Annotated in this window: 68 protein-coding genes, 1 tRNA gene and 2 pseudogenes (1 of these 71 cut by a window edge); 59 read left to right on the forward strand and 12 right to left on the reverse strand. The window is 53.2% G+C overall.

The features are described from left to right. Nucleotides 1–48 precede the first annotated feature (48 nt). Complete coding sequence (locus ACOTX1_RS07430) at nucleotides 49–600, reverse strand: hypothetical protein (protein WP_263522818.1); 552 nt, start codon at nucleotides 598–600, stop codon at nucleotides 49–51. A gap of 719 nt (nucleotides 601–1,319) precedes the next feature. Between ACOTX1_RS07430 and ACOTX1_RS07435 the strand changes: the two genes are divergently transcribed. Next, nucleotides 1,320–1,517 carry a hypothetical protein gene (locus ACOTX1_RS07435; RefSeq protein WP_023313997.1) on the forward strand — a complete coding sequence of 66 codons (198 nt, stop codon included), beginning with the start codon at nucleotides 1,320–1,322 and terminating at the stop codon, nucleotides 1,515–1,517. A gap of 144 nt (nucleotides 1,518–1,661) precedes the next feature. Here the strand turns inward: ACOTX1_RS07435 and ACOTX1_RS07440 are convergent, their stop codons facing one another. Both ACOTX1_RS07440 and ACOTX1_RS07445 read right to left on the reverse strand, forming a co-directional pair. Next, entirely contained in the window at nucleotides 1,662–2,435 is a 774-nt protein-coding gene (locus ACOTX1_RS07440; protein WP_032667315.1) for a hypothetical protein, read from the reverse strand. A gap of 141 nt (nucleotides 2,436–2,576) precedes the next feature. After that, nucleotides 2,577–3,218, reverse strand: a complete 642-nt coding sequence (locus tag ACOTX1_RS07445; RefSeq protein WP_129318006.1) for a LexA family protein — start codon at nucleotides 3,216–3,218, stop codon at nucleotides 2,577–2,579. 103 nt (nucleotides 3,219–3,321) lie between these two features. On the opposite strand from ACOTX1_RS07445, the gene ACOTX1_RS07450 reads away from it, so the two are divergent. From ACOTX1_RS07450 to ACOTX1_RS07675, 46 genes and pseudogenes are all read left to right on the forward strand, one after another. Beyond that, entirely contained in the window at nucleotides 3,322–3,537 is a 216-nt protein-coding gene (locus tag ACOTX1_RS07450) for a helix-turn-helix domain-containing protein (protein WP_006809779.1), read from the forward strand. 30 nt (nucleotides 3,538–3,567) lie between these two features. After that, nucleotides 3,568–4,110 carry a toxin YdaT family protein gene (locus ACOTX1_RS07455; protein WP_045332366.1) on the forward strand — a complete coding sequence of 181 codons (543 nt, stop codon included), beginning with the start codon at nucleotides 3,568–3,570 and terminating at the stop codon, nucleotides 4,108–4,110. 184 nt (nucleotides 4,111–4,294) lie between these two features. After that, entirely contained in the window at nucleotides 4,295–5,230 is a 936-nt protein-coding gene (locus tag ACOTX1_RS07460; RefSeq protein WP_136779984.1) for a replication protein, read from the forward strand. After that, on the forward strand, nucleotides 5,227–5,916 hold the full coding sequence (locus tag ACOTX1_RS07465) for a replication protein P (protein ID WP_129318004.1): 690 nt from the start codon (nucleotides 5,227–5,229) through the stop codon (nucleotides 5,914–5,916). Before ACOTX1_RS07460 ends, ACOTX1_RS07465 begins: the two co-directional genes overlap by 4 nt. A 1-nt stretch (nucleotide 5,917) precedes the next feature. Further along, nucleotides 5,918–6,217, forward strand: a complete 300-nt coding sequence (locus ACOTX1_RS07470) for a hypothetical protein (RefSeq protein WP_023303590.1) — start codon at nucleotides 5,918–5,920, stop codon at nucleotides 6,215–6,217. Further along, the gene (locus tag ACOTX1_RS07475) at nucleotides 6,214–6,711 is read left to right on the forward strand and encodes a hypothetical protein (RefSeq protein ID WP_201745547.1); all 498 of its coding nucleotides are present in this window, start codon (nucleotides 6,214–6,216) and stop codon (nucleotides 6,709–6,711) included. The genes ACOTX1_RS07470 and ACOTX1_RS07475 overlap by 4 nt, the downstream gene beginning before the upstream one ends. Beyond that, entirely contained in the window at nucleotides 6,708–7,307 is a 600-nt protein-coding gene (locus ACOTX1_RS07480; protein WP_263522828.1) for a hypothetical protein, read from the forward strand. The genes ACOTX1_RS07475 and ACOTX1_RS07480 overlap by 4 nt, the downstream gene beginning before the upstream one ends. A gap of 23 nt (nucleotides 7,308–7,330) precedes the next feature. Further along, nucleotides 7,331–7,705 (forward strand): annotated as a pseudogene (locus tag ACOTX1_RS07485) (hypothetical protein); the annotation flags it as partial. A gap of 4 nt (nucleotides 7,706–7,709) precedes the next feature. Further along, on the forward strand, nucleotides 7,710–8,258 hold the full coding sequence (locus tag ACOTX1_RS07490; RefSeq protein WP_263522830.1) for a hypothetical protein: 549 nt from the start codon (nucleotides 7,710–7,712) through the stop codon (nucleotides 8,256–8,258). 630 nt (nucleotides 8,259–8,888) lie between these two features. Beyond that, nucleotides 8,889–9,344, forward strand: a complete 456-nt coding sequence (locus tag ACOTX1_RS07495; RefSeq protein WP_263522831.1) for a YbcN family protein — start codon at nucleotides 8,889–8,891, stop codon at nucleotides 9,342–9,344. Next, on the forward strand, nucleotides 9,344–9,514 hold the full coding sequence (locus ACOTX1_RS07500; RefSeq protein WP_059287854.1) for a NinE family protein: 171 nt from the start codon (nucleotides 9,344–9,346) through the stop codon (nucleotides 9,512–9,514). Before ACOTX1_RS07495 ends, ACOTX1_RS07500 begins: the two co-directional genes overlap by 1 nt. Further along, nucleotides 9,507–10,145 carry a recombination protein NinG gene (locus ACOTX1_RS07505; protein WP_047642423.1) on the forward strand — a complete coding sequence of 213 codons (639 nt, stop codon included), beginning with the start codon at nucleotides 9,507–9,509 and terminating at the stop codon, nucleotides 10,143–10,145. The genes ACOTX1_RS07500 and ACOTX1_RS07505 overlap by 8 nt, the downstream gene beginning before the upstream one ends. Continuing rightward, nucleotides 10,142–10,258, forward strand: a complete 117-nt coding sequence (locus tag ACOTX1_RS07510) for a hypothetical protein (RefSeq protein ID WP_101731559.1) — start codon at nucleotides 10,142–10,144, stop codon at nucleotides 10,256–10,258. The genes ACOTX1_RS07505 and ACOTX1_RS07510 overlap by 4 nt, the downstream gene beginning before the upstream one ends. Continuing rightward, on the forward strand, nucleotides 10,255–10,944 hold the full coding sequence (locus tag ACOTX1_RS07515) for a bacteriophage antitermination protein Q (RefSeq protein ID WP_059291150.1): 690 nt from the start codon (nucleotides 10,255–10,257) through the stop codon (nucleotides 10,942–10,944). Before ACOTX1_RS07510 ends, ACOTX1_RS07515 begins: the two co-directional genes overlap by 4 nt. 252 nt (nucleotides 10,945–11,196) lie before the next feature. Then, complete coding sequence (locus ACOTX1_RS07520) at nucleotides 11,197–11,703, forward strand: HNH endonuclease (protein ID WP_050595449.1); 507 nt, start codon at nucleotides 11,197–11,199, stop codon at nucleotides 11,701–11,703. Between the two features lie 4 nt (nucleotides 11,704–11,707). Continuing rightward, nucleotides 11,708–11,782: transfer RNA gene (locus ACOTX1_RS07525), tRNA-Thr, on the forward strand. 164 nt (nucleotides 11,783–11,946) lie between these two features. Beyond that, nucleotides 11,947–12,348 carry a putative holin gene (locus tag ACOTX1_RS07530; RefSeq protein WP_001514183.1) on the forward strand — a complete coding sequence of 134 codons (402 nt, stop codon included), beginning with the start codon at nucleotides 11,947–11,949 and terminating at the stop codon, nucleotides 12,346–12,348. Then, nucleotides 12,345–12,620: a phage holin family protein gene (locus ACOTX1_RS07535; protein WP_001514184.1), complete on the forward strand. Its 276-nt coding sequence runs from the start codon at nucleotides 12,345–12,347 to the stop codon at nucleotides 12,618–12,620. Before ACOTX1_RS07530 ends, ACOTX1_RS07535 begins: the two co-directional genes overlap by 4 nt. Before the next feature lie 3 nt (nucleotides 12,621–12,623). Next, nucleotides 12,624–13,064, forward strand: a complete 441-nt coding sequence (locus tag ACOTX1_RS07540; RefSeq protein ID WP_263522838.1) for a lysozyme — start codon at nucleotides 12,624–12,626, stop codon at nucleotides 13,062–13,064. Continuing rightward, nucleotides 13,061–13,447: a DUF2570 domain-containing protein gene (locus ACOTX1_RS07545; RefSeq protein ID WP_032667335.1), complete on the forward strand. Its 387-nt coding sequence runs from the start codon at nucleotides 13,061–13,063 to the stop codon at nucleotides 13,445–13,447. The genes ACOTX1_RS07540 and ACOTX1_RS07545 overlap by 4 nt, the downstream gene beginning before the upstream one ends. Beyond that, complete coding sequence (gene lysC / locus ACOTX1_RS07550) at nucleotides 13,431–13,604, forward strand: Rz1-like lysis system protein LysC (protein ID WP_125358202.1); 174 nt, start codon at nucleotides 13,431–13,433, stop codon at nucleotides 13,602–13,604. Before ACOTX1_RS07545 ends, lysC begins: the two co-directional genes overlap by 17 nt. A gap of 77 nt (nucleotides 13,605–13,681) precedes the next feature. Next, nucleotides 13,682–13,891, forward strand: coding sequence for a hypothetical protein (locus ACOTX1_RS07555; RefSeq protein WP_032667337.1), 210 nt, complete (start codon nucleotides 13,682–13,684; stop codon nucleotides 13,889–13,891). A 93-nt stretch (nucleotides 13,892–13,984) separates the two neighbouring features. Continuing rightward, complete coding sequence (locus ACOTX1_RS07560; RefSeq protein ID WP_058685222.1) at nucleotides 13,985–14,236, forward strand: hypothetical protein; 252 nt, start codon at nucleotides 13,985–13,987, stop codon at nucleotides 14,234–14,236. Between the two features lie 104 nt (nucleotides 14,237–14,340). Then, complete coding sequence (locus ACOTX1_RS07565; RefSeq protein ID WP_126502161.1) at nucleotides 14,341–14,559, forward strand: hypothetical protein; 219 nt, start codon at nucleotides 14,341–14,343, stop codon at nucleotides 14,557–14,559. 3 nt (nucleotides 14,560–14,562) lie between these two features. Beyond that, complete coding sequence (locus ACOTX1_RS07570; protein ID WP_126502162.1) at nucleotides 14,563–15,201, forward strand: putative metallopeptidase; 639 nt, start codon at nucleotides 14,563–14,565, stop codon at nucleotides 15,199–15,201. A gap of 32 nt (nucleotides 15,202–15,233) precedes the next feature. After that, nucleotides 15,234–15,713, forward strand: a complete 480-nt coding sequence (locus ACOTX1_RS07575; RefSeq protein WP_102751926.1) for a DUF2280 domain-containing protein — start codon at nucleotides 15,234–15,236, stop codon at nucleotides 15,711–15,713. Further along, on the forward strand, nucleotides 15,700–17,178 hold the full coding sequence (locus ACOTX1_RS07580; RefSeq protein ID WP_102751925.1) for a DNA-packaging protein: 1,479 nt from the start codon (nucleotides 15,700–15,702) through the stop codon (nucleotides 17,176–17,178). Before ACOTX1_RS07575 ends, ACOTX1_RS07580 begins: the two co-directional genes overlap by 14 nt. A gap of 15 nt (nucleotides 17,179–17,193) precedes the next feature. Next, nucleotides 17,194–18,543: an anti-CBASS protein Acb1 family protein gene (locus ACOTX1_RS07585; RefSeq protein ID WP_045325450.1), complete on the forward strand. Its 1,350-nt coding sequence runs from the start codon at nucleotides 17,194–17,196 to the stop codon at nucleotides 18,541–18,543. Further along, nucleotides 18,503–19,429 (forward strand): phage minor head protein, encoded by a 927-nt coding sequence (locus ACOTX1_RS07590; protein WP_045325451.1) that lies wholly within the window; start codon nucleotides 18,503–18,505, stop codon nucleotides 19,427–19,429. Before ACOTX1_RS07585 ends, ACOTX1_RS07590 begins: the two co-directional genes overlap by 41 nt. A gap of 2 nt (nucleotides 19,430–19,431) precedes the next feature. Then, nucleotides 19,432–20,697, forward strand: coding sequence for a hypothetical protein (locus ACOTX1_RS07595; RefSeq protein WP_263522009.1), 1,266 nt, complete (start codon nucleotides 19,432–19,434; stop codon nucleotides 20,695–20,697). 12 nt (nucleotides 20,698–20,709) lie between these two features. Then, entirely contained in the window at nucleotides 20,710–21,159 is a 450-nt protein-coding gene (locus tag ACOTX1_RS07600) for a phage cement protein (RefSeq protein ID WP_023330664.1), read from the forward strand. Between the two features lie 17 nt (nucleotides 21,160–21,176). Next, entirely contained in the window at nucleotides 21,177–22,253 is a 1,077-nt protein-coding gene (locus ACOTX1_RS07605; protein WP_263522005.1) for a major capsid protein, read from the forward strand. A gap of 9 nt (nucleotides 22,254–22,262) precedes the next feature. Further along, the gene (locus ACOTX1_RS07610) at nucleotides 22,263–22,556 is read left to right on the forward strand and encodes a hypothetical protein (protein ID WP_199983015.1); all 294 of its coding nucleotides are present in this window, start codon (nucleotides 22,263–22,265) and stop codon (nucleotides 22,554–22,556) included. A gap of 62 nt (nucleotides 22,557–22,618) precedes the next feature. Continuing rightward, entirely contained in the window at nucleotides 22,619–23,020 is a 402-nt protein-coding gene (locus ACOTX1_RS07615) for a DUF7370 family protein (RefSeq protein ID WP_263522003.1), read from the forward strand. After that, nucleotides 23,020–23,193: a hypothetical protein gene (locus ACOTX1_RS07620; RefSeq protein ID WP_006820518.1), complete on the forward strand. Its 174-nt coding sequence runs from the start codon at nucleotides 23,020–23,022 to the stop codon at nucleotides 23,191–23,193. Before ACOTX1_RS07615 ends, ACOTX1_RS07620 begins: the two co-directional genes overlap by 1 nt. Continuing rightward, entirely contained in the window at nucleotides 23,193–23,549 is a 357-nt protein-coding gene (locus tag ACOTX1_RS07625) for a hypothetical protein (RefSeq protein ID WP_023330659.1), read from the forward strand. The genes ACOTX1_RS07620 and ACOTX1_RS07625 overlap by 1 nt, the downstream gene beginning before the upstream one ends. Before the next feature lie 2 nt (nucleotides 23,550–23,551). Further along, nucleotides 23,552–24,016, forward strand: coding sequence for an HK97 gp10 family phage protein (locus tag ACOTX1_RS07630; protein WP_263521998.1), 465 nt, complete (start codon nucleotides 23,552–23,554; stop codon nucleotides 24,014–24,016). Then, a complete protein-coding gene (locus tag ACOTX1_RS07635) occupies nucleotides 24,013–24,396 on the forward strand; it encodes a phage tail termination protein (RefSeq protein WP_263521996.1) in 384 nt (127 codons plus the stop codon). The genes ACOTX1_RS07630 and ACOTX1_RS07635 overlap by 4 nt, the downstream gene beginning before the upstream one ends. A gap of 64 nt (nucleotides 24,397–24,460) precedes the next feature. Then, entirely contained in the window at nucleotides 24,461–25,204 is a 744-nt protein-coding gene (locus tag ACOTX1_RS07640; protein ID WP_060614558.1) for a phage tail tube protein, read from the forward strand. Between the two features lie 57 nt (nucleotides 25,205–25,261). Beyond that, nucleotides 25,262–25,933, forward strand: a complete 672-nt coding sequence (locus tag ACOTX1_RS07645; protein ID WP_060614559.1) for a DUF6246 family protein — start codon at nucleotides 25,262–25,264, stop codon at nucleotides 25,931–25,933. Nucleotides 25,934–25,945: 12 nt separating this feature from the next. Continuing rightward, nucleotides 25,946–28,846 carry a tail protein (tape measure) gene (locus tag ACOTX1_RS07650; RefSeq protein ID WP_263521992.1) on the forward strand — a complete coding sequence of 967 codons (2,901 nt, stop codon included), beginning with the start codon at nucleotides 25,946–25,948 and terminating at the stop codon, nucleotides 28,844–28,846. Further along, complete coding sequence (locus ACOTX1_RS07655) at nucleotides 28,846–29,343, forward strand: hypothetical protein (protein WP_263521991.1); 498 nt, start codon at nucleotides 28,846–28,848, stop codon at nucleotides 29,341–29,343. The genes ACOTX1_RS07650 and ACOTX1_RS07655 overlap by 1 nt, the downstream gene beginning before the upstream one ends. Continuing rightward, nucleotides 29,343–29,813: a hypothetical protein gene (locus tag ACOTX1_RS07660; protein ID WP_015571561.1), complete on the forward strand. Its 471-nt coding sequence runs from the start codon at nucleotides 29,343–29,345 to the stop codon at nucleotides 29,811–29,813. Before ACOTX1_RS07655 ends, ACOTX1_RS07660 begins: the two co-directional genes overlap by 1 nt. A gap of 13 nt (nucleotides 29,814–29,826) precedes the next feature. Beyond that, the gene (locus tag ACOTX1_RS07665; RefSeq protein ID WP_032649984.1) at nucleotides 29,827–30,192 is read left to right on the forward strand and encodes an NlpC/P60 family protein; all 366 of its coding nucleotides are present in this window, start codon (nucleotides 29,827–29,829) and stop codon (nucleotides 30,190–30,192) included. Continuing rightward, a complete protein-coding gene (locus tag ACOTX1_RS07670) occupies nucleotides 30,179–32,656 on the forward strand; it encodes a host specificity factor TipJ family phage tail protein (protein WP_263521988.1) in 2,478 nt (825 codons plus the stop codon). The genes ACOTX1_RS07665 and ACOTX1_RS07670 overlap by 14 nt, the downstream gene beginning before the upstream one ends. 57 nt (nucleotides 32,657–32,713) lie before the next feature. Continuing rightward, the gene (locus ACOTX1_RS07675) at nucleotides 32,714–34,678 is read left to right on the forward strand and encodes a glycosyl hydrolase family 28-related protein (RefSeq protein WP_263521986.1); all 1,965 of its coding nucleotides are present in this window, start codon (nucleotides 32,714–32,716) and stop codon (nucleotides 34,676–34,678) included. Nucleotides 34,679–34,710: 32 nt separating this feature from the next. On the opposite strand, the gene ACOTX1_RS07680 is transcribed toward ACOTX1_RS07675, so the two are convergent. Further along, on the reverse strand, nucleotides 34,711–35,709 hold the full coding sequence (locus ACOTX1_RS07680; protein WP_023314041.1) for an acyltransferase: 999 nt from the start codon (nucleotides 35,707–35,709) through the stop codon (nucleotides 34,711–34,713). 141 nt (nucleotides 35,710–35,850) lie between these two features. Between ACOTX1_RS07680 and ACOTX1_RS07685 the strand changes: the two genes are divergently transcribed. The 4 genes and pseudogenes from ACOTX1_RS07685 (at nucleotide 35,851) to ACOTX1_RS07700 (ending at nucleotide 39,537) form a co-directional block, all read left to right on the forward strand. Further along, the gene (locus ACOTX1_RS07685; protein ID WP_023314042.1) at nucleotides 35,851–36,090 is read left to right on the forward strand and encodes a hypothetical protein; all 240 of its coding nucleotides are present in this window, start codon (nucleotides 35,851–35,853) and stop codon (nucleotides 36,088–36,090) included. Continuing rightward, entirely contained in the window at nucleotides 36,090–36,407 is a 318-nt protein-coding gene (locus ACOTX1_RS07690; protein WP_023306078.1) for a hypothetical protein, read from the forward strand. The genes ACOTX1_RS07685 and ACOTX1_RS07690 overlap by 1 nt, the downstream gene beginning before the upstream one ends. A gap of 141 nt (nucleotides 36,408–36,548) precedes the next feature. Next, nucleotides 36,549–37,850 (forward strand): annotated as a pseudogene (locus tag ACOTX1_RS07695) (MFS transporter); the annotation flags it as partial. A gap of 223 nt (nucleotides 37,851–38,073) precedes the next feature. Next, nucleotides 38,074–39,537 carry a mannitol dehydrogenase family protein gene (locus tag ACOTX1_RS07700; RefSeq protein ID WP_023314074.1) on the forward strand — a complete coding sequence of 488 codons (1,464 nt, stop codon included), beginning with the start codon at nucleotides 38,074–38,076 and terminating at the stop codon, nucleotides 39,535–39,537. A gap of 44 nt (nucleotides 39,538–39,581) precedes the next feature. Here ACOTX1_RS07700 and ydfZ read toward each other — a convergent pair whose 3' ends face one another. Next, nucleotides 39,582–39,785, reverse strand: coding sequence for a putative selenium delivery protein YdfZ (gene ydfZ, locus ACOTX1_RS07705; protein WP_003857405.1), 204 nt, complete (start codon nucleotides 39,783–39,785; stop codon nucleotides 39,582–39,584). Between the two features lie 287 nt (nucleotides 39,786–40,072). Between ydfZ and ACOTX1_RS07710 the strand changes: the two genes are divergently transcribed. Next, nucleotides 40,073–40,504 carry a universal stress protein gene (locus ACOTX1_RS07710; protein WP_003857404.1) on the forward strand — a complete coding sequence of 144 codons (432 nt, stop codon included), beginning with the start codon at nucleotides 40,073–40,075 and terminating at the stop codon, nucleotides 40,502–40,504. 35 nt (nucleotides 40,505–40,539) lie between these two features. On the opposite strand, the gene ACOTX1_RS07715 is transcribed toward ACOTX1_RS07710, so the two are convergent. Continuing rightward, the gene (locus ACOTX1_RS07715) at nucleotides 40,540–41,226 is read right to left on the reverse strand and encodes a GntR family transcriptional regulator (protein WP_003857403.1); all 687 of its coding nucleotides are present in this window, start codon (nucleotides 41,224–41,226) and stop codon (nucleotides 40,540–40,542) included. Between the two features lie 90 nt (nucleotides 41,227–41,316). Then, nucleotides 41,317–42,063: a bifunctional NADP-dependent 3-hydroxy acid dehydrogenase/3-hydroxypropionate dehydrogenase YdfG gene (gene ydfG, locus ACOTX1_RS07720; protein WP_003857402.1), complete on the reverse strand. Its 747-nt coding sequence runs from the start codon at nucleotides 42,061–42,063 to the stop codon at nucleotides 41,317–41,319. Between the two features lie 143 nt (nucleotides 42,064–42,206). Here ydfG and dcp point away from each other — a divergent pair, with 143 nt between their 5' ends. Further along, complete coding sequence (gene dcp, locus ACOTX1_RS07725) at nucleotides 42,207–44,240, forward strand: peptidyl-dipeptidase Dcp (protein WP_023314075.1); 2,034 nt, start codon at nucleotides 42,207–42,209, stop codon at nucleotides 44,238–44,240. A gap of 130 nt (nucleotides 44,241–44,370) precedes the next feature. Here dcp and ACOTX1_RS07730 read toward each other — a convergent pair whose 3' ends face one another. Further along, nucleotides 44,371–45,162, reverse strand: a complete 792-nt coding sequence (locus ACOTX1_RS07730; protein WP_032610216.1) for a sulfite exporter TauE/SafE family protein — start codon at nucleotides 45,160–45,162, stop codon at nucleotides 44,371–44,373. 109 nt (nucleotides 45,163–45,271) lie between these two features. On the opposite strand from ACOTX1_RS07730, the gene ACOTX1_RS07735 reads away from it, so the two are divergent. Together ACOTX1_RS07735 and ACOTX1_RS07740 are read left to right on the forward strand one after the other, a co-directional pair. After that, nucleotides 45,272–46,075, forward strand: coding sequence for an AraC family transcriptional regulator (locus tag ACOTX1_RS07735; protein WP_023314077.1), 804 nt, complete (start codon nucleotides 45,272–45,274; stop codon nucleotides 46,073–46,075). A 108-nt stretch (nucleotides 46,076–46,183) separates the two neighbouring features. After that, nucleotides 46,184–46,675, forward strand: a complete 492-nt coding sequence (locus tag ACOTX1_RS07740; RefSeq protein ID WP_003857394.1) for a DUF523 domain-containing protein — start codon at nucleotides 46,184–46,186, stop codon at nucleotides 46,673–46,675. A 59-nt stretch (nucleotides 46,676–46,734) separates the two neighbouring features. Here the strand turns inward: ACOTX1_RS07740 and ACOTX1_RS07745 are convergent, their stop codons facing one another. The 3 genes from ACOTX1_RS07745 to ACOTX1_RS07755 all read right to left on the reverse strand — a co-directional run bounded on the left by ACOTX1_RS07745 (nucleotide 46,735) and on the right by ACOTX1_RS07755 (nucleotide 49,157). Next, nucleotides 46,735–47,418 (reverse strand): SOS response-associated peptidase, encoded by a 684-nt coding sequence (locus tag ACOTX1_RS07745; RefSeq protein WP_003857392.1) that lies wholly within the window; start codon nucleotides 47,416–47,418, stop codon nucleotides 46,735–46,737. A gap of 149 nt (nucleotides 47,419–47,567) precedes the next feature. Beyond that, nucleotides 47,568–47,807, reverse strand: coding sequence for a DinI family protein (locus ACOTX1_RS07750; protein ID WP_003857390.1), 240 nt, complete (start codon nucleotides 47,805–47,807; stop codon nucleotides 47,568–47,570). Nucleotides 47,808–47,894: 87 nt separating this feature from the next. Then, nucleotides 47,895–49,157, reverse strand: coding sequence for an amino acid permease (locus ACOTX1_RS07755; RefSeq protein ID WP_003857388.1), 1,263 nt, complete (start codon nucleotides 49,155–49,157; stop codon nucleotides 47,895–47,897). Between the two features lie 633 nt (nucleotides 49,158–49,790). On the opposite strand from ACOTX1_RS07755, the gene ACOTX1_RS07760 reads away from it, so the two are divergent. Both ACOTX1_RS07760 and ACOTX1_RS07765 read left to right on the forward strand, forming a co-directional pair. Next, the gene (locus ACOTX1_RS07760; RefSeq protein WP_022651139.1) at nucleotides 49,791–50,156 is read left to right on the forward strand and encodes a hypothetical protein; all 366 of its coding nucleotides are present in this window, start codon (nucleotides 49,791–49,793) and stop codon (nucleotides 50,154–50,156) included. 10 nt (nucleotides 50,157–50,166) lie between these two features. Beyond that, entirely contained in the window at nucleotides 50,167–52,263 is a 2,097-nt protein-coding gene (locus ACOTX1_RS07765; protein ID WP_023314079.1) for a pyrroloquinoline quinone-dependent dehydrogenase, read from the forward strand. Between the two features lie 74 nt (nucleotides 52,264–52,337). Here the strand turns inward: ACOTX1_RS07765 and ACOTX1_RS07770 are convergent, their stop codons facing one another. Then, entirely contained in the window at nucleotides 52,338–52,928 is a 591-nt protein-coding gene (locus tag ACOTX1_RS07770) for a DUF4142 domain-containing protein (RefSeq protein WP_003857383.1), read from the reverse strand. 228 nt (nucleotides 52,929–53,156) lie between these two features. On the opposite strand from ACOTX1_RS07770, the gene ACOTX1_RS07775 reads away from it, so the two are divergent. Both ACOTX1_RS07775 and ACOTX1_RS07780 read left to right on the forward strand, forming a co-directional pair. Next, the gene (locus ACOTX1_RS07775; RefSeq protein WP_003857380.1) at nucleotides 53,157–53,435 is read left to right on the forward strand and encodes a DUF1471 domain-containing protein; all 279 of its coding nucleotides are present in this window, start codon (nucleotides 53,157–53,159) and stop codon (nucleotides 53,433–53,435) included. Nucleotides 53,436–53,744: 309 nt separating this feature from the next. Further along, on the forward strand, nucleotides 53,745–53,872 hold the 5' portion of the coding sequence (locus ACOTX1_RS07780) for a GnsA/GnsB family addiction module toxin (protein WP_023314081.1). It continues 46 nt past the right edge of the window; 128 of the gene's 174 nt are visible here — the first part of the coding sequence; its start codon is at nucleotides 53,745–53,747; its stop codon lies off the right edge, out of view.

Consider the following 53,872-nt stretch of genomic DNA (forward strand, 5'->3'; position numbering starts at 1 on the left):
AGCGCACTAAGACCGCACGAATATAATGGTGGGTTAACGCCAAACGAATCAGAAAACCGATACTGGAAAAACTCTAACGCGGTGGCCAGTTTTTGTTGACCACTTCATTTCCCAGTTTGATGCCTCTTCTTCAGCCTCATAAAGGCGATCGCCATACTCGCACTCGAGTTCCTGGCGCACTTCATCACGAAGCTTCTCCTTGATGATCTCGGAGGCCTCTTCAATCGGCATTGTTTCCAGAATCGTCTCTGGCTGATGAGTGCCGTATTTCAGTGAGATATCAGTAGCAAACATGCAACCTCCAAAAAAATGCCCGCGCGCTGGCGGGCAAAGAAGACTTTTCCAATCCAACCAGAACAGGATCATCGTCTCCTGTGCGGTTGAGATGGCAGTATTACCATCACCAAGCATCGGCACCCGGTGCTTGAGGCTGGTTCTGTCGTTACCCGCTGATGCGGGAGAAATGTTTTGGTGGTGTGGTGGCTGGAGTCGAACCAGCTTCCATCGGTGCGCTGCCGATTGGGTTACGCGCGCCTTGCGGATTTCATCGCGAATTTTTTCCGCAAGCCTATTCCCTACCTCGCCGTTGAGCTTCACCACACCCCAAAACATTCCAGAAATTGCCCCTGAATCGGCAGGGACGACCGGGCTTAAATTAGGTTTATGTCCCTACAACCCATCACCTGAAATGATGTGCCTCAGCGCCACTTGAGCGCGTTAAGCTGGTTGAGATAGCGATCTGCTTGCTTTCTGAAGGTTCTCGCTGCGTTCTTGCGTTACGGCTAAGCCATACCGTTAGCAATAGGGACAGGATGAGCAGGCTTTGCATGTTCTTCCTGTTTGGAGCTGTAAGTCATTCCTCGATGTTGGTTTTCAGTCGTCACTGTTACCTGTTACATAACTCCTCCGATACGGTGCGCCGCGTCGAAAAGGGTGGCAGCGGCTAGCCATTTGAACGTGATGCCCAGTCGGGCGTGAAAGATTCTGTGATTCAGCACAGCCCACTCAGCTTCGAATGGACTGGAATAAATCTTTTTTTCGCTTTGCCATAATTGCCGCTCCTCCTGAGCCCGCCTATGGTCCGACGCATGGTTTACTGTCGCGCCGTTCGACTTACCGAATCTCCACTTCGCCGCTGGCTAACTTCGCTCAGCTGTCGATGTTTCGTTTCGATGGGTGGATAATCACATATTGTGTTTTATTGGTCAACACGAATTGTGATTAATGATGACAACAAAGCGTGTTGTTGCTGATTTGAAAGGGAATTTATTTTTTTAAATACCAGTGCTACGCTTAAAAAAACAGCAGGAGGGATGTGCATGGTTCTGGATGAAGAGCGTATAAGCATGAAAATTCAGGCGATGGGGCGGGCGGTGATGGAATTGTCACTGGCTGATTTACCCATGACCCAGCAAAACATCATCGACAAGCTGAAGCAGTACCGGAAGGAAACAGGAAACGTGATAGGGAAGGGAGCTAACAGGGATGCTGCGGAGTTGGTGAGGAAGGGGCAATAAAAAAGCCCGCACGGGCGGGCAGGTAGTGTTGCGATAGTTATTGTTATCAGCTTCAGGCTGGATAGTTATCGGCAGAATGGGGGTCGGCTTTATGGGTGGGCAATAAAAAACCCGGCGCGGTGGCCGGGTTTAGTTCTGAGGGGGTTAAGCCTGCTCAGCCTCGTCTCTCCGGATGCTATCAATTGCAGCATCGAGACGTGACAGTGATTTTGCAGTCCAGTTAACAGTCTTCCCACCCGTTGGAGCGCAGGGTGTTATGTCACCATTAGCAATCAACTGGCGAATGTGTGAAACTTCGTTTTCTGTGATCGGCACTGGCTGACTTAACAGGTTATTAGTATCCATGATCATCCCCTTATGTAAAAGCGCTTCAGCAACATCTGAAATCAAGAGCTTGCTTGTTTCGATGTTCATACTGCCGCTATTAAAATCAACATATCTAACTTCGCCGCCAGTCCGAATATCATTCGCCTTTGCAGCATCGATGGAAGTTCTTGCGCAACCAGTTTTTTGCCAAGTTCCGCCAGCATAAGGTGCCCCGGTACCGGCAAAAACAGCATTGGTAATAATCTGACCGTTTTCATCGATATATTGAGCTGCTAACATTTCGCCAATATCAAAGATGATAGTGTTAGTTGAGATCTTGACGATGTGAAGAGTTATTGCTTCGCTGCCATCAATCAAGATAGGTGGCCTTGGCTCGCTTAAGTCTGTGGCCCACCACTCTTTCCAGTGCTGAATTAAAAGTCCATTACCAGCCAGGGTAAGAACATGATCGTCGCGGACTGCCATTTTACCGAACCCGGTATCATCCACATATGCGACGTGCCCTGGATAACCTAGATCATCCAAGCCTCTGGACCAACGCGAGTCCGTTGCAACTAAACGATTCACACGGTCATAAATAGTTGTAGTCATTATAGACGCTCTCAGCATCAAGGTTGTGCGATTCTACAGTAATCAGAGAATTCTTCTAATCGATAATACTTATCGGTAAAGTAACTTTTACTTTAACGATTGATTAAAACTGCATTTAAGAGATTGATAGAAGCATAAGGATTAAATCAGCCGCATCTTCGTCTCTACAGCAACACCGATAATTCGACAGTTACCATTCACCGCTACCAATGGCCACTGTGGATTTAAACCCTTCAGGTACTTCTGCGCACCGTCGATCACTAACTTCTTAAATGTTGCCTCGTTCGAATCGGATAGCTTTGCTATTACCAGACTGCCGTTGATTGCCTCGCGCCCAGTATCGAAGAGGACAAAGGTTCCTTCTGGGATGCTAAGACCCGCCGGTGCTGTCATTGAGTCACCATCAACCTGCAGCCAGAACGCCTCCCCCTGAATGTGAGCATCTGATTCAAGCCAAAGGTCGATATCTTTAAGGGTGTACGGCTCAACAGCTTCACACCAGGCGCCCGCCTGAACTTTGCTAATAACTGGGTATTTATCACCTGGCTTGTAAGAGCCTTTGTAGTCATCGCCAAAAAGCAGCTCGGCAGGCGCAACCCCCAGCGCCTTAGCTATTACAGTTGCATCATCAACGCTAACGCTCCTGGTGCCTGATTCGTAATTCCCTATGCGTGACTGCGAGGCCCACCCGCAAAGCTCTGCGAGAGCCTTTTGTGACAGCCCTTTATCTTCGCGAAGTCGCTTAATGCGGCCCGCTATATCTTCGATTCTATTCATTCTCATTTTGTATCACGCGCCGTGTTAAAAAGCTTTACACGAATTGTGTTGATTAATAATCACGAATTGTGTTTAATGATGCTGAGTGACCATTCTTGAAAGGATCAGCATGAACAATATCGCCAACGAACGTAAGAAGCTTGGCATCACTCAATCAGAGTTAGCAGGTTCGTGCGGCTGGAACCAGTCCCGCCTTGCTAACTATGAAGCTGGCATACGAGCACCAGACCTGGATTCGTGCCGCCGCCTGGTTGACGCGATGAATAAGCTGGGGAGCAATACATCTCTCGATGCGTTGTTCCCACCAAAAAATAATGCCGCCTGATTGGCGGCCCTAACCACGAAAGGGAAAGCAATGCATTCACTTGCGTATCAACACAATACCGGAATACACCCGGGAGCGGTGATAAATCGCGCTCAACCTAAGGCGGCGCCAGACCACGAAAAGATCCGCGATGCGGTCCGGGCATGGTCGTCGGCGCTGGACAATCAGGACGTCGTTTCGGCGCTGATCATCAACGAGTACCGGGAGCAGGGCGGGACCGCCATCAGCTTCCCGGAAGACATCAGCCGGGCACGCCAGAAACTCTTTCGCTTCCTGGATAACCGCTTCGACTCTGAGCAGTACCGCGAGAACGTGCGCCAGCTGACGCCCGCAATCATGGCGGTCCTGCCGGTTGAGTATCGAACTCGCCTGATCGGCGCCGATTGCAAAATGTCTCGCCTTGCTGAAGCCGAGAAAGAACTCGCAGAGGCTAAGCAGGCCGTGCTGCTGGACGCTCCAGAGCATCAGAAGCTGAAAGAGGTAAGCGAGGGAATAGCGTCGCTGTTCCGCCTCATGCCGGAGCAGGTAGGCCCGCTGATGACGATGGTCACGTCGATGCTGGGGGTTATGTGAGAACTACAAAAATGGCGAAAGCCGGTCTGCGCGAACAGAACCGACTTTCAGGTGCAAATGCAGATAACAAGTGCGAGGTCATTATGACAAATGCTAATCCAAAACGCCAGGCGCAGGAGGTTTAACTGTGTCGAACGTCGCTTACGCAAATTTCGCGGCGCACTCAGCCGCAAGGAGCAACAGGATGGAGAACCAGAAATCTGGTTACGTCCCGTTGTACCGGAGCATCAAGAAGAAGTCCTGGGCTAAGGATGTTTTCCTGCGCGCGCTGTGGGAGAACCTGCTCATTGACGCAGCCAGACAGCCATACACGGCATTCTTCAAGGGCAAGCAATGGCCTCTGCAACCCGGTCAACTGGTCGTCACTGCTGCGGATCTAGGCCTTCAGTTGTGTGACCGCCAGGGCAACCCGACAAGCCGCGACGCAGTGGAGAGAATGCTGTCTGTTTTCGTCCGCGAAGGGATGATTTCCATCGAAGGAGAGAAGCGAAAAGGCAGGGTGATCACCATCACGAACTACGTCGAATATGCTCAAAAAATGGACGATTTACCCGCACATAAAGCCGCACATACAGGCGCACATGATGAAGCCAGTAACGGCGCGGGTTCAGATGGGTATACCGCACATAAGGCCGCACAATTCCCCGCACATCATGAACAAGAAGGTAATAACAAGAATATAAATAACTTATCGTCCGAGAATTCTGACGAATCCTCTGACGCACGTCTCAAGAAATTTTTATCAGCTCATCCAGAAGCTGCGATTTACACACCATCCGGTGCTAAGTGGGGATCGGCTGAAGACCTCAAAACTGCCCAGTGGATTTCCACCAGGGTGAAGCTGATTAACCCAACCTGCAAAGCCCCGGACATGACCTCCTGGTCTAACACCGTTCGCCTGATGCGCCAGATAGACAACAGGTCGCACCAGGACATCTGCGCGCTGTACGACTGGGCAAGCAAACACCACTTCTGGCAGACCAACATCCTGAGCCCGGAAAGCCTGCGTAAGCAGTGGGACAAGCTGACGATGCAGCGCAATGCTGGTGGCGAGCAGCGCGCCGCTAAGCCGGATCTGGACTTCAACAACACTGACTGGGCTTATGGGGTGATTCGATGAAATCTCTTGCAGAGCAGATGCGTAACCACGACCGCGAGCAGATGAGCCGCATGGCTCATAACCTGCCAGAGCAGTACCAGGAACGCGCACCGGTCGAGCAGGTGGCTCAAGTGTTCAACGGGCTGTTCAACCAACTGCGTGCCGCGTTCCCGGCCAGCATGGCGAACTTCCGCACCCAGGACGACCTGAACGAATTCCGCCGTCAGTGGCTGCTGGCGTTTCAAGAGAACGGGATCCACTCAATGGCGCAAGTCGATGCCGGTATGCGCATTGCCCGCCGCCAGGAGCGCCCATTCCTGCCGTCGCCGGGCCAGTTCGTCGCCTGGTGCAAGCAGAGCGGCGGCGCGCTGGGCGTCAACGTTGACCAGGTGATCGCCGAATACTGGGACTGGCGTAACCGTTCGTTTGAATTCACCTCCAGTGAGCATTTCCCCTGGTCGCAGCCGGTCATGTACCACATCTGCGTTGAACTGCGCCACCGCAGCACAGAGCGCCAGTTAACGCATGGTGAGTTGGCGCGCGAAGCGGGCGATCTGCTGGACATGTGGGAGAAGCGCGTCACCGAGGGTAAACCAGTGCCGCCGGTACGCCGGGCAATTGCAGCGCCTGCCGCAGAGCATGGGCCAACGCCGATCCAGCTGCTTCAGGCCAAGTACAACCGCAACAAGTCGAACGGGATGGTGTGAGATGAAAGGAAAACAGGCAATTCTGCGTTATCTCGAAACGCACCGGACCTTCACCGCGAAGGATGTGGCCACAGAGTGCGGCATGACCATCAACTGCATCACGAAGAACGCCATCGATCTGGAGCGGGCCCGCAAGATTGTCCGGGTGAGCAAGGTCTGGAGAACGGTGACTTATCGCCTGGCGACACCAGAAGAGCAGGCCGGTACGGCACGAAGCTGTACCAATGGGATATTTCAGGAGTGCCGCAACAGTCCGGCGATGAGAAGGGTATTGATGGTTTGGGGGAGGGTAGGGGTATGAAATTATTTGAGATGGAAGGTTTTCTGCGTGGCAAATGCTTGCCTGGCGACATGAAGGTAAACGAAACGAACGCCGAATACCTGGTGCGTAAGTTCACTGAGTTAGAGCAGAAGCTTGCAGAGTCTCAGCGCGAGTTCCGCGCAGCTGATGCGACTATCGAGAATCTGCAGATGAAGCTTGAGAAGATGGCTGCGGAGAATGCGGGACTGAAGTCAGCGATTGACGCAACTATCGGATGGCAGCAATCAACCGATCCGGAGAATGTCGAAAGCGTTCGAATGCTGGTCGACATTAAAACCCCAGCAACGGACGCTTTCTTGGCTGAAGTGCGGGCCAGCGAAATTGATAGCTTAGCTGGCGTGGCTGAAACAATGTTGGTCAAGTTCTCCAATCAGCAGTGCTCATCTGATATGCATGAGGTTGTTGGCTGGAAGATGGTTCTCCAGCAGGCCAATAATCGCGCCGCCCAGCATCGCAAAGGAGTGCAGTCATGAGCGACAAAATGCAAGTTATGAAAGCGTATTACGTGCAGGGCGACGAATACGGGATTATCCGTTTCGCTACAAGTAATGTCGTAGCTCGCCGTGAAGGCGCGAACGAACTGGAAGAGGAATTCAACTGCGTATCATGTAAGCGCATCCCAGGGGCTGACAAATACGCCGAAATTGGTCGTGTTCCAGCTCGCGTTCTGGTTGAAGAGTTTGGTTTTTGGCAAGAGTGCTCTTATTGCAGTCGTCACGTTGATGAAGAGACGGAAGGCCGCGTATGGGATGGAGATGCCGCGTATTGCGATATGGAGTGCGAGGCGCGCTGGATTAATCATCGCCTTGATTGCGAAGCAGAACGCAAGCGTACTCGTGAGGCAGAGCAGGCAGCAATTGCGGAAGCGGAAGCAAAGTTCCCTGGAATTACAGACGCCACGGCCTACATCGGCCATAAGAAAGACATCACGGTTTATTTTAGATTCCCCAGTGGATTAGCAAAGGCCTCATGGACTGTTGGCGAGAATCATGCGGGTACCAGTCGCGATGATGGAGAGGCGTTCAAAGCGTACATCAACTCAATTCGTCAAGGGGAGGCCGCCCAATGAGCAACATAGACAAGCGCGCGACAGAACTGCTGATTGAAAACGGAGTGCTTGTTGCCGACACGCTGAGGCATTTAGCTGATAACGAAATCGACTCCGACTACTTTGCTATTTGCCACACCAACGAAAACGGCACTGAAATTGAATGCGAGCTGGCAATTACCGATTACGCGCGCCAAGCAGCTGGAACCGTTGATGAACTGGTAAAGGCGCTGGAAGCCGCAGAGAAGCGGATTGCTGAGCTGGAGGCGCGGGAGGTTGTACTGCCGAGTACGCAAGATGTTCACCCATTAGGGCCACAGTCGGCGAAAATTTTTTGTGAGTTTCACCGGAGTATCGTGAACAGATGCGCCGATGAGATTCGCAAGGTTGGTGTCAAAGTCAGCATCAAGGGGAATTAGGGTTATGGCTGAATTAACCAAAGAATGGCTCCAGCAGACCATCGCGGAGCTTGAAGAAGAGCGCGATGCTGTGCCCGGCGTTGTAAACGTAGATGCGGCTAAGGCGCTTACTGCGATGAAGCTGGCGCTGGCATCGCTCGAAGCGGATGGAACCCTCGCCAATGAGGGCACCATAACAGCCACGCAGTTTAAGCCGGTAGCAGACCTGTACGGCTTAACCTCGCCAACCGGCAGCGAAACATCATTCACTTTCGACGCTGTTGAAGCTCGTGATTTTGTTGATGGCGGTTGGTCATGCCAGGAGTACGTGGTGCTTGAACGCTTTCAGGAGGCTGTGAGTGGCAACTCTCCTGTGATTCCGGATGGTTGGGTGGCTGTCCCGGTCGAGCCTACAGAACACATGATCGTCGAAGGCTTTGAGTCTGAGCCAGATGAGTTCTTTAGCGATGCGGAGTTGTGGGAAGCATACAACGCCATGACCGGATGTCAGCAGGCGGCGCACAGAGCGAAGCTGTGCTGGGCAGCCATGATTGCAGCATCACAAAAATCTTGAAAATTACCATATCTTGTATAGTTGAAACTTATCCTAAACAGATGTTTAATAGAACCTTCCCCAGTAGGTGAAAAAGAAAATGGAGGTTATTTTGACCCAGTTTTTGGATTCCCCCGCATGCTCCTGACGAGCGTAACATCTCAGTGTCCGGCTAGGGGATAAAGAAGTTAGATTGGAGTAGTGGGAAGAGGGTGGCGCAAAAGGCTGGGCCGATTGCTACCAGCACACCTTGTGGGTGTGCAGCTCTCGCCTTGATCGTTACGGTGATGGGTTAATCCATGAAAAGCCTTGTGGCCGGACATAAACTCGGCTTGCGGAGTCCGACGGCTGGATACGTCCAATAACCTGGATGACCAACTGCAACTCGAGGGAATTAGCATTAACTAGGCCTGCCAGTCGCCCAACGAGAAGCCACCGAAAGGTGGTTTTTTCGTTTCTAATTCGTGTTGATTATTGATAATCAACCAGCCATAATTAAGTCGCCGTCGGAGTTGAACGCCCGACGGTAAGACTTCTGCGCATTTGATGGGGACATTAAATGCGACCACAACTTGAACGTATCACCTTGTCACAGATGCTTAACGGCACCTGCGATTTTCTGCATTCTGCGTTACCTCTCGGAGGTGGCGTATGATTCTCCCAAAAGACGGCATCAAGCTACATCGTGGCAATATTAACGCTATCACCCAGCACCTTCACCCACTTCTGAATGACGGGCAATGCTTCCGCCTTCAAATTAAGCCGTGGAGAGAGAAGCGCAGCCTGTCGCAGAACGCGCTCTTTCATCTTTGGATGGGAGAAATCAGCGAATATCTCATCAAATCCGGGCGTACCGACGCAACGCCGGAATGGGTTAAGCGCAACCTCAAAAAGACGTACCTCGGCTGCGAAGAAGTCACCTATACCGACTTCATTACCGGTGCGAAAGAAACCTCATGGGAGCCTCGACACACCTCCCTCCTCGACACTGGAGAGATGCATATCTTCATGTGCAAGGTCGAAGCCTGGTGCGCCCAGTTCGGCCTGGCGCTGACTATCCCCAGCGGCTGCGAATTCCAGCAGCTGCGCGATAAGCAGGAGGCATGATGTCTACTCCACTTTCCCGCGTCATCACCAACGAAATCTTCCGCGTTCCGGCGCGCCGTCAGCGTAAGCCCGTGGTTAAGCCGTCCGACATCCCGACCCTGAAGGGCTACACCGCCCGCCTGGTGGATCATAAATGGCTGTGTCTCGCGGCACGGAGGAATCATGCGTAAACCAACCCGTCGAACCTGCAAGGTCTGCAAAGAGAAATTCACCGCTACCTTCGACAACGTCTGGTGGTGCTGTCCTGAGCATGGCGCCATCTACGCGCTGGATTTGAGGGCAAAGCAGAAGGTGAAAGAGGCCGCTAAGCGTATCAGTGAACAGAAAGAGGCAGAGAAGGCAGGGCGAAAACGCCGACAAGAAAAGCGCGAGTCACTAAAGTCTAAATCCCAGTGGGATAAGGAGGCCCAATCGGCCTTCAACCGCTACATACGGATCCGGGACGAGGGAAAAGAATGCGTCAGCTGCGGCAATCCACTCATCGGCAAGAGCAATTACCTGACAGGCAGCGCCATTGACGCCAGCCATTACCGTTCGCGCGGCGCTGCATCGCATCTCAAATTCAACGTGTTTAACGTCCACTCCGCTTGCACCCGCTGCAACCGGCAGTTGAGCGGCAATGCTGTCGAGTACCGGATCCGTCTGATTGAGCGTATCGGACAGGAACGTGTCGAGCGCCTTGAATCTGATAACGATCCGCGCCGCTTCGATATCCCATACCTTCAGCGCATCAAATCCATTTTCACACGCAAAGCCCGCGCGCTGGAAAAACGCCGCGCCCGCCGACAGGAGGCAGCATGAACCACGCCGACTTCCTGCGGTACCAGGCAGAAAGCGTTAAGCGCGCCTGCATGCCACCAGTAGCAAAGCACAGCCAGACTAAAACCAACCAGCCACATAAGGAAGCCGCATGAACAGTCAGCAACTGGAATACGTACGTCAGCAGCTCATTGTGGCGACCGCAGATCTGAGCGGGGCGACGAAAGGGCAACTGGTAGCTTTCGCCGAGAATGCACAGTTCACCGCGACGGCGCGCAGTCGGGGACGGAAGAAAATAACCGACCCGGTCACCGGCCGGAAGGTTAACCCCGACGGCCCGGCGATGAGCGGCAGCCAGTCCCGAGCTAAGGGATCATCCATCGCGCTGGTGGGCCCGGTTGAGTTCGTGACCGCATCATGGCGCCGCGCTGTCCTGTCCCTGGAAGACCACCAGAAAGCATGGCTGCTGTGGAACTACAGCGAAAATATCCGCTTTGAGTACCAGGTGGCGATTACCCAATGGGCATGGGCAGAGTTCCGGGAGCAACTCGGCGCGAAGAAGGTGGCCGGCAAGACGATGGAACGCCTGAAGAAGCTTATCTGGCTGGCGGCGCAGGACGTCAAAGCGGAGCTGGCGGGTAAGGATGTGTATCAGCATCAGGACCTGGCCGCCCTGTGTGGCGTTAAGCCTGATAACTGGTGCCATAACTACGCCGACTACTGGCGGGCCATGTGTACCATCTTTAAGCGGCTTGATGGCGATTCTCTTCTCTGCACTGTGAGAACACGATCACAACAAAAGGCGACTTTTTCGCAGCAGGGTATTGCAAAAGTCAATTAAATAGCATACATTTCATGTAAATCTGATATCGTCGCCATAGCTTTGATTGTCGACACAAAGAATTAAGAGCCCGAGGTTAAAGCCTTGGGCTTTTTTATTTCCAAATTTCACAAGCGCACCGCAATGCGCTCTCAACTACGTCGAATCCAAAACCCTTTGAAATGAGCCTTTGAGGAAGTCAGTTAGTGCTGGCGAGCCTCGACGGGCTGATTTCCATTGCGGCAAAGGTTCATTTCAAAGCAAGGAAAACGCATGAGCTCAAAAACAATCCCTTTACCAATCGCAAAGGCTAGACAGTTTTTGGAAGTTGATGGCAGTAGTGAAAGTGGGTTGAGGTGGAAGGTTGATGCTAGCACCAGAGCAAAAAAAGGCGCCAGGGCTGGAAGTCTTGATAACCACGGTTACTACTACGTCAAAATAGACGGCGTGAAATATAAAGCGCATCGACTTGTCTGGGCCATAGCAAATGGTGAAATCCCAGATGGCATGACAATTGATCACATTGATAGAAATACTAAAAACAATTCCTTAGAAAATTTGAGGATTGCAGATTATAAGCTCCAGGCTGAAAATCGTAGCCGTGACTACCTTAAATTACGCACGAATTGCGGCTCCCTAACTGTCAGGAAATCTGGGCGAATTGACGCCTCGATCTGTATAAACTCCAAGAGATTTTATAAAAGCGGGCGAGATAAAGCTGAGCTTATTAAATGGATGGAGGAAGTGCAGAGTAACAAGATGGCTCATCTACTTGACTAATTTCGCCGGTCTAGTTCAGTGGCAGAACGGCAGCCTTGTAAGCTGCGCGTCAGAGGTTCGATTCCTTTGCCCGGCACCAGAACCCACTACCTGGGACCCTTCGGCCAGAGAGCCGACATTGCCTTACCCTCACATTGCCAGCCTGTCGCTGGCTTTTTTATTTTCAGGCCCCGGGAAACATCCTCGACATGCCTTGTTGTTAAATCGTCCCGAGGGCCTGAACCAACTACACACGGAATAAATATGTCTGAGACCTTCACTATCGTAGGCGTTGGTCTTACATCGTCATCAGTCGGTGTAACCTTTGCCACGCTGTTTCCGGAGGCGACTCCAGCAGTGATGCTCGGATCACTCGCCGGAACTGCGCTATACGTTCTGACCTCAGATCCCCATCAACTCTGGAAGCAGGCTATCTTTGCGCTGATATCGTTTATCAGTGGCGTGTTCTTCTCCGTGCCCATGGCGAAAATCATGGCCGGAATCATCAACACGCCGTTAAGCCTGATGAAGCCACCGGCCAGCATTGAGGTATCGCCAGCTGTCGGTGCAATTGTCACTGCTTCCATTTCCGTGGCAGTCCTGCTGCGCATTCTCCGCAAATCCAAAAGCGGGAAGATGCCGGGGCTGGGGGAGGAAGATAAATGACATGGCAGCTTCTTCTGATGGATGCAAACGCCATAGTTTGCCTGTTAATCATGGTCAGGCTGATGTTTTTCCGGAAAGAGGGAAAGCGTCATCGCCTTAGTGTCGCGGTGCTGGCCTACCTGGTCATCCTTGCCGCCGGATTCAACGCCTTCAACATTCTGCTCGGCCACTACGTTCAGGTTAACCTCGGCGATCTGCTGCTGAACTCCGTCATCTGCATGGCGGTGTGGCTGGCGCGCGGTAACCTGGCGAAGGTCGTTATAACGGAGTAGTCCATGCAAACAAGCGAAAAGGGGATAGCCCTGATAAAGCAATTCGAAGGCTGCAAACTCACCGCCTACCAGGACAGTGTCGGCGTCTGGACGATCGGCTATGGCTGGACTCAGCCTGTCGACGGCAAGCCTATCCGCGCCAGGATGACAATTAAGCAGGAAACAGCAGAACGTCTGCTGAAGACCGGACTGGTCAGCTACGAAAGCGACGTGTCCCGCCTGGTTAAAGTCGGCTTGACTCAGGGGCAATTCGACGCCCTGGTATCGTTCACGTACAACCTCGGCGCCCGGTCACTGTCGACATCGACTCTTCTACGAAAACTCAACGCCGGTGATTATGCTGGCGCTGCCGATGAGTTCATGCACTGGAATAAAGCCGGTGGCAAAGTCCTGAATGGGCTGACCCGTCGGCGTGAGGCGGAGCGCGCTCTGTTCCTGTCGTGATTGGTGCACTGGTTAAGCGTTACTGGCTGCAACTGATTGTGGTGGCTGTAATAGGCGTGCTGGCGTTCTTCGTGAACCACTACCGCGACAACGCCATCACCTACAAAGACCAGCGCGATAAGGCGACGGTCCGGGCAGACACATCAGAGGCGATCACCAGCAACGTGATCACCACGATGAACATCATCCGTGACATCTCACAGGCTACCCAGAATGCAAAGAACGAACTGGCTCATAAAGGCGAAACGCGCATTGTCTACATCAGGCAGGCGCTTGAAGGCGATCCGTGCGCTAACCAGCTTGTTCCTTCTTCCGCTGCTGACAGCCTGCGGGAATACGCAGACAGTTTACGTTCCAGCCCCAGTGGTGCCGATAAGCGCTGACCTGACAGCTGACACGCCGATCCCCGGAATTACGGTTCCGTTTACGTGGCAGGCAAGTCTGGAGTTAAACGCTCAGCTCTATACGGCGCTTGGGCAGTGCAATCTGGATAAGGCAGCAATCCGCAAAATCGAAGAGGAAAGGCAGCATGAAAAATAATCAATGTACTCAGGGCTTTGATAACCCTTCAAAGTTCCGCAAGGAATGGGATAAGCAGACAGAAGGGAAATAGCCCAATGGGTACTTTTATCAAGGGCTGGAAAGTGATGCTCCTGACCAAGGAGAGGCATGCTTCTGGAAAAGCACCAGAGCAAGTCGGCTGGCAGAGCAGCAATGAGCCAGACATTCGCGATGGAGTGCTGATTATCAAAAATGGCCTGGATACCCATGGCGTACCGCTAAACATCATTCATGGCTTCAGCATCGAAGCTGTAAAGGCTGAATGACATTACAGAAGCTCTTCACTGAGGGGCTTCGATAATGCTTTTAAAATAATGGCTTAAGTAATAATCTGATCCTTCACAAAAAAAGGAGGCATCATGAAGTACGCTAAGCTTATTTCTACGCTTATTTTCGAGAGTTCAGATGGGGAAAAATTTAAGTACGATATTTTTCAAGATTTCCCTGCGGCAGATTTCTACGCTGTAATTCATGCCCAACAGGAGGTCTCTACTGAAAAGTACGGCAACTGCCCGACATGGATAGTAATCAACGGCTATTTACGGTTGGGTCCGCTTAACCCAGCTGCATGTGATGAAGAATGCAAAGCTCATTTCATGAATCATTATTGACGGCGTAGCCCTCATCCCCTTAGTTGGCAGGGCTTTGATTGCCATCACAAAGGCCACTCCATCCTAGTGGCTTTTTTAATGGCTTCAACCTGAAGGGCTAAATCATGTCCAGCATCTACCAAATCACCCTGACCACCCAAACAGGCGAAACCTTCACGGGCAAGATGTCACGACGTCAGCCTGAGCTGGTTAACGGCTTTGTGCCGCTGGCGACAGAGACGGGCGAGTGGCTTTATTTCGCTCCGGCCGATGTGAAGCGCGTGGAGTTCACGCCAGTACCGGCAGAGCAGTCAGAGCCGCCAGCAGAACAAACGACGGAGTAATCCATGGCTAACGATGACGAGCGCAGGCCATATCCGCCAGTTAACTTCATCGCCTCCGACAACTGGCAGCCATACACCCGGCTCATTCCCGCCAATGAAGTGCATGAGTGGGTAAGCCGCCAAATCCTCAGCGATTCCGGCAGCATCCATAACCCTGACCACGAACACCTGCTTGAGGCCGATCTCTGCTTTATGTGGGCGTCTGACTCGTTGGCGAAGAAGGGGCGCTTGGTTCTCGGTCAGGCCGAACAGGTAATGCTCCGCGCCGGTGGGTGGCAGAAAGCCAGAATGGAACAGCAGATGCATGAATGGTTCGGGCGCGTCCCGAAGTTCATCATCACGCTGGCGGCCGATTACTGCTCACAATGCAGTGACCTCGAGTTCTGCGCACTGGTAGAGCATGAGCTTTACCACATTGCCCAAGCCACCGATGATTTCGGCGCGCCTAAGTTCAACAAAGAGACCGGGCAGCCAGTGCTCACACTGCGCGGCCACGACGTAGAAGAATTCACTGGTGTCGTACGTCGATACGGTGCCAGCAAAGAAGTGCAGGAGCTCGTTGATGCGGCCAATGCGCCAGCAGAAGTGGCTCACATCGATATAGCCAGGTCATGCGGGACATGCATGCTAAAGCTGGCCTAACAATATGACTGATTATGACAGGCAGGTAATCCATGGCGACACTGAAAGGTGAGGTCAAAGCCTTCATCGTTCAGTCCCTTGCCTGCTTCGATACACCATCCCAGGTGGTTGAGCTGGTCAAAAAAGAATTTGGCCTTAGCATCACTCGTCAGCAGGTCGAATCACACGACCCGACGAAAGCAAACGGCAGGGGGCTGGCGCAGAAATGGGTAGAGCTATTCCACGAAACCCGAAAACGCTTCCAGACCGAATTAAGCGACATTCCGATCGCCAACAAAGCTTATCGTCTCCGCGCGCTTGACCGGATGATGAATAACGCCGAGAAGATGCGAAACATTGCTCTGGCGACCGAAATCATTGAGCAGGCGGCGAAGGAGTGCGGCGATGCCTACACCAATAAGCACAAGTTTGAACATTCCGGCCCGAATGGTGGCGCCATCCAGACGATCACCATGAGCAAAGAGGAATACAAATCCGCACGGCAGGAGATGATGGAGGATGACGACTGCTGAGCAAAGGGCATTTGCCCGTAAGGTTGAATGCGAAGAGGATGGGCTCTATTACGCTCGTTACTTCTTTAAGCAGCGCACCGGCGGAAAGATGATTGTCGCGCCTCACCATAAGGTGATTCAGCAAACGCTGGACCGCGTCATTGATGGTGAGATTCAACGCCTGATCATTAATGTTCCGCCTGGCTACACGAAAACGGAACTGGCGACCATCAATATGATGGGCCGAGGGCTGGCGCTGAACTGCCGGGCCCGTTTCATGCACCTGTCCTATTCGCATAATCTGGCGCTGCTGAACTCATCCACAGCGCGCGGCATGATTAAGTCGCAGGCATACCAATCCATGTGGCCGATGGCGCTGCGCGATGATGCTGACAGCAAGGCCATGTGGTGGACTGAGCACGGCGGCGGCGTTTATGCGTCGTCAGCTGCTGGACAGGTTACCGGCTTTCGTGCCGGACACATGGAACCGGGCTGGCAGGGCGCGCTGATTATCGATGACCCGGTTAAGCCAGATGACGCTTACTCAGAGATCGTCCGCGACGGGGTAAACAACCGCTTTAACGAGACAATTAAATCACGACTGGCGATCGAGACGACGCCGATGATTGTCATCATGCAGCGGATCCATTACCACGACCTGAGCGGCTATCTGCTGCGTGGCGGGAGTGGAGAGAAATGGCATCACCTGAATCTGCCGGTGATTATCGACAATAGTCAGCCATACGCAGCGCAGTACCCTGAAAACTCACACGCTATACCGATTGACCATGGCTTACCTGACGGCTGGCTGTGGCCTTTTAAGCATAATGAATCGCACCGCGTATCGCTGTTTTCTCACCGGCGCACTGCCGAAGCCCAGTATATGCAGAAGCCTCGACGGTTTAATGCTGAGGGCGCGCTGTGGACAGAGGTGATGATCAGCGCAGCACGTGATCTGCAAATTCATCACGACAAGGTACGCACGGTCGTGGCCATAGACCCGCAGGCAACAAATAGCGACGAAAGCGATGAAACAGGGATCGTTGCTGCCAGCTCATATGGTGCCGGTGACAAAAAGCAGTTTTCTGTGGATGGCGATTACAGCGGCAAATATTCACCTGCTGGATGGGCCAAGAAGGCCATATCGGCTTATGAGCAACACGAAGCTGACGCGATAGTCATCGAGACGAACCAGGGCGGAGATATGGCGGAGGAGACACTCCGCAACGCCGGGTTCAAAGGTCGCATCATTCGTGTCCATGCCAGCAAGGGGAAGTATGCCCGCGCGGAGCCCATATCAGCGCTCTACGAGCAGGGGCGAGTGGCAAATCACGGCAATCTCTACGTGTTGGAGAACCAGCTGATGGAATACATACCCGCCACTGCAAAGAAATCACCTGACCGCCTCGACGCGATGGTTTACGCCCTGACAGAACTGAATGGATCGCAACCTGTGGGGATGATGATTCCAAAACGCCTTCGCTAACCAAACGGACAAACCATGACTGACAAATTAACTCTCGCCGTCAACCATGCGTTGAACGATGCGCGGATGGCGCGGGCCCGTATGGGGCTTATGGCGCCAACAATGGGGCTGGATAATAAGCGCCATTCCGCATGGTGCGAATATGGCTTCCCTGAGCAGGTAACCTACGAAAACCTCTACGCACTGTACCGTCGCGGTGGTATCGCTCACGGCGCAGTAGAGAAACTGGTGGGCAAGTGCTGGCAGACTAACCCGGAAATCATCGAGGGTGACGATGCCGACGAGAGCGAAAACGAAACCGCCTGGGAAAACAAGTCAAAGCAGGTATTCAACAACCGGTTCTGGCGCTCATTTGCCGAGGCGGATCGTCGTCGCCTTGTCGGTCGTTATGCAGGAATACTTCTGCACGTCCGCGATGGAAAAGACTGGAACCTTCCGGTAACCAAAGGGCGAGGTCTTCAGAAAATATCAGTGGCGTGGGCCGGATCGCTTACGGTGAGCGAGTGGGACACTGGGCTGAACTCGAAGACTTACGGTCAGCCGAAAATGTGGCAGTACGCCGAACGCTTGCCGAATGGTTCAAGCCGCCGCGTTAATATCCATCCCGACCGCGTTTTCATCCTTGGTGATTACTCAGACGATGCCATTGGCTTCCTTGAGCCAGCTTATAACGCCTTTGTGAGCCTGGAGAAGGTAGAGGGCGGGTCTGGTGAGTCATTCCTGAAGAACGCCGCTCGCCAGTTAGCACTTAGTTTCGACAAGGAAATCGACTTTGGCAGCATTGCATCTATGTACGGCGTTAAAGTAGATGAGTTGCAGGATAAATTTAATGACGCTGCTCGCGAGATGAATCGCGGAAATGATGTGCTGCTTTCTTTCCAGGGGGCCAGCGTAACCTCCCTCGTTTCTCCGGTTTCTGATCCGTCTCCAACCTATAACGTAAACCTGCAAACAGCCGCCGCAGGAGTTGATATTCCTACGCGTATTCTGGTTGGTAACCAGCAGGCTGAGCGGTCCAGCACCGAAGACCAGAAATACTTTAATGCTCGTTGTCAGTCGCGCCGCGTAGACCTCTCTTTCGAAATAGAGGACTTCTGCGACAAGCTTATCGATCTGCAAATCGTAGACTCAGTCAGCCAGAAAGCAGTTATCTGGGATGACCTGAACGAACAGACCGGTACTGAGAAGCTCACCAACGCCAAGACCATGGGCGAGATTAACCAGACCATGCAGGGAAGCGGCGATGAACCCGCGTTCAGTCGTAAAGAGATTCGCACGGCTGCGGGCTATGACAATGAAGACGAAGAGCCTTTAGGAGAAGAGGATGGCGACGAAGAAGACGAAGCCACCGATTCTGCCGCGTAACTATCAGGATCCGACCGGGGCCGATGCGCTGGAACGCCGGGCAATGAAAGACTTCGCCAGGCGGATGAATAAGATTGGCAAAGCGTACAAATCAGCACTCGACAAAATACCTTCCTCCCTCGCAGTAAACGCCAGATACGAATACCAGCTAAACCCAACGCTACTCTCCATCATCCTGAACGATGCCAGTTACCTGGTTGATCAGGTGCTGCTTGAAGGTGGCGATTACGACCTGTGGTTTTACGAGTACATCGATCTGGCATCAGAGAAAGGTACCGGGCAGTCGTTTTACAACCTCAGCCAGCAATCACCGGCTTATGCCGCTGGGCGTGAATCTCTCGCCTCTATCCTCGCAAGTGACCCATATCAGCAACGAATGGCGCTGGTTCACGCGCGTGTTTTTGAAGAGATGAAAGGTCTAAGCGCAGATGTTAAGCGCGACATGGCGCGCGTGCTGACTGATGGCGTGGGACGTGGGCTCAATCCGCTGGACATTGCCCGCAACCTGACAGACCAGACCGGCATCGAGAAGCGCCGGGCAAACCGTATAGCACGCACTGAAGTGACTACCGCGCTGCGCCGGGCTAAGTGGGATGAAGACCAGGAGGCGAATGACCTCTTCGGCCTGAAAACGCTGCTGGTTCACATCTCGGCACTGTCACCGACAACCCGACATACCCACGCAGTGCGCCATGCCCACCTCTACACCAACGAAGAGGTGCGTGACTGGTACAGCAAAGATGGCAACTCCATCAACTGCAAATGCAGCCAGCAGTCGGTGCTGGTGGATGCGGACGGTAAGCCGGAATACCCAGACACCATCACGAAACTCAAACAGGAATATAAATCGATGCAGGCGCGCGGTTACGCCTGGGCGGAGAAATAACTATGCCTATGCAGGTCAATATCACCACGAAGGTGAACAGCCAGTCTATCAGGCGCGAAACATACAACGATCGCGAGCATCTGGTACTGCCGAGTTACACGCTGCCGGCAAACGTCGTCATGAATGGCGGGTTGTACACGCAAGAACAAATCGACGCCCACTATAAGGGGCTGGAAGGTACCCTGGCGCCGCTGGGCCACCCTCAGGTTAATGGTCAGTTCGTGTCTGCTTTCTCCCCGGAGGGGATTAACGCAGGCCATATCGGCGCGTGGAACCGCAACGTTAAGAAGTCCGGTAATCGCATCTACCTAGAAAAGTGGGTAGATGTTGCCCGCGCTAGCGAGTCGGAAGGTGGCAGGGAACTGCTTGAACGTGTCGCTGCCATTGAGCGCGGTGAAGACGTGCCGCCGATTCATACCAGTGTTGCCGCATTCCTCGACCAGCTTGAACCTAACGAACAACAGAGAGCTACGGGCGCCGAGTGGGTGGCGAAGATTCACAGCATGGACCATGACGCGATCCTGCTGCATGAAGTCGGGGCGGCAACCCCTGAGCAAGGCGTTGGCCTGATGGTCAATGCCGATCTGGCCCAACCGCTCAAGGCTAACTCGGGCGCGCTGGTGGGTGAATCCTACCGTGAGCGCGAGCAGCGTCTCGATCGCGCAGCCAAAGCGAAGTTTGCGGCGGGCGCGGATGAATACGCATGGGTTGCTGATTTCACTGACTCGCAAGCTGTAATCATCCGCAACGGCGGCACCGCTGAGGTGTTTGGCTACAAGTCTGAGGGCGGCGTTATCAGCTTCGATGATACCGGCACCGCAGTAGCGCGACAGGAGTCGTGGGTGGCAGTCGTCGCTAACAAATTCAAAGCTCTATTCACACCGCAGGAACAGCCTGCACCAAACCACAAAACGGAGGGCGACATGCCTTTAACCAAAGAAGAACTGGAACAAATCGGCAGCATGATCGGCCAGGCTGTTGCGACCAATACTGAAGCGGCTATCAAGCCTCTCGCGGAAAAGGTTGATGCGCTGCAGGCCAATCAGAATCAACTCGCGGAAACCCTGACCGCCAATTCGCGCGCTGAAGAGAAAGCCAAGCGTGAGGCGGTAGCAAAGGTGCATGGCGATATCGTCGCGAATGCGCTTTCAGGAGAGCCTTTGGACGCGATGTTCAAGTCACTGGGCGAAGCTGCTCCGCTGGGCACCAACAATGCACAGCAGCACAAAGAAACCGGCGCGCCTTCTGCTGCCGAATACTTCAAATAAGGAGCCGGAATAATGCCTCGTTATCGTCGCGTTAATATCGACGGTCAGTCTCTGTACAAGACCGAAACCCGCACTACGGCCGCCGCACTGCTTCCGGGCACCGCCGCAACCATCAACTCATCGGATAAGTTCGCCCAGGCCACCGCGCTAACCGGCCGCCTGTACATCATCGATGTTGGTTACCACCAGGGTCTGACCATCACTGAATCAATCCCTGCCGGTGATTCAGCTGTCGGCAACTACGTCGAAGAAGGCCGCGAGCTGGCGTTACGCTGCCTGCCTGGCGCGTATAAGAAAGACAGTCCGATCAAGCTGGGTACGGCTGGTCAATTCACCCTAGCCACCTCCGACACTGACTCAGTGATCGGCTACAGCCAGGATGAATATACCATCGCGGCCAGCACCACCGACTTCATTCGCGTGCGCATGCGCGTTGGCACTGTCGCCGCAGCTGGCGCGTAACAAAAGGACAAACACATATGTACTTCTCTAAAGAGACGCTGGCGACTAACTCCCGCCTCGGCGGGCACTGGAGCGAACTGTGGGCAAACCGCAACATGTGGAACCTACAGAACGACTCCATCATTGCAGCTAACCGCGCAATCATGACGCCTGACATGCTGGCCTGTAACGCCGTTGGCGGTTTCTCCCGTGATTTCTGGGCTGAGATCGACAACCAGGTGCTGCAGCTGCGCGATCAGGAAGTCGGTATGGAAATCGTGAACGACCTGATCGGCGTTCAGACGGTGCTGCCGGTCGGTAAGACTGCCAAGCTGTATAACGTGGTAGGAGACATCGCTGACGACGTGTCAGTAAGCATCGATGGCCAGGCGCCGTTCTCCTTCGATCACACTGACTACGCTAGCGACGGCGACCCGATTCCAGTGTTCACTGCTGGCTACGGTGTTAACTGGCGCCATGCTGCTGGCCTTAACTCTGTAGGCATTGATCTGGTACTGGATTCTCAGATGGCGAAGATGCGCAAGTTCAACCAGAAGCGCGTTAACTACTACCTCAACGGCGATTCAAAAATTCAGGTTCAGTCCTACCCCGCGCAGGGCATCAAGAACCATCGCAACACCAAGAAGATTAACCTCAGGTCTGGTGCTGGTGGCGCGAATATCGACCTGACAACTGCAACCACCGAGCAGATCATTGAGTTCTTCGGTAAGGGTGCGTTCGGTACTACTGCGCGTGCCAACAAAGTCTCTTCCTACGATGTCATGTGGGTATCTGACGAGATTTGGGCGAACCTGGCTAAGCCGTATGTAGTGAACGGTGTAATCAGTGGTAACGTTCTGCAAGCCGTCCTGCCATTTGCCCCTGTTAAGGAAATTCGACCAACCTTCGCGTTCTCCGGTAACGAGTTTATCGCGTACGTTCGTCGCCGTGATGTGATCTCTCCACTGGTGGGTATGGCTGTAGGTGTTGTTCCGCTCCCGCGTCCACTGCCTAACGTTAACTACAACTTCCAGATTATGTCTGCTGAAGGTCTGCAAATCACCGCAGACGATCAGGGCCTTTCTGGCGTTGTCTACGGCGCAGACCTGGCGTAAGGAAACAGCATGGCTAAATACGAAGTTGTGCGCCCATGGTTCGGCGTGAAGGTAGGTGACGTGGTGGAGTTGAAAGAGCTTCACCCGGCGCTGAAGTCTAACGTCCGGATGATGAAAGGTGAGGCAGCAGGTGAGTTGAAACCTGCAACACCTGATGCCGGTACCGGTGAGAAATCTCGCAAAGAGATTATTCAGGACCGCCTGACCCAGTTGGGTATTGAGTTCAAAGGCACCCTGGGCGCTGAAAAGCTCAGTGAGCTGTTGCCGGATGGTGAACTCGAAAAGCTTTTCCCTGCTGAATAACAGCCGCCGCTAAGGCGGTTTTTTTATGCCCCGCTCCGGCGGGGTATTTCACGGAGTCGATAATGGTAACTCTCGAACAGGCGAAGGAGTATCTGGAGAGCCAGGGAATTACCATTCCCGATTTTGTTCTTCAGGCTCTCGTCGACCAGGCTAACAGCATTCAGGAGTGTCTCGATGCACATTATCCTGCATCGACATCGCTGCTGATTCAGCTCTATCTGCTGGCGCTTATGGGGCTCGGGCAGGGGGACAAATACATCTCCAGTCAGACGGCTCCAAGCGGGGCGTCGCGCTCATTCCGATACCAGTCGTTCACCGACCGCTGGAAAGCCTCAGTGAACCTGTTGCGGGGGCTGGATAAATACGGTTGTGCCACTGCTCTTATTCCTGCCGACCCTACCGCCACCCCGGCATTCGCTGGTATCTGGATCGGGAAGGGCGGCTGCATGTGCGGGGATAAGTGATGACGTACAAATCAGTTAAGCACGGGCTGCCCCGTTCCTTCACTCGCGTATGGGTGATGACCGACACCGGGCGGGAGACTACCGGCTACGTGAAATCGGACGGCGAGTGGTTCATCAACTGCCCGCGCATCCGGGCTACCGGCGCGAAGGTGCTGCGCTGGAAGGAGGGCTGATGTCGTCTACTGCTTCATGGTCATACAACAAGCCGTGCACGATATGGCGCAAAGGTGCAGGTGGTAATGACGAGTGGGGCGATCCTGTCGACCCATACGAACCACCTGAAACCATCATGTGCGACTACATCGGCGGCCTGTCAGCAAAGCTCGGATCAATCGGTAAAGAGGTTGTCGTAAAAAACACCTTCTTTACAGCTTATGCGCTGGCCGATGAGGGCGATTACATCCTGATTGGTGTAAGCACTGAACCAGACCCGGTCGTGGCCGGTGCCGATGAGGTGCGTCACGTGACGCGCTGGAACGATACTCTCGACGGCCTGGAAGATGACTGGGCGATAATTACGGGAGTGTAGCCATGGGCATCAAAGTGAAGGGCATTAGCCAGGCAAAGAAGCACCTGAACGATGTCATCAACGACGTTAAGGGGCGCAAGGTCATTCGCGCGTTGCAGTCGGCGATGATTCTTATCGGCACCCGGGCGGCCTATTACACCCCGATCGACACCTCAACTCTGATTAACAGCCAGTTTCGTGAAATCGACGCTGGCGGCGTGCTTATCACCGGACGCATCGGTTACTCAGCCAACTATGCTGCATACGTGCATGAGGCGTCAGGCAAGCTGAAAGGTCAGCCGCGCGCACACTTTGGCGTGACCGGTAACCGGTCTGAATTTGGTCCGCAGAAGCCGAAAGAGTTCGGCGGCGGTACCGGAACTGGCAACTATTGGGATCCGCATGGTGAGCCGCAATTCCTGACCAAAGGCGCGAATGACGAGCGCGATAACGTTGACGCGGTGATGCGCAAGGAGCTTTCACTATGACACCCATGATGCACGAGCGGGTGCGCAACATGTTCGGCGACGCCGGGCTAACTACCGGTTTCACGGTGCAGCAGCTGATGTACGACGACCCTGGAGACCTGTCGAAGGCGATCATGGTGTTCAGGCCTAACGGCGGGTCGAATATTCGGACTGATATCGGCTCTGAGTATCACGTCCTGGTTGATGTCGTAGGCGCGAAAGATAAGCGCAAAGACGCGCTCAACGCTGTGCAGCGCATCGTCGACTACGTCCAGGCCTACCCCATGGCTGACGAGTGCGTCGGCTACATCCAGAACATGGGCGCAATTCCCGCGCCGGTGCTCACAGAAGAAGGGCGAATAGTCTTCCGACTCCAGTTCGCCTGCACTTACGGCGAATAGCCATCCCAACCAAATAACCCGCTCCGGCGGGTTTTCTTTTTTATACGTCAAAGAGGAGTTTCACATGGGTAACTGCCCGAACTCGAACGAGCGCCTTTTCGGCGGTGCGGTCGTGCTGGAAGTCGCCGATGGCTGCCCGGACGTCAAGCCACTCGAAGGGGAGTGGATGGCGCTGGCCGCTGGTACATCGAAAGGCTTCGACTTCAACCCGAACTCGGTTACCTCTGATGCGGATGACGGCGGCGGCTATGTCGAGACCATCATCACCAACAGTGATTTCACCCTGAGCTTTGAGGGTGAAGTGCGCAAGAAGGATAAGCTGGATCAGTACGGTGTCGGCAAATTCATCAAGTATTTCGCTGACGAACTGAAGGCCAAGCGCCAGCCTGGGATCTGGGTGCGCATGGACTACGGCCCGGTCGAATTCGTCGGATATATGAACATCACGGCGCTGAGCTCTGACGGCGGTACCAACGACATCGTCACGTTCTCCACCGAGTTCAAAGTCGGCGATGCAACCACCATCGAAGTGAACGAGCTGACTGCGGTTGCGGTGACTGGCGTAACTGTAACCCCGGCAACCAGCACCGGCGCGGCTGGCGGTACCAGCACATTCACGGTGAATATCGCACCAACCGGCGCAACCAATAAAGACTTCACCGTTGCATCAACCGATCCAACCAAAGCCACTGCTACAGCATCCGGCACCACCGTCACGGTGAATCGCGTCGCTACAGGCAGCGCGCAGATCATCATCAACACCGAAGATGGCAACTTTGTGGCCGTGCATACGGTTACCGTTACCTAACGGACATTCCAAAGGGCGGCGTGCTGCCCTTGATAATGACTGTTTACTGGAAGGCCTATGACCGCTTTAACCGATATTGGCGAACTCTCTATCAGCGACAGCCGCGAAGGCGGGAAAGACTACCTGCTCAGGCCTTCATTCGAGGCTATGACCAGGATCGGCACGCCGGAAGAGATTGTGCAGACGTACGCCACCATACACGGCAATGACGTTGCTCAGTTGATTGAGGTGTGCGCTGGCAAGTTGGGGCGCTTTCCTGAATGGCTGTCTCCTTCTTTCAACCGCGCCGCTGAGAAACTTTTATCAACGTGCATGCTGGTGCTGCAATCGTGCTGCGATGACGACCTGACGCCAATGATAGGCGAGTGGAAAGGGTGGCGGCACTGCGTCGTATACCGGCCGGGCAGATTGCCAAAGAACGACATTATCGTGCTGGCGCAGCACCTCATGCAGCACGGCGTTGTCGGAAAAGCCAGGGTTCGCCAGTTGCAGCGCCATGAAACAGGCGAGCGCACTACAGAGTTTAAAGCATTCGACTACATCAGCGCAGCTCGCAGCCACTTCGGAATGAACCGCGCTGAAGCCTCTCAGTTAACGATGACCGAGTTCCAGATGCTGCTGGCGGCGAAATACCCGGACCAGAAAGGCTTCACTCGAGAAGAGTACGACAGCATCGCCGACGAATACCTGGCTAAACAGGCCGCACGCAGGGCAAAAGCAAAGCAATAACCGGAGAATGACATGGCAGGTGAGAAGAACGCCGGTAGCATCGTTTATGAAATCAGTGCCGACGTTGAGCCGCTGCTGCAAGGCGGCAAACAGGCCATTGATGCCCTGGATAAACTGGATGCTGCGGCCCAGCAGTCCGGAAAGGGGATGGATAACCTTGACCAGAGCACCTCACAAACCGGGGCCGCGTTTACAGAACTGGCCGGATATGCCAACTCCATGGATAACCAGCTGCGCAAGCTAAATACCAACGTCAGCGGCATTGCCCGCGCTATGGAAGAGGCCCGCAGCGGTACCGGCGGCGCTAACAGCGAGTTTAATCGCGCTGAATCAATCATCGAGGCGCTGGGTAATCAGTTAGCTGTGCTGGATGAAGCGCAGGAGAATGGCGCGCGCAGTGCTGCTATTCTTGCCGCCCAACTCCGCGCCGGGTCAAAAGCGACAGACGAAGAAAAACAGAAGATCGGCGAGCTGACCGGTCGCCTGTATGACATGAAGACTGGCGTTGAAAATGGTGCAAAAGGCACTGGTAGCTGGAAAACCAGCATGCAGCAGGCCGGTTACCAGGTGCAGGACTTTATCGTACAAGTCCAGGGTGGGCAGTCTGCATTAGTAGCATTCGCCCAGCAGGGATCGCAACTCGCTGGCGCGTTTGGTCCAGGCGGCGCGGTAGTTGGCGCAGTGATCGCGCTGAGCTCTGTAATCGCTGGCGTGCTGATTACATCGCTTAATGGTGGAAAGAACGCCATGGACGCGCTGAAAGATGCAGCCGAAGCGATGGATAAGGTGATCACCATTTCCCAAAATGGCGTGGCCGCTCTGTCTGATAAGTACGCGAACCTGGCAAGAACAAACGCCGAGGCAGCAACCATCCTGAGAAATCAGGCAATGATTGAGTACAACGCTGCCATAGCGAAGATCCCTAAATCCATCAATGATGCTTCCAGTTCTATCGTTGGATTCACCGACAAGTTGAAGACTTCGTTCGTTGGTGGTATTGCCTCCATCGATGAATTCAACAAAAACCTTTCTACAGTCGGGGCAACAGCTGACAACTACTCGGCAGCCATGGAGCAAGCAAGGGACGCCGGGGCAAGGTTCACCGTTAACGCCAACGCGATCCAGAACACAGTAACCACGCTTGCGGATAAATTTGGCGTGTCTGAGCAGCGCGCATTCGAGCTAAGCAAGCAACTCTCTGATGTGGCGAACAATCCAACGCCTGAAGCACTACAAAGGCTCGTTCTTGAACTTCAGAGCACAGAGAGTTCGACAAAGTCAGGAGCTGATGCAATAAGGACGTTCCTTGGCCCGCTGACGGAACTCGTTCGAGTAGCTGGCGAGGCCCAGATCAATCTCTCCGGAATGAAAAAAGAGGTCGACAATCTTACCTCAGGGCAGAAGAACCTTATAAAGCAGTCAGAACGCAATCTGGCACTGTCTAAGCTACAGGGTGAGGCCCGCGCGCGGTTGCAGGCGCAATACGCTGCCGAAGATGCCGGGTTTGCGAAGGATGATCCGCATGCTAAGCAGATGCAGGATGACGCTGCCGCTACGTACAAAAATACGCAGGCGCAAAAGACACTTCAGTCCGAGCAGAAGAAAGGCGCCTCTCAGGCTGATTCTATTGCTCAGAAACTGGCGAACCTGAAGCAGCAGTCAGAGCTTGCTGCCGAATCAACCAATAATCTGAGTCGCGAGCAGGCGATCCTGAATGCGCAGCAGTCTCTCGGAAAAGGAGCCACTAAAGAACAGATCGCGCTGGCGGGGCAGTACGCCGCAACAAAATGGGACACTGCCAACGCACTCAAAGCACAAGCCGCAGCCGAGAAACTCCTGCCAGAAGCGCGCGAAAACGCAAGCTATAAGCAGGATGTTCAGGATCTGAATACTGCTCTGGCTGCTAAGAAAATCAGTCAGGAGCAGTTCAATCAGACATCTGAAAGACTCGAGGCCACACACCAGGCAAACCTCGCAAAAATCCGCGCGCAGCAGGCGGTGACGCCACAGCAAGAGGCAGTTGCACAGGTTGATCCAGTGCAGCAATTAGCTAATCAGCATGCACAGCAACTGGCCCTTATCCAACAGTTCGAGCAGCAGGGGTTATTAGCTCACCAGAATGCATTAGCCCTTAAAAATGCTGCCGATACGCAGTATGAGCAGCAAAGAACCGCTGCACAATGGGAGCTTCTTAGCCAGCAGAGTCTGGGGTACAGCATGCTGACAAGTGCAGTAGATGCGTTTTCAGGCAATGCATCCAATGCGTTAACCGGGCTGATCACCGGAACGATGTCAGCGCAGGATGCTATGCGTTCACTCGGGAATACGATGCTGAACAGCGTGGTCAATGCGCTAGTCCAGGTTGGTGTTGAGGCCCTCAAAAACTTCATTATAGGGCAGACATTGGGCGCAGCGGCTACTGCTGCTGGAGCATCTCAGGCTGCAATCTTGGCTACAGCTTGGGCTCCTGCCGCCGCCATGGCGAGCCTCGCTTCATTTGGGGCCAACTCAGTTCCTGCCATGACAGGAATTGCTTCAACGGTAGGCCTGGCACAGGGCCTTGCTTTAACCGGTATGCGTTACAATGGCGGCCCGGTGAATGCAGGAGGTCTTTATCAGGTCGGTGAGCGAGGGAAACCTGAGATTTACCAGGCCAGTACCGGTAAGCAGTACATGATACCGGGCGACAACGGCAGGGTGATCAGCAATAAGGAGATGACTACTGGCGGCGGAGGGGTAGTTATCAACATCCAGAACTACACGTCATCGTCCGTTGATGCACAGGCTGGCACTGATGCAAATGGTGGGCTTACCGTTGATGTCATTGTTGCAGACCTGAACAACGGCGGGCCAATCAGCAGCGGTATAACCAGTAACTTCAATGTTAAACGCACGCCAAGGGGGCAGGGCTGATGCCAATTATCGACTATCCCGACTGGCTGCCGCTGGCGCAGAAGGCCAGCAAAAACATGACGCTCGATACCGGGTTCCAGACCGATCAGCCAGCGGTCGGCCCGGCTATCTTCCAGAACCTTACTGACGACCTGAAAGTGACCTGGTCCCTGACGTGGATTTTCACCTTGGCTGAGGAACGAGCATTCCAGCAGTGGCTACGCAGCCCAAACTATCTCAACCGGGGCCTGAACTGGTTCAGGATGAATATCAATCTGGGCGGCAGTGGTCTCCAGTTGCAGGAGCTTCACTTCACGCAGATGCCGGTGCAAACCAGTATCGACGGCGGGGTGGTGACATGGACAGGAACCGTTATTGCCAACCATCTGTACAACGCTGACGACGAGTTTGACGACATCATTGTTGAGCTGCCGCCGCCGTGGCCTTCAGTGCTTGATATCGTGGTGACTGGCTATCCGGACGGACGCGATCCAGAAAGTCTTCCGAGGGTTCCCTGATGCCTTCATATCGTGAATATAATCAGAAGCGCCCGATTAGCGGCTGTTACAACACCATCACGTTCTATCACCCCTCCTTTGGTTACGTCCGCCTCGTCGACAAACAGTTCTTCCCGAAGACGCTTGGCGGCCAGACGTACACGCCTGCGCGGTTTGAAATCGAAGAGAGCCAGCAGAGCGGAACTCCGGTAATCGACGCAACGGTGAAGCTTGGGCGACTGTCTTCAGATATCAAAACGCTGATGAAGAAGTGGAGTGGTGTTTCCAGGCTGTCGCCTATCACGGCAACTCGTCAGGTTTTCGATAGAGTTGATACCTCTACGCCAATGAAGAATTGGACATTATTTGTAAAAACTGTCGATGTTGTTTCAGATAACGCATCAGTTACTTTATCAATGACAAACCCGCTAAATAACAACATTGGCCAACCATATGATCCAGTCGAATACACGGGGCTTCAGTACCTCTGATTTTATCAGCAGGATGATCGGCGTGCCGTGGTCTAACCGCGCCTGCTCATTCGAAAAGACTGATTGCTGGGGGCTGGTTGTGCTGTATTACCGACATGTGCTCGACATTGAGCTGCACCAGACGCCGGGTTACGAAGCCGGGGAGGATTTCTTCACCTGCTATCAGGGAGACGTCGTTTTCTGGCGCAAGGTCGATAAACCGGTCGACGGGGGGATATTTGTCGGGTACCGCGGCGCGCAACCGGCGCACGTTGGCCTGGTACTGAACCGGCAGGCGCTGCATTCACGCGGCGAGAACGGAAGCGTGCGCATGGACTCGTTGCTGGTCATTCAGCGGGCATTCACCAAAGTGGAGTTTTTCGAATATGGCGCTGGTTGAGATATCGAATTTTCCAGGAACGCCTAAGCTGCGTTGCAGGGTGCCAAACGGCACCCTTTTTTATGACTGGCTGGCGGCCAATGACGCCACTTTCCACCGCGATCTGCTGATCGTCCGCAACGGCGTAAAGCTGGGCGACGATGATGAGCTGGCGTTTGAGCTGAGCGAGCTGGACCACATCCAGATATTCGACCAGCCAAAGGGTATTGTCGATGACATCCTGAGCCCGATCTTTAAAGTGGTTGGTCAGGTATTTTCTTTCCTGGCGCCGAAGCCAGCTATTGCAAACAACGGCGGTAATACCGTCGACTCGCCCAACAATAGCCTGACCGGTCAGACAAACACCGCGCGCGTCTACAAAGCCAAGCCGGACATCTACGGGCAGATTCGTTCGTTCCCGGATCTGATCCAGGAATCAGTATTCGAATACGTACACCAGACGTCCACCGACGGCGGCCTGAAGTACGTCACTGAATGGATGTGTATTGGGATCGGCAAATACGATTACGAGTCCGTGCGCTACTCAGAATCGAGCCTGGGCTCTCTGGCTGGTGCCGAATTCCAGTTCTTCGAGCCAGGTGAAGTAATCCCGCAGATCGTCGAAGGTTACGGGTTCGATGACGTCGACGGGCAGGAGGTCCCTGGGCAGAACGAAGCCAGCGACTTCCCTATCGAAACAGCAACGGCAAACACGGTGGTCAGCGGAACGTATTCTGGCGGCCAGATAGCGATGAAAATCGTTAAGCAGGCTGAGTTCGACTATTTCATGGGGCTGGTGCTGCCGCACGCGGTGACTTTCACCATCAACGTGACGTACAGCACGGCCTCCGGCAACGTGACTACCGATGCTACATTCTCCGGCACGCTGATTTCCGCCGTTGAAACAAACGACGGTGCAGTGGTTAACCCGGTGCGCTGGTACACGTTTACGATGAACCAGCTCGAAGGACCGCAGGACATCCCGGCGAATGCCACGATCAACACCACGAAATTCATCCTTAACGATAACGAGGCGCTGGTGGTTGGGCCGTTCTTTTCCCCGGTCGAGTCAACTCAGCTGTGGCTGCATACACAGTCCAGCCTCGGCGGGAAGAAAGAGACCAACTGGAAGGTTGTCATCTGGAAAATCGACGACGACTACAACCAGGTGCCGGGAACGCAGCAGACGTTTACGTACCGGCAGACGACGCCGCACCAGTCGACGAGCGAGGTGTTTTATCGCACTGACAAGATCACACCGACCGGCGGGTTCGGGAAATACGCGGTCAGCTTCCAGCGCACGGATAACTCCGGTGACGCGTCACTGCTCAAGGTCGAAGAGATCCACAGCATCAACATCAGGACAAACGTCGTTCACCCGACCGACACGCTTGTGCGAGTAAAAGTCCGGGCGACAGAGAACGCTCTTGGCAGCCGCGAGCGCAAATATAACGCACTGGTGACGCGCCACACCATTACGTACGACCTGGACACGCAGACGGTGGATTACACCCTGAGGCCGTCGCGCTCGTTCGCTGATGCAGTGGCTCACACCTGGCTCATCATGGGTGAGCAGCCGGTAAGCAGCATTGACCTGTACGGGCTGTACTCGATCGCCGAAAGCCTGCCGGATGAGCGCCTTGGTTACTTCGACTATACGTTTGACGACGAGAACGACTCACTGGGCGACCGCGTGCAGGCGATCTGCAATGCGGCGTCGGTGGTGGCGTACTGGGATGACGGCGTACTGACGTTCACTCGTGACCAAAAGGTTGATTATCCGGCTGCCGTATTTAACAGGGCCAATATGAAGACGGACGAGTACAAAATGACGTACGAAGCTACTCTTCCTGGCGGTTATGACGGCGTACAGGTGTCCTACGTCCACCCGACCACGAATAATAAGACGTACATCAACTACCGCGTGCTGAACGGCACTATCTTAGAACAGGAAGCAGAGAACCCGAACAAGCTCGAGATAGTCGGTTTCCGAAACGAGTACCAGGCGCGCGAGCGCGCGTTGCGCGAAACCAAACGCCTGATCTACTCCCGGGTGAAGATGAACGCCAAAGTGTTTGAGGACGGCATTATCCAGGTCGGTAGCGTCATTCAGATGCCAGACATTTACGACAGCAACCAGCAGCAGGGGTACATCACCGGACGCGCCGGGAATAACTTCGATACCAGCGAGCCGATCGCGTTTACCGGTTCAATGTACGTTCTGGTGACCGACAGTCTGGGTAACCCGACGCTGCGCTATCCGGCGACGGCCCGCAGCGACACGAAGTACGGCTTCACCGCGGCAATACCCGACATTCAGCTCAATATCTGGAACGGAGACACTGTACAGCTCCCGTCGCGCTATCTCATTGCGACAGTGGAGGAACTTGACAGTCAGCTATGGACGGTCAACAGCATTAAACCAAACACAGATAACACGGTATCTCTGACCGTCGCTGAATACAGCGACGCCATCTACCAATAAGAACCCTCCCCGACCAACCAGACCCGGCCACCGTGCCGGGTTTTTTATGGAATAAATATGGCTACGACACCAACAAACCTGCCTGTTCCAAGCGAATCACCGCGCGACCTGAAGTTTAACGCCGGGAAAATTGACGAGTTCGTTACGTCTTTGGCGCAGCAATTCATTGACCGCTTTGGCAACGCCCATTACACCATCGAAGGTTTGCGCTGGCTGGCGCAGCAGGCTATAGCAGCATTTGGCTGGATTCCGGTAGGGACATTCCAGGATGGCGCTACGTTAACGCTGCCAAACCAGATCCTGAAAGATGAAACTGATGGAGAATATTACCGCTGGGATGGGGCGTTGCCTAAAATGGTCCCTTCAGGCTCCACCCCATCATCATCTGGCGGCACGGGCGTTGGTGCCTGGGTCAGCGTCGGAGACGCAGCGCTACGGTCGATGTTGGCTAGTGGGGCCGATGGTAACGGTGATGCCCTGATCACGGTAAAGCAGCCACTGCCTGGCAGCGTTGCGAGAACACAGCACAATCTGAATGCTGACTACGTTAACGTTAAAGACTGGGGCGCAAAGGGAGATGGCGTGACAGATGATACAGCGGCAATCAATGCTGCCTGCTCATCTCTAACCGGAACAAGTTTTATCACTAATTTCCGTCGCCTGTACTTCCCTCACGGAACCTATGTTTACAAAGGTACAGGCATTGTCCTGCCTAACGGAACATCTCTGATTGGTGAGGACCTTTTCACAACCATCGATGCTTCTGCCAACACAAACACAGGCTACCTGATCACCCTTACCGGATTCCGTTCCAGAGTTGATACAATTGCGCTTAAGGGCAACAAAGATAATCCAGGAATGGTAGGGATATCTAGTTACTACAATTCTGATAATGGCGGTGTTCTGAATTGCATTCTTGAGGACTTCCACTACGGCATTGATATCGATAAGTGCTGGTACTCGGTTTATCGTAATATCAGGTTCAGAAGAAGCTCGTCTTCTGTTTCACTGACAGGATCACACATTCGTCTTGGCTTCAACTATCCATCAGAGGAAGTCAATAACCTTGAGTTCAGCAACGTATGGATGGCAGAACCTCAGAAACATTCATTAGCAATCTATTGTAGGCTTCAGGCTATAAAATTCACTGGTGGTTCTTTTGAAACGATTGGTGAAGCTCGCATAAAATTCTATACGACTACACTTCCATATGATTTATTGATTGATAACTGCTATATAGAAAATGATATCGCCACTGGCGGAGTTTACCTCGTAGAGGGCCAAAACACATCGCAGAGCGTGACAATCAAAGATTGTATGTTACGCCTGGGAAGTACGCCCGGCAGCCTTGGCAAGAACATAACTATATATATCGACGGAGGGTGGTCAAATTCTCCAGCTGTGACTTTGAATTCGAATAATACGAAAGTCTGGTTTCATCGTTACAGGGAAACGTCTGGAGGATTTGCTGATGGGGCAGATTACGGCAGGACAGGCTTATGGGACGGAACGGCAATGCACAGTTCCGCCATTCATTTAGATCCAAGGCCTCAATCAATCATTGACTGGAACCATTTAATTCCGTCTTATGTGAACTATAAATCGCACCCTTCTACCGCGCCGGTTGATGTATTTAAAGTGTACATTCCAGTAGGTTCTAATCCACGACAGATGATGCTAGAAATATCCGCTTTAACTAAGAGTATCAGCGAAGCATATATTCAGGGTATAGAGAAATATATGATAGCCATAACCTTGCCTGAATCATCAACGGCTGGCACAGGAGTTTATGTTGCAAAGCTCCACTCATCAGCGAAAGACAATTCAACCTTGCTAGCTGATCCGTCATTTGCAGTTACATCGAATGGCTATGACAGTGCTACAGATGCATACGAGTACACAATTTCACACAGTGTTTCCAACTCAACCAGACTTGGTACAACAACATTTGTTATGAGCGGGGTCTTCACAATGAACGCGCTATCTACAACTACCCCAAGATGGCGGATTAGACGGCTGTAAAGGAATGGCGCCCGTAAATAGGGCGCCATATCTCAACATACATAACGAACGATTGGGATTTTTTTAAGAATAAATGATATCGATAGAGATGCAATAAACATAAAAATACATACCAATGGAAGGAAGTAAATCATATTGTTGCTCCAACTCAGCCTCCAAACATCTTGTTTTAAAGGGATTAATAATGCTGGGTGAAGGCAGTAAATAGCGAATGTAAATCCGCTTATTTTATAAGATATGGTATTTAAATAGCTGCAATCTATCTTTGCACATAACAAAAGCAAAGAGCAAGCCGCAACGAACGTATTTATCGAGAAGTTATCTAAAAACGCTTGACTAGGGCCGCCGATAAAATGAGAATACCAATTGTTCATAATTGCTGTGAATGCAATGGAAGCGAAAAATATACCTGTTAATGCTAATTTACTCCTTATTTTGTCCTTGTAATCATATACATACTTGCCTATAAACATATACCAACTGAGCGTGACGAAAGAGTCCAGGTTAAACTTTGATTGGAGGTTGAATCCGGTTAATGACTTGATCAGATTAAACTGAAAAAGAACCATTATAGTAATAAAAAAGAACAGTCGCTGCTTATCGCTCATACCAAAATATGCTAAAGATATTATTGGAGTTATCAAGTACATTCCTAGAAGGAAGTATAGATACCAAAGATGATACATGGCCTGACCGGTTATTATTTTGATAAAGAAACCGGAAATAGTAGGGTTGTCATTATAGAATGTGTAATAAAAAGCAGACCAAGCTAGTAGTGCGGCAATAGCTTTTGGAAACTTTTTCTTGTAAAAAGTTGCTGCGTCGATATCCTTTTTAACCAAAAGTATTCCTGAAATCATGATAAAAATTGGAACTGCGCACCTGGATAGAGAATTGTACACGTTCACCACATCCCAGACTGGCTGAAACTTATAATTCCAGTATGCGGTTACATGTGTCATGACAACAAGGAAGCACGAAATTGTTCTTGCGATATCGATATCGTAATTACGTCCTGCTACAGTGCTCATTGTGCTATTGTCCTTAACTATCAAAAAAATATATAAATCAGTAGATTCTGAGAGGTCTGAAGTGTAACACCAGATGATCACTTGATCGACCCTCACATTTAGCGATACTGTATATGTATACAGTTATTTTGTGAGGTGATTATGCCACGCACAGCAGACATACACGCAGCCTTTATTGCGGCCATAGAGCTTAACCCAAAGGGCTACCGCTACCTGAGAACAGACAGCTTTATAGAAAAGTTGCGTGGTTTTAACTGGCACTTCACCCGAGCCGACGCCAATGCATGGATAGAGCGCAATCAGCCAGGCTTCGCTGACAAGACGACAGACGGTAGCGACAACAGGTACTGGATCCTGCGTAACATGGGGAGGGTGCACTGATGGGATTTCCTTCACCGGCGGCTGATTTCGTAGCACCGCGTTTATCTCCGGAAATTATCTGCGGGATCGGCATGGACAGCCGCATCCTCGAAACCTCGTCTGGCTTTGCGGTTATCGAGCCGTGCACCAGACTGGTACAGAATCAGGTTCTGCTAATCCTCAGCGGCGGACGGACTCAGTTTGCCAGGGTCATGGGCAGGGCGCTGATTTGTGATGATGGTGAAGCGATAGAGGGGGAGGCTGCGGAAGAGGTTGAGGTGATGGGGCGGGTGACGTTCTTCATCAACAGCGTGATGCAGGATGACAGGGTGGTGTGATGGGGCAATGGGGCATGGTTGGGGCAAAAAATTAGCGCAAAACAACTCAAAACCGTGGAGGGTAGTGATTCATCTTGCGCTAATGTTTTGGTTTAAGCCTGCTTTCAACTTACATCAGCATACATCCTGTTTGTAGTGCCGCAAATTATGGATTTCCAGCTCTACTCCCTTGGCGCCGCGCTGGTGTTTCATGAAATTTTCTTCCCTGAGCAATCGGCGGCCATGGCGCTGATCCTGGCGATGGGCACCTACGGCGCAGGCTACATCGCGCGTATCGTCGGGGCATTTATTTTCGGCAGAATGGGCGACAGAATTGGCCGTAAAAAAGTGCTGTTTATCACCATCACCATGATGGGGATCTGCACCACCTTAATCGGCGTGCTGCCGACCTACGCGCAGATCGGGATTTTCGCACCGGTGCTGCTGGTGACGCTGCGTATTATTCAGGGGCTGGGCGCGGGGGCAGAAATCTCCGGTGCGGGCACCATGCTGGCGGAGTACGCGCCGAAGGGTAAACGCGGCATCATCTCCTCGCTGGTGGCCATGGGCACCAACTGCGGAACGCTGAGCGCCACGGCGATCTGGGCCGTGATGTTCTTTGCCCTCGATCGTGAAGAACTTATTGCCTGGGGCTGGCGCGTGCCATTCCTCGCCAGCGTGGTGGTGATGATCTTCGCCATCTGGCTGCGTATGAACCTTAAAGAGAGCCCGGTGTTTGAGAAGGTTAACGACGCCGAAACCGTTGCGCCAGCGGCGGCGCAGGATACCTCATTAGGCGCGATGTTTAAGAGCAAATCGTTCTGGCTGGCGACGGGGCTGCGCTTTGGCCAGGCCGGTAACTCTGGGCTTATCCAGACCTTCCTTGCCGGGTATCTGGTGCAGACGCTGTTATTTGATAAGGCGATCCCAACCGATGCGCTGATGATCAGTTCGATTCTCGGCTTCCTCACCATTCCGCTGCTGGGCTGGCTGTCCGATAAAGTGGGGCGCCGTCTGCCGTATATCATCCTTAACATTTCAGCCATTATTCTGGCTTACCCGATGCTGTCGATTATTGTTGATAAGAGTTACGCGCCGGGCGTGATTATGCTCTCTATCATCGTTATTCATAACTTTGCGGTCCTCGGGCTGTTTGCGCTGGAAAACATCACCATGGCAGAGATGTTTGGTTCGCGGAACCGCTTTACCCGCATGGCAATCTCGAAAGAGGCGGGAGGGCTGGTGGCCGTAGGCTTTGGTCCGGTGCTGGCGGGGATCTTCTGCAATATGACCGGGTCCTGGTGGCCAATTGTGGCGATGCTGGTGGCGTACTCGCTGATTGGGCTGGTCTCCGCTTTGCTGATGCCGGAAGTGCGCGACCGCGATCTGAGTGAAGCCGAAGATGCAGCCGAAGCGCCGCATAAAGAAGCGGTAGCCTACGGCGCGCTCTCTTCACGCCGCTAGTGGTTTACATCTTGTGTTACCTGTCACACAACTTTTTACTGATGTCACACCACATGGCGAAAAGTTAATGTAAATCAAGATCTGAAAACGACGTATCAGTATGGTTAATGGCAGCGTTTTTTGACTCCGACTGCCATTCTAGTTGGTGTAGTCAGCAGGCGCTGCCGCTCTGAAAAGGAAGCGGCAGCGGATCACAGCGTTCATTAATTAACGAGTCTCAATCATGGAAAACCAGTTATTACAGGCGAAGGCAACGCGTCCTCAGTACGATCGCGACAGCCTCAAGGCACGCATTGTTCATTTAGGGTTTGGCGCGTTCCACCGCGCGCACCAGGCGGTGTACACCGATATACTCGCCGCAGAACAGGGCAGCGACTGGGGTTACTGCGAAGTTAACCTGATTGGCGGCGAACAGCAGATCGCCGATCTGAAGGCACAGGATAACCTTTATACCGTAGCAGAGATGTCTGCCGATGCGTGGACAGCGCGCGTGGTCGGCGTCGTCAAAAACGCGCTGCATGCGCAGGTCGACGGGCTGGAAACCGTGTTGGCGGCGCTGTGCGAGCCACAGGTCGCCATTGTTTCCCTGACCATCACCGAGAAAGGGTATTGCCATTCCCCGGCAACAGGACAACTGATGTTCGATCATCCGTTAATCGTTGCCGACCTGCAAAACCCCCATCAGCCGAAATCTGCGCCGGGCGTCGTGGTTGAAGCGTTGGCGCGGCGTAAGGCGGCGGGGCTGCCAGCATTCAGCGTGATGTCATGCGATAACATGCCGGAGAACGGCCACGTGATGCGCAATGTCACCTGCGCCTACGCGCGCGCTGTTGACGGCGAACTGGCCGACTGGATTGAAGCGAACGTCACCTTCCCGTCAACCATGGTGGACCGTATTGTGCCCGCCGTCACGGCTGACACGCTGGATAAAATCGAACAGCTGACCGGCGTACGCGATCCGGCAGGTGTCGCCTGCGAGCCGTTCCGCCAGTGGGTGGTGGAAGATAATTTCGTCGCCGGACGTCCAAAGTGGGAAAAGGCCGGTGCGGAACTGGTTTCTGATGTCATTCCGTTTGAAGAGATGAAGCTGCGAATGCTTAACGGCAGCCACTCGTTCCTGGCCTATCTCGGCTACCTTGCCGGTTATCAGCACATTAACGACTGCATGGAAGATGAACATTATCGCGCAGCCGCGCATGCGCTGATGCTGAAAGAGCAGGCGCCGACTCTGAAAGTGAAGGGGGTGGATTTAGCTCACTATGCTGACCTGTTGATCGCGCGCTACAGCAATCCGGCCCTGCGTCACCGCACCTGGCAAATCGCCATGGACGGTAGCCAGAAATTGCCGCAGCGGATGCTCGATTCCGTGCGCTGGCACCTGGTCCACCAGAAACCCTTCCCGCTGCTGGCCCTCGGTGTGGCGGGCTGGATGCGTTATGTCGGCGGTTTTGATGAGCAGGGTAACCTGATTGAGGTGAGCGACCCGCAGCTGGCGGTGATTCAGGCGGCGGTAAACGGTAGCGCTGAAGGCGAAAGCCGCGTTAATGCGCTGTTGGGCATTGAGGCTATTTTCGGTAACGAGCTGCCGAAGGACGCGGTGTTTGTGGCGTCGGTCATGCAGGCTTATCAGACGTTGCTGCAAAAAGGCGCGAAGGCCACGGTTGCTGAGTACGCCACCCGGCTTTAACGCTATGACATGCCGCCGTCCGCGGCGGCATGTCGGGGCGCAGCTTAGTGCATCCCCAGGCGAATCAGCTCAATCGGTTCGAACTTACCTTCGCATCCTTCCACTTCAACCGTTTTACCACGACGCACCTGCTCGGCATTAAGGCCGTCGCTGTGGATCGCTTTAATCACGCCGAACTGACCTGTGCCGCTAATCATGACGCGGCTGCCAGTGGTGATTGCATTTCGGTTACGGTCGTATGTCATCATGGTATTTTCTCCTCTCGTACTTATCCGCTACGGCGCTAATTCGACGGCTGCCGTTCACGGGGCACTATTAATACGCCTCTCTTTAACGAAATTATTTGCTTTTGATCAAGCTCACACTTTTTTCTTATTTCATGCAGGCGTTGACGGTTAAGGACACCACTTTACAAAGCGGACAGTTATTTTCCTTAATTGATAGTTTACGGATGCAAGTGTTTAGGCTTTGTTTATATCCACAATGTCATTCTGGAGACAGAAAATAACCCTTCATCGGAAAAGGAGTCAGGCTTATGTATAAGAAAATTTTGATGCCTGTTGACGTGTTTGAAATGGATTTGAGCGATAAAGCGGTACGCCATGCGGTCAACCTCGCGAAGGCGGAAGGCGCGACGATCACCCTGGTCAACATTCTCCCTAACAGCAGCCGTTCGTTACTGCGGGGGTTCAATGCCGATATTAAGAAGTTCGAAGAGTATATGACCGCCGAGTCTGATAAGAAGATGAAGGCGCTGAAACGGCTCTTTGATATGTCCCCGGAAAATATTGATTGTGAAGTTCGCTTCGGCAACGTACGCGATGAAATCATCAAGCTCAGCAAAGAGGGGAAATATGACGTTATTGTTATTGGATCAAGAAACCCGAGCATGACAACCCATCTGCTGGGTTCAAATGCTGAAACTATCCTGCGCTACGCCACTATTCCAGTATTAGTGGTCCGCTAATTACTTCGCCGCAACCGAAAGGGGGCGGCGAGGTTTTATTCTTCGCTGAACCACTCGCGGTTTTCCTGACGAATTAACTGAACTGACTCACTAATTTCCTGAAGGTGAAGCGTCATCGCTTTATCTACGGCTTCCACGTCGCGTTTTTCCAGCGCGCTGAAAATATCATGATGCTGGCGCAGCAACATCTCTGGCGGAGAAACATGGTCGAGGCTCATGTAGCGCACGCGGTCGATGGTCGCTTTGATGTTTTCAACGGTATCCCACGCGAGCTGGCACTCGGCGATCTGCGCCAGTTTTTGGTGAAACTCGTCGTCCAGCTGGAAAAAGTCGTTTAACTGTTTGCGGTCGATGGCGATTCGTTGCTGATGCAGGTTTTGCTCCAGCAGGTAGCACTGGTTATCGTTGATGAGCGACGCGGCGCGACGCACCACGGCGCACTCGATGGCCTGGCGAACAAAACAGCCATTCCGTACCTGCGAAAGCGAAATTTTATTTACATAGCTGCCGCGCTGTGGGCGGATCTGAATAAGTCCGTTTTCTGCGAGTTTAATAAACGCCTCGCGCACGGGCTGACGGGAAACGTCAAAACGTACCGAAACCTCTTTTTCTGAGAGTGGCGTTCCCGGTGGGATCAGGCAGCGAACAATATCACGGCGTAAGATGCGATATATTTGCTGATTAACGGGCTGGGTAGGATTAAGTTGCGATTCAGCGGCCATGGGTTGTGATTTCTCAGAGAGTTAACCTGAACATACTACCATTCTTTTCCCTGCCATCACATACCCGGCCCGCAGGCCGGGAAGGGTGAATTACCCGCGATGCACGCTGAGTCCGGCATAGGTCTGGCTGACGGGCATCATCTCAACCGTGTTGATGTTGACATGCTTCGGCAAATTCGCGACCCACCAGACGGTTTCGGTGATATCTTCCGGCGTCAGCGCATTCGCGTTTTCATAGGTTTTATCCGCTTTCGCGTCATCGCCTTTGAAACGCACGTTGGAGAATTCGGTTCCGCCTACCAGACCCGGTTCAACATCGGTCACGCGGATCGCGGTTCCGTGCAGGTCGGTGCGCAGGTTCAGACTGAACTGGCGGACAAAGGCTTTGGTCGCGCCATAGACGTTGCCGCCCGCGTAAGGCCAGCTTCCGGCGGTGGAACCGATGTTAATGATATGACCACGGTTACGTTCAACCATGCCCGGCAGCACGGCGCGGGTCATGTACACCAGGCCTTTGTTGTTGGTGTCGATCATGTTCTCCCAGTCTTCCACGCTGGCTTTGTGAGCAGGCTCCATACCCAGCGCCAGGCCAGCGTTATTGACCAGCACGTCAATTTCACGCCATTCGGCAGGCAGGTTGGCAATCATCTCTTCAATGACGGCGCGGTTGCGGACGTCCAGCTGTGCGGTCAGAATGCTGTCACCCAGCTCGTCTTTTAGCTCCTGCAAACGCTCCTGACGACGCCCCGTTGCAATCACTTTGTGTCCGTTGGCGACGAAGCGACGCGTGATGCTTTCACCAAAACCCGCTGTCGCCCCGGTAACTAAAATAATCATCTCACTGTTCCTCAACGCTTTTTGTGTTGTACTAACATAGCACGCTCTCCGGCACGTCGTTAAGGCAACATTTGTATGACGCCATTGCAGGCTGGCGCAGGCTGGCCTACTCTGGGGAGAAATACCGTGCACAGGAGTAAACGATGTCGGTCAACAATCCTTTTTTTGAAATTAGCCTGTTGCCTTATCAGGCGCCACGTTTTGATGCGATCAACGACAGCCATTATCGCCCGGCGTTTGATGAAGCAATGCGCCTGAAGCGTGCAGACATTGACGCGATTATCGCGCAGCGCGCCGCGCCGGACTTCGATAACACCGTGCTGGCGCTTGAAAAAAGCGGGGCCATGCTGTCGCGCGTGAGCAGCGTATTCTTCGCCATGACGTCCGCACACACTAACGATGATCTTCAGGCGCTGGACGAGCAGTTCTCCACCGAACTGGCCGGGCTGGCGAACGATATCTGGCTAAACGATACGCTTTTCGCCCGCGTGGAAGCCGTCTGGCAGGATCGCGAGGCGCTGGATGCCGAATCCCGCCGACTGACGGAGGAGACGTATCAGCACTTTGTTCTTGCGGGCGCGCGTCTGAACGCCGATGAAAAAGCCGAGCTGAAATCTCTGAATACCGAAGCCGCCACCCTGACCAGCCAGTTCAACCAGCGCCTGCTCGCGGCGAATAAGGCGGGAGGGCTGGTGGTGGACGATGTTCGCCAGCTTGACGGGCTCAGTGCGGAGGAGATGGCTGCCGCGGCTCACGCTGCCGCAGAAAAAGGGCTGAAGGAACGCTGGCTGATCCCGCTTTTGAATACCACGCAACAGCCCGCGCTGGCGGCGCTGGCGTTGCGCGAGACCCGTAAAAAGTTGTTCAGCGCGGGCTGGGAACGCACTCAGAAAGGCGACGAAAACGATACGCGCGAGTTGATCCGTCGGCTTACCGCGTTACGGGCAAGACAGGCGCAGCTGCTCGGCTTTGACAACTATGCGAGCTGGAGCATTGCCGATCAAATGGCGAAAACGCCGGAAGCCGCGCTCGAATTCATGCGCGGAATAGTGCCTGCGGCGCGCGGCAGGGCTGCGCTGGAGCAGGCGGATATTCAGAAAGTCATCGACGACGAGCAGGGCGGTTTTACGGTGCAGGCCTGGGACTGGGCGTTTTATGCCGAACGCGTGCGCTCAGCGAAATACGCGCTGGATGAGTCGCAGATCAAACCCTATTTCGCGCTCAATACCGTGCTTGAAGATGGCGTATTCTGGACCGCCACGCAGCTGTTCGGTATTCGTTTTGTCGAGCGTTTCGATATTCCGGTTTATCACCCGGATGTTCGCGTGTGGGAGATTTTCGACCACACGGGTGAAGGCATGGCGCTGTTCTATGGCGACTTTTTCGCGCGTGATTCCAAAGCGGGCGGTGCGTGGATGGGGAATTTTGTTGAGCAGTCTTACGAGTTTGCTGCGCGTCCGGTGATTTATAACGTCTGCAACTATCAAAAACCGGCGAACGGGCAAACCGCGCTGATCTCCTGGGATGATGTGATTACCCTGTTCCACGAGTTTGGCCATACCCTGCATGGTCTGTTTGCCAGCCAGCGCTATGCCACGCTTTCAGGCACCAACACGCCGCGTGATTTCGTTGAATTTCCGTCGCAGATCAATGAACACTGGGCCAGCCATCCGCAGGTGTTTGCGCACTTTGCTCGTCATTATCAAACCGGCGAACCGATGCCGGATGCGCTGCGGGAAAAAATGCTCAATGCGACCCAGTTTAACAAGGGTTATGACATGACGGAGCTATTGAGCGCCGCGCTGCTGGATATGAACTGGCACGGCATTCAGGAGCCCGTTGAAGACGTGGAAGCCTTTGAAGCCGCCGCGTTGAAAAAAGAGGGGTTGGATCTTCCAGCCGTACCGCCGCGCTATCGCAGCAGCTATTTCGCCCATATCTTCGGCGGCGGGTACGCGGCGGGGTATTACGCTTACCTGTGGACGCAAATGCTGGCGGACGATGGCTATCAGTGGTTTGTCGAGCAGGGTGGTTTGACCCGCGAAAACGGACAGACATTCCGCGAGGCGATTTTGTCCCGCGGCAACAGCACTGATCTAGCTGAACTTTACCGGAACTGGCGCGGGCACGATCCGAAGATCGAACCGATGCTGGAGAATCGCGGATTGAGTGCGTAAGGCTTTTTTAGTGTGTAAACAGAACCGGGCGCGAGGCCCGGTTTTTTGTACGCTTTGGTCCGCTTTGTGTCTGAAAGGTACATTGAGACAGGTATAATTACGGGCCATTAGTCGCTGCGATAAAAGAGGGTTACTGAAATAGCATCGCCAGTAACACCAGGAACAGCAGCATGACATAGATTCGTGCGTGCCAAATATCAGGTACAGCAGGTATAACCCGACGGCTAAAAACTATTCCTGCCCAGCCTGTTAGTACCAACATACCTAAAATTTTCAGGTTGATAAAACCGAGAAATCCATTCACAGGAATAGTTTGCCAGCCAATAACTGCATACGTCACGGCACCACATAGCGCGACGGGCAGGGAAAGCGGATTAGAAGCACTAATGCATTCACGCATCGCATAACCATGGCGCCGTAACAGGGGTACCGTCATTACGCTTCCGCCCACGCCAAGCAATGCGGCTATCATACCAATGGTCACTCCGCCGCCCGTTACTACAGGAAATGACAAGCGACGCAGAGAACTTCCTCCGAGAAAACCCTTACGCAACAAACAATCGCTGATTGTTGCCAGCATGTAGAAAATGAACAGCGCGCGAACAACACTCTCACTAAATATTCCTGCCAGACAGGAACCCACGATAGCCCCAATGGCTATAAACCATAGTAACGGGAATAACATTTGCGATGAAAGCTCGCAAGCTCGCCAGTTTCGATAGGTGACCCAGCCCGCGTTAAATATCATCACCGATGTAGAGGTAGCAACCGCGATATGCATGGCGTTTAGTGCCAGTTCGGTCTGCCGTAGCATTAGTTGATAAACGAATGGTACTACGACAAAGCCGCCGCCAAAGCCAAAAAGCACGGTGGTAATACCGGTAGTAAAGCCTGCCAACGCAATGATTGCGATATCATTCAAAATCATACCCTCGACCTGAAAATGATTTCGCAGCTTATACCGGTAGCGTCCTGCTTCCCATTAGCGCCGCGCTCAATTACCTTTGTAAATCGGTCATAAGGAGACGGGTGTGCGCAACGTAAAGATTGAAGAGGTCGAGCAGCTAGATCGTGAAGTGGTAGCGATAGGCAATGACTATGTGCAGGGATTTATGCTGCCACAGCACAAACATCGCCGCGCGCAGCTGCTATATGGCGCGACCGGATTAATGCATGTCATAACCCAGGATGGAGAGTGGATTGTTCCTCCACAACATGCTGTTTGGATCCCACCCGAAACTATGCACGCCGTCAAATTTGTTGGCGTGACCACTCGCAGTCTGTATATAGAACCAGATTTCGTGAATGCCTTCTTAAAATATCCTCGTTGTGAAGTTATTAGCGTATCGCCATTATTACGTCAGCTATTGCTTGAGTCAGTGGATTTACCGCCACTGTATGAAAGCACGCGTGACCGTGCACTGATAAATCTGATGATATTGGAGCTGGCGGCTATGCCGGTTCGCGAATTCGATATTCCGCTGCCGCGACATCCGGCCCTACTGGCTCTTTGTCAGGCGTTTTTACTCAATCCCTCAATCCATGATCCAGCAGAGCGCTGGGCAAATGCGCTGTTCATGAGCGACAGCACCTTTCGTCGCCATTTCCTTACGCAAATGGGCATGTCATTTTCTGTCTGGCGCCAACGAGCATGCGTGGTTAGCGCGCTGGCATTGTTGATAACGGGAAAACCCGTAAATGAAGTAGCCTTGACTCTTGGATACGATAATGCATCATCCTTCGCAACGATGTTCCGCCGTGTCACAGGACAGCCACCTTCGTATTATCACCCGGCATTATTCAAAAAGTTCCACGGGACAGGGCACCGATCATAGCGTCAGCTATGTACCAGCTAAAGACGCTGCCACGTCAAATTCTTTAATTCATGAGAAGGGTTAAGGTGTTAAAGTCGTAGGCGTTTTGGATCTTAATACTATTAAACAATGATAAATAAAATACTGGTCAGTGCCTGCCTGATGGGCCTTAAAGTCCGTTATAACGGGAAAGAGAAAGCGCAGATGACTCATCAACTTGCTCGCTGGCAACAGGAGCAGCGCCTGGTGATCCACTGCCCTGAGTTGGCTGCGGGGCTACCTGTTCCGAGACCACCCGCTGAGATTATGTCTGCTGAGGGTAAAGACGTAATGCGTGGACAAGCCAGAATAATTGAAAACACCGGAACAGATGTTACCGGGCATTATCAACTTGCAGCCTGGCTGGCACTGCGAGCAGCACAAGAAGCAGGATGTACTGCTGCTTTGTTAACTGATGGTAGTCCAACGTGCGGTACTCAGTTTATCTACAACGGTTCTTTCAGTAATCAGCGTAAATCGGGTATGGGAGTGGCAGCGTCATTACTCTCCGAGCATGGTATTGCGGTATTTTCAGAAACTCAGTTTGCGGAGCTTGTGAACTGGATTGAAGAAAGGGAATGAACGATACTCCAGGATTAACGCCGAGCGGCATCGCTTCCTGGTCAGAATGGGTATGCAGCTCATTTTTCCATTTTATGAGCCACCTCGATTAACTCCGCCCCCTGATTCTTCACGTTCCCCACGGCGCGAGTTACAGCATGCCAAATAAACTCGTCGGCGGGTACTGTACCGTCGGCAATGATCTCTTCCGCTTCTTTCCCGCCAACATCCTGTCGCATCCATTCTCTTGCTGCTTCTGGCGACAGAACCAGCGGCCGTCGATCGTGTATATCAATGAGGCCTTTATCCGCAGCAGAGGTCACTATGAGAAATCCCTCGGCTTCATCGCCGCGCTCAAACGGCGTACTGCCGATCGCCGCCATGAATATCGGCTGCCCGTCGGCCCGATGAATAAAATACGGCTGTTTCTTGTCGCCTTCCTTTTTCCATTCGAACCACCCATCGGCAAAGCAGATCGCCCGGCCATGCTGCCAAAGAGGTTTAAACATTCTGCTGGTGGCTGCGGTTTCTACACGCGCGTTAATCAGTGGTGCTTTGTCCCACCATCCAGGCGCGTAGCCCCAGAATACCGGATCGAGGTGCAGTTGTTCGTCACGTTCGCTTAACAGCAGCACTTTGGTACCGGGCGCAACGTTGTAGCGGCCAATGGGTTCAGGGTCATATGCGATATCGCGTTCGCCTTCGTCGGCCAGGTAAGCCAGATATTCTTCACGGGTTTGGGCTTGTGCAAAACGTCCACACATAGAAACCTCCAGTCAGTCAGACTGAAAGTATAGGGCAGGGAGAAAAAGTCGCGTGGGCATGCTTCTGAGATTGAACCGATGCTGGAAAATCGCGGCCTGAATACACAGGGGTATTGTTAGTTGAAAACAGAGCCGGGCTTTGCGCCCGGTTACTCTTGTATCAACCACATATCCGACTCTTCGAACATCTCCTCGAGCATGCGGTTGAGCTTTTCACGGTCGCTTTTGCTGGCGTCGCTGTTCAGGCCGTTCGCTTGCATTGGCTTAACCGTCACGCTGGCATCAGGAAAAATCCGGTGCACGCGTTTAGTCAGCTCGGCCAGGATGATTTCCCTGGCTCCCTCCAGCCCCTGTACGTTTCGCTTGTCATAAACCAGTTCCACAAACATGATTGTTTACCTTATGGATATTACGCATGTGATTCAGCCTGAACGTAAAATACTACTGTATATGGGTACAGTCAAACGGCGTTCAGCCTAAAGCATTGTCCAGAGCAATGCAGACAGCGTTGCCAGTCCGCCCAGAACAACCAGAAACACCGTCACGCCGCGAAGCTCCGCCAGCGAGGGGCGGGTGTATATGAGGTACGCAGGGATAAGGAACAGGATCACCGCGATCAGTGGTCCGCAGAACATTTCAATCAGGCTGAGCACATCCGGATTGGCATAAACAATGCCATAGGTCAGCAGGAACAGCGCCAGAGAGGCCAGCCGCTTGCTGGCGCTGGCCTTTTTGCCGGATACGCTGGCAGCCAGCTGGCCAAACGTTTGTGCGACCGACAGGCCTACGCCGAGAAAGGATTTCGTCATACCGATGATAGCGATGAGTGGGGCAATGTGGTAAATCAGGCTGAAATCACCGTTTCCTTTCATCACGGACAGCACATTCAGGTTTTCCGCCTTCGCCCGTACAAAGTTGTCATGCGGGATCCCCAGCACGCAGCTCAGCACGAAAAAGAGGATACTGGCGAAGATGGCTAAATAGGCGATGCGGATCACGAACAGTGCCTTTTTCTCGCCCTCCGCTTTCCTCTCCCGGTAGTAAGAGCTCAGCGGGGAGACCATAGGCGCACAGCAAAACGAGAAGGTAATAAGCGGCAGCGTCAGCCAGATATTTTTCAGCGTTACCGGCAGCGGCGTGGCGTTCATTTCAGCGGCCGTATCGGTCAGGTTAGACAGATGCCATCCCGGGATAAGTGATACGGCGATCAGCAGTACAGATGCCGCGAACGGCAGCGCCAGCGCGCTCATAATGGCCACGACTCTGTCCCGGCCCTTGCTAAGCACCACATACAGCGCAGCAACCACGATAAACGACAATGGCCCACGGCTGAGGGCGGTAATATGCAGATGCTCCACCAGTAAATTACTCAGCGCATTAATCAGCGCCACCCCGTAAACCAGGGTTACCGGGAAGAAGGTCACACAATAGAACAGGGTGATCAGCTTTTCACCCCGTCCGCTGAAGAAGGAGCCGAAGATCGGCAACGTGCCGTTTTCAGTCTTCTCTTCACGCATATACACACGACAAAGGAGTAAATGGGGGATCAGGGATAACGGCAGCCCCAGCAGGAGCATGACCAGGAAAATAACCGGACCACGGGTGCCGATTTCCACGGGCAGGAACAACGTTCCCGCCCCGACGGCTGTACCGTAGAGGCCCAGCGTCCAGATGTTATCCTGCCAGTGCCAGTTAGAGCGTGTTGTAATATTAGCTGAAAGAGTGGTGGCTTTATTCATCATATTTTACCGCGTTGTTAGAGGAGCGACGACTTATTTAGTTTTTATCTGCCTGTAGTCGTTGCTGCGCCATTACACCACGGGTGGGAGGGGTTTGATTTCGCATACCGTAAACCTTATGTGTATGCCTGCAATAACTATCGTTATTCTTTGACGATGCTTTAACAGGCGGTTAATTAAGAAGGGGATTTGTTAAATTAACGAAAAAATAACGACTGACTTTCCCTGCCTGCACGTCTGTTAATTAAAAAATAAAAACCCTGTTTTATTAAGTAACATAAGGCGCCATCATATTGAAGGGGGGCTTATTTAATTATTTTATTGGATGGAAAATTATCCCGTTATGCCTCAAATTAAAAAACAGGATATAGACAATCACGTAACCTGCTCGTAGCTTTCGAACTGTCTTGTAACATAACGCTATCTTTATGGTGGCGAAGGGGCACAAGGCGTCGTATGCCTGCTATTAAACGCCCCATAAAAAAATCCTCTTCTATACTCAGTTACGTTTAGTGAAATATGCCGCCGCTCCACACGTCGCGTTGCCTTAATAGCGGCGGGCAGCAGGGGCATATATCCACGAAAACGCCTTAATAATGGTCAATTTTGCATTTTTAGAGGGGGATTCCTGGTATGTTGCATTCTCAATCCTCGCGGGTCGGCAGCATGTTGCTGCTGCTGACCGCGATAATAGCCTTCGCGGTGGCGCTATACGCCTGGTGGACGCCGCTTACCGGCGTCACTGGCACCATTGGCGCACTGGGCGTGGTCATTGCCAGCGTAGTGCTGGCGATCCTGACCGTTATGCTACGCGCGGCATCGCGCCGCGGGGCGCGCGTTTTCCTGATTATTGTCACCCTGGTGGTGTTGGCGGGTATTGGTTTTGCCGCCGCGCTGCTGCACCAATACATCATAACGGCAGCCATGGTGGTCGGCCTGATAGGTCTGATTATGCTGAGCAGCCATTCCGCCCGTTACAACCATCGCGTCAGAAGCTGAGGAGCCGCCCGTGCACAACGATAAGCATTATCCCTTCATAAAAGTCAGCATGACGGCGCTGGCGCTGCTGGTCGCTCCGCTCGCGCTACAGGCGCAGGATAAGGCCACTGAGGCCTCTCAGGGGACCCAGGAATCACTTAACATTGATGCCGCCGATCAGCAGGCACCCGGAACCACAAAAACCACCGACGATGCCTCAACCGGCAGCGGTGACGGAAAGAAAGTCGCCTCGGCCAGCCAGCCCGCGACGCCGCTGGTGCCCGGCACGCCCACCTGGGACAGCTTCCACGGCCAGCTTAACGCGCAGAAATACAGCCCCCTGACCCAAATTACGGCGGATAATGTCGGGAAATTAACGAAAGTCTGGGAATTCCATACCGGCGACGTCTCTGATGGTAAAGGCGATACGCCAGCTACCGTCTGGTCCGCAACGCCCATTTTCGCCAACGATACGCTCTACATTGGCACGCCATTCGATCGCCTGATTGCGCTGGATCCGGGGACGGGTAAAGAGAAGTGGCATTATGACACGAAATCGTCGCGCAAGGCGCTGACCCAGCCAGTGCTGAAAAACCGCGGCGTTTCCTACTGGCAGGCCAAAAATCCGGTGAGCGGAGAGGCATGCCAGAAGATGGTTTATATGGGCACCGTTGACGGCAAGCTCTTTGCGCTGGACGCCGATTCAGGCAAACCTTGCAGCGGCTTTGCGAATAACGGCGTGTTGGATCTGAACCAGTGGAATACCGTTAACGCGAAGTATCCGCTCTCTGTCCTGCAACCGCCAACCGTTGTCGGCAACCATCTGCTGGTGGGCTGGGCCGGGAAGGACTGGGCCTATGCCGAAGCCCCTCCGGGCACCGTATTTTCAGTCAACGCCCAGACCGGTAAGCTTGAATGGACCTTTGAGGCGATCCCGGCAGAGATCCGCAAGCGTACCGGTACCGCCAACGTCTGGACGCACATGTCCGCCGATGAGGCCAACGGGCTGGTCTATCTCCCGGTTTCATCGCCATCTCCCAACTATTGGGGCGGCAACCGCGTGGACGCTATTCCGCTTGGCACCTCGACCACCGCGCTGGACATCAACACCGGTAAAGTGGTCTGGTCCCGTCAATGGGTACACCACGACGTCTGGGATTACGATATTAACTCCGCCCCGACGCTGATGGACATCACCGTAGACGGCAAGCAGATCCCGGCGCTGATTCAGGCCACCAAGCAGGGTTTCCTGTTCGTGGTTAACCGCCTGACGGGGGAGGACGTATGGCCAATCGAAGAACGTCCGGTTCCGCAGGGTGATGGTTCGGTTCAGGGTGAAGTTCTCTCGCCCACGCAGCCGTTCCCGACCAAACCCGCACCGCTGCTCGACCAGTCGAAAAAACCGGAAATCTGGAAGCTGGCGGATATCGTCGGTGGCGGCCAGTGCTCTCGTCTGTGGGATAACCTGACCTATGAGGGAATGTATACTCCGCCGACCACAAAGGGCGAAGGCACGCTAACCTATCCTGATAGCGCTGGCGGCGTACAGTGGGGTGGGGTGGCGTTCGATCCGCAAAAACAGATCGCCATCGTCAACACCTCGCATATCGTCCAGTACGTGAAGCTCTACAGCCGCGAAGATTACGATAACGCAGACAAAGACTCCGGTAACGAAAGCGGCTTTGCCCCACAGGAAGGCGCCCCGTACGGTATGCGTCTGCTGGTGGCGAGCAACTGGCTGGGCATGCCGTGCTGGCAGCCGCCGTTTGGCGAAATCGTGGCGCTGGACATGCATACGGGCGATGTGAAATGGCGTCGTCCGGTTGGCGCCTCCCAGCAGTATGGCTTCTTCATGCCGGAGAGCTGGGGTTCACCTACCATTGGTGGCCCGGCAGTGACGGCGGGTGGCGTGATCTTCATCGGTGCTTCAATGGATGCCAAAGTGCGTGCCTACTCGGTCGAGAGCGGTGAAGAGCTGTGGTCCGATCAGGCAGAAGCGCCGGCAGTAGCGAACCCGTCAGTCTATGAATATAAAGGTCGCCAGTATGTGGCCTTCGTGGCAGGCGGGAATACGATCCTGAAGGATCAGGTGGGCGATCAGGTGGTGGTCTACGCCTTGCCGGAATAATTCATCAGGAAGGGGAAATAAGCGTGGGGCCTGCGGGCCCCACTTTGTTTTACAATTGTCGTTTTACCGACGCGTTATTTATCGGCTGATGCGCCGGAGTGGGTTGACATCTGCTCGGCGGACTTCAGATGCTGCTCAACGACCGGCGTGTGCTCGTTGGCCAGAGCCTTCACATCCGGATCGTCGATTTTACTGGCGTCGCTCTTAAGCTTCGACAGCACCTTCTCGTGGTCCTTCACGCCAGCATATTCCATATACATTTTGTCAAAAGCGTCACCACGCTGGTTTTCCAGCCTTGAGTTCAGGGCTTTATGCGCGGCGTCTGGTTCGGTCGGCAGCTCCACGCCCTTTTTCTGGGCAACGGTCTGGACTTTGGTCAGCGCGGCGCCGTGATCGTCGACCATTTTCTGAGCGAATGTTTTCACTTCACTGCTTTGGGCCTTGTCCAGGGCGAGCCTGGCGGCGGCGACTTCGTTGATATTGGCCTGCGCCATGTCCTTCAACGCTTTCTCGTCGCCGGAGCTGAGTCTGGCGTCCGGTTGAGCCTTGCCCGCAGTTTGAGTTTGTGCGGCGCTTGTCGTCTGGGCTTGTACGCCAACGGTGCTGAACATTGCTGCAACTGCTGATACGGCTAGCAGCCTTTTCAGGGTTTTACTCGTGTGCATATTGTTCTCCTGATGGTCATGGTACAGGTAAGTTTCGGTTGCTTCAGGCGCAACCGGACAGATAAATGCTCACTACAAGGGTCAGTATAGTAGATGAAGCTGCTGCACCCGCCGTTCAGGTCAGTGATGGCTGGTCGTGATGCTCAATTCTTCTACAATATTGATACGGATCATTTACATATTTGGTGCTAATGTTAAATATATAGATTCATCAACAGGAGGAATGATATGAAAAAAGCACTATTAGGGAGTGTATTGGCTTTAACAGTAGCAAGCTTCGGCGCATCTGCGGCAGATATGATTTCCAAGGATGAAGCGCACCACTTCAAACTTGAATACCTTGGTAATGTATCTGTAGGGGCTTCAGGTGGACAAATTTCTTCACCTTCAGATCTTCATCAAAAACTCTCAAAACTGGCAGACGAGAAGGGCGGGAAATACTACGTCATTATCGCTGCCCGCGAGCATGGCCCTAACTTCCAGGCCGTCGCAGAAGTCTTTAAATAATTTTCTTGAATACCACAAAAAACCCGCTTCTGGCGGGTTTTTTGTTTACAGACAGCCAAAAAAATGCCCCTGATGCGGGGCGAGTTTAAGTCAAAACTTTTCTTATGTTTATGTGCTCTAAGGCTTTGGGACAATAACAGCTTGTTCAAATAATGCAATATAAATGCATGTTTAAATGTGACGGCTCCATCATGCTGTTCATCTTAAGGTTAATGCAGCATACGTAACGCAGATAGTCTACGCTTTACAAAGGGTTATGGTTAAAACCATTTAGAGAATGGATACAGTTAACGGTCGTAAGAGGTAAAGATGAAAGTTGACGCACTGACACAAAAGGCAGAGGAAGAGATTTCAGCGCTTATAGCCAAAAAAATTGCAGAGTTACGAAAAAAAACAGGGCAGGAAGTTTCTGAAATAGAGTTTATCGCTCGTGAGGC

Origin of the sequence: Enterobacter cloacae complex sp. IR5401 (assembly GCF_049238425.1) — a bacterium.
Taxonomy (GTDB): Bacteria; Pseudomonadota; Gammaproteobacteria; order Enterobacterales; family Enterobacteriaceae; genus Enterobacter; species Enterobacter hormaechei_C.

Coding starts and splice junctions, on each gene's coding strand:
- ACOTX1_RS07435 (WP_023313997.1), top strand. CDS start 1,320: ATGGTTCTGGATGAAGAGCGTATAAGCATGAAAATTCAGGCGATGGGG.
- ACOTX1_RS07440 (WP_032667315.1), bottom strand. CDS start 2,435: ATGACTACAACTATTTATGACCGTGTGAATCGTTTAGTTGCAACGGAC.
- ACOTX1_RS07445 (WP_129318006.1), bottom strand. CDS start 3,218: ATGAGAATGAATAGAATCGAAGATATAGCGGGCCGCATTAAGCGACTT.
- ACOTX1_RS07450 (WP_006809779.1), top strand. CDS start 3,322: ATGAACAATATCGCCAACGAACGTAAGAAGCTTGGCATCACTCAATCA.
- ACOTX1_RS07455 (WP_045332366.1), top strand. CDS start 3,568: ATGCATTCACTTGCGTATCAACACAATACCGGAATACACCCGGGAGCG.
- ACOTX1_RS07460 (WP_136779984.1), top strand. CDS start 4,295: ATGGAGAACCAGAAATCTGGTTACGTCCCGTTGTACCGGAGCATCAAG.
- ACOTX1_RS07465 (WP_129318004.1), top strand. CDS start 5,227: ATGAAATCTCTTGCAGAGCAGATGCGTAACCACGACCGCGAGCAGATG.
- ACOTX1_RS07470 (WP_023303590.1), top strand. CDS start 5,918: ATGAAAGGAAAACAGGCAATTCTGCGTTATCTCGAAACGCACCGGACC.
- ACOTX1_RS07475 (WP_201745547.1), top strand. CDS start 6,214: ATGAAATTATTTGAGATGGAAGGTTTTCTGCGTGGCAAATGCTTGCCT.
- ACOTX1_RS07480 (WP_263522828.1), top strand. CDS start 6,708: ATGAGCGACAAAATGCAAGTTATGAAAGCGTATTACGTGCAGGGCGAC.
- ACOTX1_RS07490 (WP_263522830.1), top strand. CDS start 7,710: ATGGCTGAATTAACCAAAGAATGGCTCCAGCAGACCATCGCGGAGCTT.
- ACOTX1_RS07495 (WP_263522831.1), top strand. CDS start 8,889: ATGATTCTCCCAAAAGACGGCATCAAGCTACATCGTGGCAATATTAAC.
- ACOTX1_RS07500 (WP_059287854.1), top strand. CDS start 9,344: ATGTCTACTCCACTTTCCCGCGTCATCACCAACGAAATCTTCCGCGTT.
- ACOTX1_RS07505 (WP_047642423.1), top strand. CDS start 9,507: ATGCGTAAACCAACCCGTCGAACCTGCAAGGTCTGCAAAGAGAAATTC.
- ACOTX1_RS07510 (WP_101731559.1), top strand. CDS start 10,142: ATGAACCACGCCGACTTCCTGCGGTACCAGGCAGAAAGCGTTAAGCGC.
- ACOTX1_RS07515 (WP_059291150.1), top strand. CDS start 10,255: ATGAACAGTCAGCAACTGGAATACGTACGTCAGCAGCTCATTGTGGCG.
- ACOTX1_RS07520 (WP_050595449.1), top strand. CDS start 11,197: ATGAGCTCAAAAACAATCCCTTTACCAATCGCAAAGGCTAGACAGTTT.
- ACOTX1_RS07530 (WP_001514183.1), top strand. CDS start 11,947: ATGTCTGAGACCTTCACTATCGTAGGCGTTGGTCTTACATCGTCATCA.
- ACOTX1_RS07535 (WP_001514184.1), top strand. CDS start 12,345: ATGACATGGCAGCTTCTTCTGATGGATGCAAACGCCATAGTTTGCCTG.
- ACOTX1_RS07540 (WP_263522838.1), top strand. CDS start 12,624: ATGCAAACAAGCGAAAAGGGGATAGCCCTGATAAAGCAATTCGAAGGC.
- ACOTX1_RS07555 (WP_032667337.1), top strand. CDS start 13,682: ATGGGTACTTTTATCAAGGGCTGGAAAGTGATGCTCCTGACCAAGGAG.
- ACOTX1_RS07560 (WP_058685222.1), top strand. CDS start 13,985: ATGAAGTACGCTAAGCTTATTTCTACGCTTATTTTCGAGAGTTCAGAT.
- ACOTX1_RS07565 (WP_126502161.1), top strand. CDS start 14,341: ATGTCCAGCATCTACCAAATCACCCTGACCACCCAAACAGGCGAAACC.
- ACOTX1_RS07570 (WP_126502162.1), top strand. CDS start 14,563: ATGGCTAACGATGACGAGCGCAGGCCATATCCGCCAGTTAACTTCATC.
- ACOTX1_RS07575 (WP_102751926.1), top strand. CDS start 15,234: ATGGCGACACTGAAAGGTGAGGTCAAAGCCTTCATCGTTCAGTCCCTT.
- ACOTX1_RS07580 (WP_102751925.1), top strand. CDS start 15,700: ATGACGACTGCTGAGCAAAGGGCATTTGCCCGTAAGGTTGAATGCGAA.
- ACOTX1_RS07585 (WP_045325450.1), top strand. CDS start 17,194: ATGACTGACAAATTAACTCTCGCCGTCAACCATGCGTTGAACGATGCG.
- ACOTX1_RS07590 (WP_045325451.1), top strand. CDS start 18,503: ATGGCGACGAAGAAGACGAAGCCACCGATTCTGCCGCGTAACTATCAG.
- ACOTX1_RS07595 (WP_263522009.1), top strand. CDS start 19,432: ATGCCTATGCAGGTCAATATCACCACGAAGGTGAACAGCCAGTCTATC.
- ACOTX1_RS07600 (WP_023330664.1), top strand. CDS start 20,710: ATGCCTCGTTATCGTCGCGTTAATATCGACGGTCAGTCTCTGTACAAG.
- ACOTX1_RS07605 (WP_263522005.1), top strand. CDS start 21,177: ATGTACTTCTCTAAAGAGACGCTGGCGACTAACTCCCGCCTCGGCGGG.
- ACOTX1_RS07610 (WP_199983015.1), top strand. CDS start 22,263: ATGGCTAAATACGAAGTTGTGCGCCCATGGTTCGGCGTGAAGGTAGGT.
- ACOTX1_RS07615 (WP_263522003.1), top strand. CDS start 22,619: ATGGTAACTCTCGAACAGGCGAAGGAGTATCTGGAGAGCCAGGGAATT.
- ACOTX1_RS07620 (WP_006820518.1), top strand. CDS start 23,020: ATGACGTACAAATCAGTTAAGCACGGGCTGCCCCGTTCCTTCACTCGC.
- ACOTX1_RS07625 (WP_023330659.1), top strand. CDS start 23,193: ATGTCGTCTACTGCTTCATGGTCATACAACAAGCCGTGCACGATATGG.
- ACOTX1_RS07630 (WP_263521998.1), top strand. CDS start 23,552: ATGGGCATCAAAGTGAAGGGCATTAGCCAGGCAAAGAAGCACCTGAAC.
- ACOTX1_RS07635 (WP_263521996.1), top strand. CDS start 24,013: ATGACACCCATGATGCACGAGCGGGTGCGCAACATGTTCGGCGACGCC.
- ACOTX1_RS07640 (WP_060614558.1), top strand. CDS start 24,461: ATGGGTAACTGCCCGAACTCGAACGAGCGCCTTTTCGGCGGTGCGGTC.
- ACOTX1_RS07645 (WP_060614559.1), top strand. CDS start 25,262: ATGACCGCTTTAACCGATATTGGCGAACTCTCTATCAGCGACAGCCGC.
- ACOTX1_RS07650 (WP_263521992.1), top strand. CDS start 25,946: ATGGCAGGTGAGAAGAACGCCGGTAGCATCGTTTATGAAATCAGTGCC.
- ACOTX1_RS07655 (WP_263521991.1), top strand. CDS start 28,846: ATGCCAATTATCGACTATCCCGACTGGCTGCCGCTGGCGCAGAAGGCC.
- ACOTX1_RS07660 (WP_015571561.1), top strand. CDS start 29,343: ATGCCTTCATATCGTGAATATAATCAGAAGCGCCCGATTAGCGGCTGT.
- ACOTX1_RS07665 (WP_032649984.1), top strand. CDS start 29,827: ATGATCGGCGTGCCGTGGTCTAACCGCGCCTGCTCATTCGAAAAGACT.
- ACOTX1_RS07670 (WP_263521988.1), top strand. CDS start 30,179: ATGGCGCTGGTTGAGATATCGAATTTTCCAGGAACGCCTAAGCTGCGT.
- ACOTX1_RS07675 (WP_263521986.1), top strand. CDS start 32,714: ATGGCTACGACACCAACAAACCTGCCTGTTCCAAGCGAATCACCGCGC.
- ACOTX1_RS07680 (WP_023314041.1), bottom strand. CDS start 35,709: ATGAGCACTGTAGCAGGACGTAATTACGATATCGATATCGCAAGAACA.
- ACOTX1_RS07685 (WP_023314042.1), top strand. CDS start 35,851: ATGCCACGCACAGCAGACATACACGCAGCCTTTATTGCGGCCATAGAG.
- ACOTX1_RS07690 (WP_023306078.1), top strand. CDS start 36,090: ATGGGATTTCCTTCACCGGCGGCTGATTTCGTAGCACCGCGTTTATCT.
- ACOTX1_RS07700 (WP_023314074.1), top strand. CDS start 38,074: ATGGAAAACCAGTTATTACAGGCGAAGGCAACGCGTCCTCAGTACGAT.
- ydfZ (WP_003857405.1), bottom strand. CDS start 39,785: ATGATGACATACGACCGTAACCGAAATGCAATCACCACTGGCAGCCGC.
- ACOTX1_RS07710 (WP_003857404.1), top strand. CDS start 40,073: ATGTATAAGAAAATTTTGATGCCTGTTGACGTGTTTGAAATGGATTTG.
- ACOTX1_RS07715 (WP_003857403.1), bottom strand. CDS start 41,226: ATGGCCGCTGAATCGCAACTTAATCCTACCCAGCCCGTTAATCAGCAA.
- ydfG (WP_003857402.1), bottom strand. CDS start 42,063: ATGATTATTTTAGTTACCGGGGCGACAGCGGGTTTTGGTGAAAGCATC.
- dcp (WP_023314075.1), top strand. CDS start 42,207: ATGTCGGTCAACAATCCTTTTTTTGAAATTAGCCTGTTGCCTTATCAG.
- ACOTX1_RS07740 (WP_003857394.1), top strand. CDS start 46,184: ATGATAAATAAAATACTGGTCAGTGCCTGCCTGATGGGCCTTAAAGTC.
- ACOTX1_RS07745 (WP_003857392.1), bottom strand. CDS start 47,418: ATGTGTGGACGTTTTGCACAAGCCCAAACCCGTGAAGAATATCTGGCT.
- ACOTX1_RS07750 (WP_003857390.1), bottom strand. CDS start 47,807: ATGTTTGTGGAACTGGTTTATGACAAGCGAAACGTACAGGGGCTGGAG.
- ACOTX1_RS07755 (WP_003857388.1), bottom strand. CDS start 49,157: ATGAATAAAGCCACCACTCTTTCAGCTAATATTACAACACGCTCTAAC.
- ACOTX1_RS07760 (WP_022651139.1), top strand. CDS start 49,791: ATGTTGCATTCTCAATCCTCGCGGGTCGGCAGCATGTTGCTGCTGCTG.
- ACOTX1_RS07770 (WP_003857383.1), bottom strand. CDS start 52,928: ATGCACACGAGTAAAACCCTGAAAAGGCTGCTAGCCGTATCAGCAGTT.
- ACOTX1_RS07775 (WP_003857380.1), top strand. CDS start 53,157: ATGAAAAAAGCACTATTAGGGAGTGTATTGGCTTTAACAGTAGCAAGC.